The 57671-nt window shown below is 42.1% G+C and carries 54 protein-coding genes (1 of these 54 only partly in view); 28 read left to right on the top strand and 26 right to left on the bottom strand.

Annotation, left to right across the window (positions count from 1 at the left end):
* Positions 1 to 340 precede the first annotated feature (340 nt).
* The gene (locus tag V6Z54_RS06060; protein WP_041088830.1) at positions 341 to 1960 is read left to right on the top strand and encodes an APC family permease; all 1620 of its coding nucleotides are present in this window, start codon (positions 341 to 343) and stop codon (positions 1958 to 1960) included.
* Positions 1961 to 1995: 35 nt separating this feature from the next.
* On the opposite strand, the gene V6Z54_RS06055 is transcribed toward V6Z54_RS06060, so the two are convergent.
* Entirely contained in the window at positions 1996 to 2196 is a 201-nt protein-coding gene (locus tag V6Z54_RS06055; protein WP_039176151.1) for a hypothetical protein, read from the bottom strand.
* A 186-nt stretch (positions 2197 to 2382) separates the two neighbouring features.
* On the opposite strand from V6Z54_RS06055, the gene V6Z54_RS06050 reads away from it, so the two are divergent.
* From V6Z54_RS06050 to V6Z54_RS06035, 4 genes are all read left to right on the top strand, one after another.
* Entirely contained in the window at positions 2383 to 3219 is an 837-nt protein-coding gene (locus V6Z54_RS06050; protein WP_041088833.1) for a PRD domain-containing protein, read from the top strand.
* A 235-nt stretch (positions 3220 to 3454) separates the two neighbouring features.
* Positions 3455 to 5314, top strand: a complete 1860-nt coding sequence (locus tag V6Z54_RS06045) for a beta-glucoside-specific PTS transporter subunit IIABC (protein ID WP_338527817.1) — start codon at positions 3455 to 3457, stop codon at positions 5312 to 5314.
* A 19-nt stretch (positions 5315 to 5333) separates the two neighbouring features.
* On the top strand, positions 5334 to 6755 hold the full coding sequence (locus tag V6Z54_RS06040; RefSeq protein ID WP_338527816.1) for a glycoside hydrolase family 1 protein: 1422 nt from the start codon (positions 5334 to 5336) through the stop codon (positions 6753 to 6755).
* Positions 6756 to 7217: 462 nt separating this feature from the next.
* Positions 7218 to 7955, top strand: coding sequence for a hypothetical protein (locus tag V6Z54_RS06035; protein WP_338527815.1), 738 nt, complete (start codon positions 7218 to 7220; stop codon positions 7953 to 7955).
* Between the two features lie 15 nt (positions 7956 to 7970).
* On the opposite strand, the gene V6Z54_RS06030 is transcribed toward V6Z54_RS06035, so the two are convergent.
* Entirely contained in the window at positions 7971 to 8306 is a 336-nt protein-coding gene (locus V6Z54_RS06030; RefSeq protein WP_041088841.1) for a hypothetical protein, read from the bottom strand.
* A gap of 300 nt (positions 8307 to 8606) precedes the next feature.
* On the opposite strand from V6Z54_RS06030, the gene arr reads away from it, so the two are divergent.
* Entirely contained in the window at positions 8607 to 9023 is a 417-nt protein-coding gene (gene arr, locus V6Z54_RS06025; RefSeq protein ID WP_041088843.1) for an NAD(+)--rifampin ADP-ribosyltransferase, read from the top strand.
* A 62-nt stretch (positions 9024 to 9085) separates the two neighbouring features.
* Here the strand turns inward: arr and V6Z54_RS06020 are convergent, their stop codons facing one another.
* From V6Z54_RS06020 to V6Z54_RS05995, 6 genes are read right to left on the bottom strand one after another with little or no spacing between them, the layout of a single operon-like run.
* Positions 9086 to 11005 (bottom strand): BglG family transcription antiterminator, encoded by a 1920-nt coding sequence (locus tag V6Z54_RS06020; RefSeq protein ID WP_338527814.1) that lies wholly within the window; start codon positions 11003 to 11005, stop codon positions 9086 to 9088.
* Complete coding sequence (locus tag V6Z54_RS06015; protein WP_041088847.1) at positions 11002 to 11886, bottom strand: ROK family protein; 885 nt, start codon at positions 11884 to 11886, stop codon at positions 11002 to 11004. Before V6Z54_RS06015 ends, V6Z54_RS06020 begins: the two co-directional genes overlap by 4 nt.
* A gap of 56 nt (positions 11887 to 11942) precedes the next feature.
* A complete protein-coding gene (gene mngB / locus V6Z54_RS06010) occupies positions 11943 to 14606 on the bottom strand; it encodes a mannosylglycerate hydrolase (RefSeq protein ID WP_305960781.1) in 2664 nt (887 codons plus the stop codon).
* 28 nt (positions 14607 to 14634) lie between these two features.
* Entirely contained in the window at positions 14635 to 15753 is a 1119-nt protein-coding gene (locus V6Z54_RS06005) for a PTS fructose transporter subunit IIC (RefSeq protein WP_024424401.1), read from the bottom strand.
* A 35-nt stretch (positions 15754 to 15788) separates the two neighbouring features.
* Positions 15789 to 16118, bottom strand: coding sequence for a fructose PTS transporter subunit IIB (locus tag V6Z54_RS06000; RefSeq protein ID WP_007498438.1), 330 nt, complete (start codon positions 16116 to 16118; stop codon positions 15789 to 15791).
* Positions 16115 to 16636, bottom strand: coding sequence for a PTS sugar transporter subunit IIA (locus V6Z54_RS05995; RefSeq protein WP_258954516.1), 522 nt, complete (start codon positions 16634 to 16636; stop codon positions 16115 to 16117). The genes V6Z54_RS06000 and V6Z54_RS05995 overlap by 4 nt, the downstream gene beginning before the upstream one ends.
* Positions 16637 to 16815: 179 nt before the next feature.
* On the opposite strand from V6Z54_RS05995, the gene V6Z54_RS05990 reads away from it, so the two are divergent.
* Both V6Z54_RS05990 and V6Z54_RS05985 read left to right on the top strand, forming a co-directional pair.
* Positions 16816 to 19482 (top strand): S8 family serine peptidase, encoded by a 2667-nt coding sequence (locus V6Z54_RS05990; RefSeq protein ID WP_338527813.1) that lies wholly within the window; start codon positions 16816 to 16818, stop codon positions 19480 to 19482.
* A gap of 107 nt (positions 19483 to 19589) precedes the next feature.
* Entirely contained in the window at positions 19590 to 20072 is a 483-nt protein-coding gene (locus V6Z54_RS05985) for an Ig-like domain-containing protein (RefSeq protein WP_269103872.1), read from the top strand.
* A gap of 307 nt (positions 20073 to 20379) precedes the next feature.
* Here the strand turns inward: V6Z54_RS05985 and V6Z54_RS05980 are convergent, their stop codons facing one another.
* From V6Z54_RS05980 to mmuM, 3 genes are all read right to left on the bottom strand, one after another.
* Positions 20380 to 21000, bottom strand: a complete 621-nt coding sequence (locus V6Z54_RS05980) for a hypothetical protein (RefSeq protein ID WP_041088857.1) — start codon at positions 20998 to 21000, stop codon at positions 20380 to 20382.
* Positions 21001 to 21123: 123 nt separating this feature from the next.
* Positions 21124 to 22527 (bottom strand): S-methylmethionine permease, encoded by a 1404-nt coding sequence (gene mmuP / locus V6Z54_RS05975; RefSeq protein WP_047203047.1) that lies wholly within the window; start codon positions 22525 to 22527, stop codon positions 21124 to 21126.
* 46 nt (positions 22528 to 22573) lie between these two features.
* Positions 22574 to 23512: a homocysteine S-methyltransferase gene (mmuM, locus tag V6Z54_RS05970; protein ID WP_073978693.1), complete on the bottom strand. Its 939-nt coding sequence runs from the start codon at positions 23510 to 23512 to the stop codon at positions 22574 to 22576.
* Positions 23513 to 23847: 335 nt separating this feature from the next.
* Between mmuM and V6Z54_RS05965 the strand changes: the two genes are divergently transcribed.
* The 4 genes from V6Z54_RS05965 to V6Z54_RS05950 all read left to right on the top strand — a co-directional run bounded on the left by V6Z54_RS05965 (position 23848) and on the right by V6Z54_RS05950 (position 25841).
* A complete protein-coding gene (locus V6Z54_RS05965) occupies positions 23848 to 24678 on the top strand; it encodes a YitT family protein (RefSeq protein WP_024424393.1) in 831 nt (276 codons plus the stop codon).
* Positions 24679 to 24776: 98 nt separating this feature from the next.
* Positions 24777 to 25094, top strand: a complete 318-nt coding sequence (locus tag V6Z54_RS05960) for a PadR family transcriptional regulator (protein ID WP_039176181.1) — start codon at positions 24777 to 24779, stop codon at positions 25092 to 25094.
* Positions 25087 to 25674: a DUF1700 domain-containing protein gene (locus V6Z54_RS05955; protein ID WP_338527812.1), complete on the top strand. Its 588-nt coding sequence runs from the start codon at positions 25087 to 25089 to the stop codon at positions 25672 to 25674. The genes V6Z54_RS05960 and V6Z54_RS05955 overlap by 8 nt, the downstream gene beginning before the upstream one ends.
* Entirely contained in the window at positions 25671 to 25841 is a 171-nt protein-coding gene (locus V6Z54_RS05950; RefSeq protein WP_186318707.1) for a hypothetical protein, read from the top strand. Before V6Z54_RS05955 ends, V6Z54_RS05950 begins: the two co-directional genes overlap by 4 nt.
* Before the next feature lie 71 nt (positions 25842 to 25912).
* On the opposite strand, the gene V6Z54_RS05945 is transcribed toward V6Z54_RS05950, so the two are convergent.
* Positions 25913 to 27130 (bottom strand): multidrug effflux MFS transporter, encoded by a 1218-nt coding sequence (locus V6Z54_RS05945; RefSeq protein WP_041088865.1) that lies wholly within the window; start codon positions 27128 to 27130, stop codon positions 25913 to 25915.
* Between the two features lie 213 nt (positions 27131 to 27343).
* Between V6Z54_RS05945 and V6Z54_RS05940 the strand changes: the two genes are divergently transcribed.
* Complete coding sequence (locus V6Z54_RS05940) at positions 27344 to 27880, top strand: GNAT family N-acetyltransferase (protein ID WP_041088867.1); 537 nt, start codon at positions 27344 to 27346, stop codon at positions 27878 to 27880.
* 57 nt (positions 27881 to 27937) lie between these two features.
* On the opposite strand, the gene V6Z54_RS05935 is transcribed toward V6Z54_RS05940, so the two are convergent.
* On the bottom strand, positions 27938 to 28141 hold the full coding sequence (locus V6Z54_RS05935; RefSeq protein ID WP_041088869.1) for a hypothetical protein: 204 nt from the start codon (positions 28139 to 28141) through the stop codon (positions 27938 to 27940).
* Between the two features lie 114 nt (positions 28142 to 28255).
* Here V6Z54_RS05935 and V6Z54_RS05930 point away from each other — a divergent pair, with 114 nt between their 5' ends.
* A complete protein-coding gene (locus V6Z54_RS05930; RefSeq protein ID WP_041088871.1) occupies positions 28256 to 28792 on the top strand; it encodes a DUF402 domain-containing protein in 537 nt (178 codons plus the stop codon).
* Between the two features lie 39 nt (positions 28793 to 28831).
* Here the strand turns inward: V6Z54_RS05930 and V6Z54_RS05925 are convergent, their stop codons facing one another.
* Positions 28832 to 30445 carry a S8 family peptidase gene (locus V6Z54_RS05925; RefSeq protein ID WP_041088873.1) on the bottom strand — a complete coding sequence of 538 codons (1614 nt, stop codon included), beginning with the start codon at positions 30443 to 30445 and terminating at the stop codon, positions 28832 to 28834.
* A gap of 187 nt (positions 30446 to 30632) precedes the next feature.
* Between V6Z54_RS05925 and V6Z54_RS05920 the strand changes: the two genes are divergently transcribed.
* The 4 genes from V6Z54_RS05920 to V6Z54_RS05905 all read left to right on the top strand — a co-directional run bounded on the left by V6Z54_RS05920 (position 30633) and on the right by V6Z54_RS05905 (position 35115).
* Entirely contained in the window at positions 30633 to 32114 is a 1482-nt protein-coding gene (locus V6Z54_RS05920; protein WP_269103867.1) for an amidase, read from the top strand.
* A gap of 37 nt (positions 32115 to 32151) precedes the next feature.
* Positions 32152 to 32724 (top strand): TetR/AcrR family transcriptional regulator, encoded by a 573-nt coding sequence (locus V6Z54_RS05915; RefSeq protein ID WP_231120158.1) that lies wholly within the window; start codon positions 32152 to 32154, stop codon positions 32722 to 32724.
* Positions 32725 to 32804: 80 nt separating this feature from the next.
* Positions 32805 to 33827, top strand: coding sequence for a quercetin 2,3-dioxygenase (locus V6Z54_RS05910; RefSeq protein WP_041088875.1), 1023 nt, complete (start codon positions 32805 to 32807; stop codon positions 33825 to 33827).
* Positions 33828 to 33981: 154 nt separating this feature from the next.
* A complete protein-coding gene (locus tag V6Z54_RS05905; protein WP_073978653.1) occupies positions 33982 to 35115 on the top strand; it encodes a zinc-dependent alcohol dehydrogenase in 1134 nt (377 codons plus the stop codon).
* A gap of 191 nt (positions 35116 to 35306) precedes the next feature.
* On the opposite strand, the gene V6Z54_RS05900 is transcribed toward V6Z54_RS05905, so the two are convergent.
* The gene (locus V6Z54_RS05900) at positions 35307 to 35744 is read right to left on the bottom strand and encodes a MarR family transcriptional regulator (protein ID WP_039176203.1); all 438 of its coding nucleotides are present in this window, start codon (positions 35742 to 35744) and stop codon (positions 35307 to 35309) included.
* A gap of 262 nt (positions 35745 to 36006) precedes the next feature.
* Here V6Z54_RS05900 and V6Z54_RS05895 point away from each other — a divergent pair, with 262 nt between their 5' ends.
* From V6Z54_RS05895 to V6Z54_RS05880, 4 genes are all read left to right on the top strand, one after another.
* Entirely contained in the window at positions 36007 to 37515 is a 1509-nt protein-coding gene (locus tag V6Z54_RS05895) for an AMP-binding protein (RefSeq protein WP_338527811.1), read from the top strand.
* 66 nt (positions 37516 to 37581) lie between these two features.
* Positions 37582 to 38964, top strand: a complete 1383-nt coding sequence (locus tag V6Z54_RS05890; protein WP_039176209.1) for an amino acid permease — start codon at positions 37582 to 37584, stop codon at positions 38962 to 38964.
* 100 nt (positions 38965 to 39064) lie between these two features.
* Positions 39065 to 39430, top strand: a complete 366-nt coding sequence (locus V6Z54_RS05885) for a VOC family protein (RefSeq protein WP_025092526.1) — start codon at positions 39065 to 39067, stop codon at positions 39428 to 39430.
* Between the two features lie 111 nt (positions 39431 to 39541).
* On the top strand, positions 39542 to 40402 hold the full coding sequence (locus V6Z54_RS05880) for an alpha/beta hydrolase (protein ID WP_338527810.1): 861 nt from the start codon (positions 39542 to 39544) through the stop codon (positions 40400 to 40402).
* 38 nt (positions 40403 to 40440) lie between these two features.
* Here V6Z54_RS05880 and V6Z54_RS05875 read toward each other — a convergent pair whose 3' ends face one another.
* Together V6Z54_RS05875 and V6Z54_RS05870 are read right to left on the bottom strand one after the other, a co-directional pair.
* Positions 40441 to 41856: an alanine/glycine:cation symporter family protein gene (locus tag V6Z54_RS05875; protein ID WP_041088887.1), complete on the bottom strand. Its 1416-nt coding sequence runs from the start codon at positions 41854 to 41856 to the stop codon at positions 40441 to 40443.
* Positions 41857 to 41887: 31 nt separating this feature from the next.
* Positions 41888 to 42868 carry a glutaminase gene (locus V6Z54_RS05870; RefSeq protein ID WP_073978652.1) on the bottom strand — a complete coding sequence of 327 codons (981 nt, stop codon included), beginning with the start codon at positions 42866 to 42868 and terminating at the stop codon, positions 41888 to 41890.
* A 495-nt stretch (positions 42869 to 43363) separates the two neighbouring features.
* Here V6Z54_RS05870 and V6Z54_RS05865 point away from each other — a divergent pair, with 495 nt between their 5' ends.
* The 3 genes from V6Z54_RS05865 to V6Z54_RS05855 all read left to right on the top strand — a co-directional run bounded on the left by V6Z54_RS05865 (position 43364) and on the right by V6Z54_RS05855 (position 46871).
* Positions 43364 to 44650, top strand: a complete 1287-nt coding sequence (locus V6Z54_RS05865) for a sensor histidine kinase (RefSeq protein WP_041088892.1) — start codon at positions 43364 to 43366, stop codon at positions 44648 to 44650.
* Between the two features lie 4 nt (positions 44651 to 44654).
* Positions 44655 to 45593, top strand: coding sequence for a response regulator (locus tag V6Z54_RS05860; RefSeq protein ID WP_041088894.1), 939 nt, complete (start codon positions 44655 to 44657; stop codon positions 45591 to 45593).
* A gap of 192 nt (positions 45594 to 45785) precedes the next feature.
* A complete protein-coding gene (locus tag V6Z54_RS05855; RefSeq protein WP_041088896.1) occupies positions 45786 to 46871 on the top strand; it encodes an SEC-C metal-binding domain-containing protein in 1086 nt (361 codons plus the stop codon).
* Between the two features lie 45 nt (positions 46872 to 46916).
* Here V6Z54_RS05855 and V6Z54_RS05850 read toward each other — a convergent pair whose 3' ends face one another.
* From V6Z54_RS05850 to V6Z54_RS05835, 4 genes are all read right to left on the bottom strand, one after another.
* Positions 46917 to 47957 (bottom strand): DUF4352 domain-containing protein, encoded by a 1041-nt coding sequence (locus V6Z54_RS05850; protein ID WP_338527809.1) that lies wholly within the window; start codon positions 47955 to 47957, stop codon positions 46917 to 46919.
* A 313-nt stretch (positions 47958 to 48270) separates the two neighbouring features.
* A complete protein-coding gene (locus V6Z54_RS05845) occupies positions 48271 to 48927 on the bottom strand; it encodes a response regulator transcription factor (RefSeq protein ID WP_041088901.1) in 657 nt (218 codons plus the stop codon).
* Positions 48924 to 50138 (bottom strand): sensor histidine kinase, encoded by a 1215-nt coding sequence (locus V6Z54_RS05840; RefSeq protein WP_041088903.1) that lies wholly within the window; start codon positions 50136 to 50138, stop codon positions 48924 to 48926. Before V6Z54_RS05840 ends, V6Z54_RS05845 begins: the two co-directional genes overlap by 4 nt.
* Positions 50139 to 50160: 22 nt before the next feature.
* Positions 50161 to 50622, bottom strand: a complete 462-nt coding sequence (locus V6Z54_RS05835; RefSeq protein ID WP_241768941.1) for a DUF1453 domain-containing protein — start codon at positions 50620 to 50622, stop codon at positions 50161 to 50163.
* A 159-nt stretch (positions 50623 to 50781) separates the two neighbouring features.
* Here V6Z54_RS05835 and V6Z54_RS05830 point away from each other — a divergent pair, with 159 nt between their 5' ends.
* Entirely contained in the window at positions 50782 to 51711 is a 930-nt protein-coding gene (locus V6Z54_RS05830; RefSeq protein ID WP_338527808.1) for an aldo/keto reductase, read from the top strand.
* 33 nt (positions 51712 to 51744) lie between these two features.
* Here V6Z54_RS05830 and V6Z54_RS05825 read toward each other — a convergent pair whose 3' ends face one another.
* A complete protein-coding gene (locus V6Z54_RS05825; RefSeq protein WP_338527807.1) occupies positions 51745 to 52710 on the bottom strand; it encodes a GHKL domain-containing protein in 966 nt (321 codons plus the stop codon).
* A gap of 11 nt (positions 52711 to 52721) precedes the next feature.
* Complete coding sequence (locus V6Z54_RS05820) at positions 52722 to 53423, bottom strand: LytTR family DNA-binding domain-containing protein (protein WP_039176235.1); 702 nt, start codon at positions 53421 to 53423, stop codon at positions 52722 to 52724.
* A 166-nt stretch (positions 53424 to 53589) separates the two neighbouring features.
* Here V6Z54_RS05820 and V6Z54_RS05815 point away from each other — a divergent pair, with 166 nt between their 5' ends.
* Positions 53590 to 54330 carry an ATP-binding cassette domain-containing protein gene (locus V6Z54_RS05815; protein ID WP_338527806.1) on the top strand — a complete coding sequence of 247 codons (741 nt, stop codon included), beginning with the start codon at positions 53590 to 53592 and terminating at the stop codon, positions 54328 to 54330.
* On the top strand, positions 54330 to 55505 hold the full coding sequence (locus tag V6Z54_RS05810; protein WP_338527805.1) for an ABC transporter permease: 1176 nt from the start codon (positions 54330 to 54332) through the stop codon (positions 55503 to 55505). Before V6Z54_RS05815 ends, V6Z54_RS05810 begins: the two co-directional genes overlap by 1 nt.
* Before the next feature lie 56 nt (positions 55506 to 55561).
* On the opposite strand, the gene V6Z54_RS05805 is transcribed toward V6Z54_RS05810, so the two are convergent.
* The 3 genes in view from V6Z54_RS05805 to V6Z54_RS05795 are tightly spaced (at most 16 nt apart) and all read right to left on the bottom strand, a layout consistent with a single transcriptional unit that may run on beyond the window.
* Complete coding sequence (locus V6Z54_RS05805) at positions 55562 to 56113, bottom strand: hypothetical protein (RefSeq protein ID WP_025092776.1); 552 nt, start codon at positions 56111 to 56113, stop codon at positions 55562 to 55564.
* A gap of 16 nt (positions 56114 to 56129) precedes the next feature.
* Complete coding sequence (locus V6Z54_RS05800; RefSeq protein ID WP_073978645.1) at positions 56130 to 56996, bottom strand: SAR2788 family putative toxin; 867 nt, start codon at positions 56994 to 56996, stop codon at positions 56130 to 56132.
* Between the two features lie 15 nt (positions 56997 to 57011).
* Positions 57012 to 57671, bottom strand: partial view of a S8 family serine peptidase gene (locus V6Z54_RS05795; RefSeq protein ID WP_052470340.1) — the 3' portion only. 228 nt of this gene lie beyond the right edge of the window; only the last 660 of its 888 coding nucleotides appear in the window; the start codon falls outside the window, past its right edge; it ends in the stop codon at positions 57012 to 57014.

Here is a 57671-nt window from a genome sequence, read left to right as displayed (position 1 = left end):
GGAACCCCCTTTATCCTTTTTTCTATACATGGCAAGGTTTTAAAAGGGAGAGGAAGTCATTTCCTCTATCTTTTTTGTTTTGTTTTTTTCAAAATAAGGGTAAAGGTAGTTATTCAGTCTAATAGATTGAACAGTTGAAAAAGCGCTTTCTTTTGAAATAAGCACGTTCGACTATTTCAGAAAATGAAGAATTGAGAGATAATATAGCAGGCGAAAAAATGAACAAGGGTAAAGGTTCATTATAAGAAATATTTGCTAGTAAAATGAAAGGTGAGCTGCTTTGAAAGAGAGATGCTTGCTTGACACATGCTCTGTATTTTAATCGAAAGGTGTTATGAACATGAATCATTTGCATCGTAGGATGGGAACTTTCGCTTTAATGATGGTAGGTCTTGGCTCAATCATTGGTTCAGGATGGCTCTTCGGTGCTTGGCGTGCGGCTCAAATCGCCGGCCCTGCTGCTATTTTATCCTGGCTGATTGGGATGGTTGTGATTTTATTTATCGCTTTGTCTTATAGTGAACTCGGATCGATGTTTCCAGAGGCAGGCGGAATGGTGAAATATACGCAATATTCACACGGATCTTTTATTGGGTTTATTGCAGCTTGGGCGAACTGGATCGCCATTGTTTCTGTCATTCCTGTTGAGGCGGTTGCTTCTGTCCAGTACATGAGCTCGTGGCCTTGGGAGTGGGCAAAGTGGACAACTCATTTGGTTACAAAAGGGGTGTTAACGACAGAAGGGCTCATGGTTGCCAGTGTGCTTCTTGTGATTTACTTTCTGCTGAATTATTGGACAGTTGGGTTATTTTCAAAAGCGAATACATTCATTACCGTGTTTAAAATTGTCATTCCAGGATTAACAATTGGTGCGCTCTTATTCGTAGGTTTTCATAGTGAGAATTTTACTTCTGGAACAAGTATTGCTCCTAACGGCTGGGCGAGTGTGCTGACGGCTGTTGCAACATCAGGGATTGTGTTTGCCTTTAATGGCTTCCAAAGCCCGATTAATATGGCTGGTGAGGCAAAAAATCCAGGCCGGTCGATTCCAATTGCTATTGTCGGATCAATTTTTATTGCAACTGTGATTTATGTCCTTTTACAAGTTGCCTTTATCGGTGCTGTTGATCCATCTATGATTGTGAACGGATGGGGTCATTTGAATTTCAACTCGCCATTTGCGGACCTTGCCATTGCGCTTGGGATTAACTGGCTTGTTCTGATTTTATATGCGGATGCATTTGTGTCACCTTCTGGTACAGGCATTACGTATACCGCAACGACGTCTCGTATGATTTATGGAATGGAAAAAAACAAATACATGCCAAGTGTGCTTGGCCGTCTGCACCCTATTTACGGCGTGCCTCGTCCAGCAATGTTTTTTAACTTAGCCGTATCGTTTATTTTTCTGTTTTTATTTAGAGGCTGGGGTGTGCTTGCTGAAATTATCTCTGTCGCAACACTCATTTCGTATCTGACTGGACCAGTGACCGTCATGACGCTGAGAAAGACAGGGACAGATTTATATCGACCGCTTCGAATAAAAGGACTCAGCATCATTGCTCCTCTCGGTTTTGTCTTTGCCTCATTGACGCTGTATTGGGCAAGATGGCCGTTAACAGGTCAGGTGCTGTTCATTATTCTCATCGGTCTCCCTATCTATTTTTACTATCAAGCAAAAGCGAAGTGGAAAGGCTTCGGCCGCAACTTTAAAGCGGGAGCTTGGATGGTTGTGTACCTGCTTGTGATGATGACGATTTCCTGCCTTGGCAGTGACAAATTCGGGGGCTATAACGTCATTCATTATGGGTGGGACATGGCACTGATTACAGTGGTTGCTCTGCTATTTTATATGTGGGCACTCAAAAGTGGATATGAAACAGAGTTTTTAGAGGATGCGAAAAAAATTAATGATGAGCTGCGTGCTTCTCAGAAAGAAGCTGCGGCAACCAAAGAATAAAGAAACGGCTGCCTGAACATTGCGGGCAGCCGTTTTTATTTGGATGAATGATGCATCACATGCTGCTTCAGCCAAGTGGTGACGCCGCGCAAAACGGCAGCTGTGACAAGTGAAATGAGCACATATCTCCAAAGTTGACCTAAGCCTTGTCCACTCAGCCAGAACACGATGCCTAGAATGATGAGGGTGAACATAAGCAAGAATAAAAATGATGCAGACCAGAAAAAAGCCTTCATAGAAGGTCACCTCCTCTGGAGTAATGTATGCATGCTGATGCACGATCAGACCAGTAATGATGAGGTAGAATAATTTATGAATTATATTGCAAAAGTCAGATAAAAACACCAAGTGATTTGACAGTTGTGTTAAGATGAGAGCATATTTTGAGTAAAGTTGTTGGTGATAGACGGAGGTGTTTGGAAATGCAGATTCAAAAGGTTCTAAACAATAATGTCATTAGTGTCATAGACGAACAAGGAAAAGAAATCGTCGTCATGGGAAGAGGCATCGCTTTCCAGCGACGTCCCGGGGACCCGGTGGATGAAGCGTTAATTGATAAAGTCTTCCGCCTAGAGGATCATTCCGTTCACGAGCGGATGAAAATGCTGCTTCAAGAGGTTCCGTATGATGTGGTCAAGGTGACCGAGGAAATGATCCAATATGCACATACAAAGCTGAACCGAAGATTAAACGAAAGTCTGCATGTATCGCTGGCAGACCATATTCATTACGCCATTGAACGGCTAAAGAAAAATCATCTGATTGAGAATTCGCTTATTTGGGAGATTAAACGCTTATACAAAGATGAATTTCTCGTGGCAAAGGACTGTCTTGAAATGATTGAAGAGCGTCTTCATATTGAACTGCCTGAGGATGAAGCAGGCTTTATTGCCATGCATATCATTAACGCAGAGCTCAATGAGGATATGAATACGACCGTTAATATCACAAAGGAAGTCAATGCCATTCTCACCATTGTGAAATATCATCTCAACATGGAATTTGATGAGGACTCACTCAACTTTTATCGTTTTCTCACGCATTTACGCTTTTTCGTCCAGCGGCTGATTAACGAAACACTGCTTGTCAGCGAAGATCAGGACTTATATCAGCTGATTAAAGTGAAATATCCGAAAGCATACGATTGCGCAAAGAAAATTGCAGAATATGTCTATCAAACCTATCACCGAGATCTCACATCAGAGGAGATGCTGTATCTATCAATTCATTTGAATCGACTGATCAAACGAGAAAAATAAGGATAGATTTTAAAAGAAAGCGTTGACATGAGAAAAGGTGAGTGGTACTATTTGCTCATAAACATAAAAGAATACGGTTTCACAATGATCGTCTTAGAGGATTGTGACTGTTCGGCAGGCAAAACCTAAACGTTCACTAAAAAAGCGCAACAGCAAGCTGCGACTATTTTTGGTGCCCGTTTAGGTTTTTATTTTGCCCAAAAACGTATTTTTTTCAAAAAAAGGGGGTTTGTGTATGAGTCATCGTCAATTAGCAGAAGACATTATCAAACATATTGGCACAGAGAAAAACGTTCATTCATTGGTGCATTGCGCCACAAGACTTCGCTTCACTTTAAATGATAGATCAAAAGCAGATAAAGCGGCCATTGAAAAGTTAAATGGTGTCGTCACAGTCATGGAAAGCGGCGGCCAATTTCAAGTGGTCATTGGCAATACCGTACCAGAGGTTTATCGTGAAATTGGAGAGTTTACGAATCTATTAGAGGATTCCTCTGCTTCATCTGCAAAATCAGGTGAAGAGAGCACAAGCCTTTTCGGAAAATTCGTCGACATTGTATCGGGGATTTTCACACCACTTCTCGGTGTCATGGCGGGTGCAGGTATTTTAAAAGGTCTATTAGGCATTTGTATCAATGCGAAATGGTTATCTCCTGAAGATACGTCATATCAAATTTTATTTGCTGCGTCTGACAGCTTGTTCTACTTCCTGCCATTATTGCTCGCATTCACTTCTGCCAGAAAGTTTAAAGCGAATCCATTTGTCGCTGTGACGATTGCAGGTGCACTGATTTACCCAACTATTCAAGAATTGTCAAAAGGCGGCGGAGATGTGACCTTCTTCGGAATTCCAGTCGTCTTAATGTCTTATACATCTACGGTCATCCCAATCATTTTGGCAGTGTTTGTCATGGGATATATCGAACGTTTCTTTAACAAAGTCATTCATGAAAGTGTCAAAAACTTTATTACACCACTCATTTTACTTGTGACGGTTGTTCCGCTGACACTCATCGTATTTGGACCATTTGGTGTGTATGCAGGGAATGGCATTGCAGCTGTTTTGCTGAAAGTATTCTCCTTTAGTCCTACACTTGCAGGTGCTTTAATTGCGATGGCTTGGCAGATTCTTGTCATCTTCGGTATCCATTGGGGACTTGTGCCAGTGATTTTAAATAATATCGCAGTCCATGGGAAAGATCATATCAAGCCGGCAACTGCGCCAGCTGTCTTCTCACAAGCCGGTGCTTCCATTGGTGTTATGCTGAAAACAAAGAATAAAAAGCTGAAATCATTGGCTGGATCAACAGCAGTTTCTGCTGTGTTTGGGATCACGGAGCCAGCTGTATACGGGGTCACGCTTCGTTTGAAAAAACCATTTATTGCAGCTGTTATCTCTGCCGGAGTCGGCGGTGCGATCATCGGTTATTCACAAAGTATTGCGATTGCGTCAGGTCTTCCAAGTTTACTGACACTTCCGATTTTCTACGGTCAAGGCTTTACAGGGTTCATCATCGGAATCTCGGTCTCGTTCGTCCTTTCTATCATCCTAACCTATTTGATTGGATTTAAAGATCCAGTAGATGAAGATGAAACGCCGGCAACCGCTCCTGCAACGCCAATTGAAAACGAACATGGGGTCAAAGCAGCTCATGTGAAAAGTCCTTTAAAAGGCGAGGTCATCAAGCTGGAGGAAGTGCAGGATAAAGCATTCTCATCTGGTGCACTAGGAAAGGGCGCAGCCATCATTCCATCAGAAGGAAAGCTGTTTGCACCAGTATCAGGAGTTGTGACAACGGTGTTCCCAACTGGACATGCGTATGGTCTAACCTCTGAAAGCGGAGCAGAAGTACTTATTCACATTGGACTGGATACCGTACAATTAGGCGGTCAGCATTTTACCCCGAAGGTTGTTCAGGGGCAAACCATCACAGAAGGTGAACTGCTTGCAGAGTTTGATATCGAAGCCATCCAAGCCTCAGGCTTGTCAGTCACAACACCCGTTATTATTACCAATTCAGGTGAGTTTAGCGATATCATTGAAACAGAAGAGAAACAAATCACACCAGGACAATCATTTTTACATCTAGTTTAATCAAGAGGAGGAAGGAATCATGAGATATTCAACACTAGCATCATTTCCAAAAGACTTTTTCTGGGGCGGATCTACTTCCGCCTATCAGGTAGAGGGTGCATGGAACGAGGATGGCAAGGGGCCTTCTGTCATTGACATGAGAGCAAGTTATCCTGAAGGGACAACGGATTTTAAAGTCGCAAGCGATCACTATCATCGTTATAAAGAGGATGTGAAGATGTTTGCAGAAATGGGTTTGAAGGCTTATCGCTTTTCCATTGCGTGGACACGGATCATTCCAAATGGAGATGGGGAGATCAATCAAAAGGGGATTGAATTCTATCATTCACTCATCGATGAATTGCGCCGCTATGACATTGAACCAATCGTGACAATGTATCATTTTGATCTGCCTCATGCGCTTCAAGTAAAGGGCGGATGGTCTAACCGCGGGACAGTGGATGCGTTTGAACGCTATGCAGAGGTGCTATTCAAGGAGTATGGTCAGAAAGTGAAATATTGGCTGACCATTAATGAACAAAACATGATGATCTTACATGGATCAGCGCTTGGTACACTTGATCCGAATTTAGAAAATCCGAAAAAAGAACTGTATCAGCAAAATCATCATATGCTCGTTGCACAGGCAAAAGCCATGACGCTTTGTCATCAAATGCTGCCTGAAGCGAAAATTGGACCAGCGCCAAACATTGCGCTCATTTATCCCGCTTCTCCAAAGCCTGAAGATGTGCTTGCTGCGGCGAATTACAATGCGATCCGCAACTGGCTTTATCTAGATATGGCGGTGTTCGGCCGTTATAATAACCTTGCTTGGGCGTACATGAAAGAAAAAGACATTCTTCCTGTCATCGAAGAGGGAGATATGGATATTTTGAAAAGCGCGAAGCCAGACTTCATTGCCTTTAACTACTATACCTCTCAAACGGTTGAAGCGAGTAAAGGAGATGGCAATGACGAATTTGCACGCGGCGGAGATCAGCATTTGAAATCCGGTGAAGATGGTGTCTACAAAGGCGGCAACAACCCATTCTTAAGCAAAAATGCGTTTGGCTGGGAGATTGACCCTGTCGGCTTCCGTTCAACGATGCGCGAGATTTATGACCGCTATCAGCTGCCGCTTATTATCACGGAAAACGGATTGGGTGCTTTCGACAAGTTAGAAGAAGATGGTTCAATCCAAGATGATTATCGAATTGATTATTTAGAAAAGCATATCGAACAAATCAAATGGGCGATCACAGATGGCGTCGAGGTATTCGGATACTGCCCGTGGTCAGCCATCGACTTAATCAGCACACACCAAGGTTGCTCCAAGCGCTACGGGTTCATCTACGTCAATCGCGACGAATTTGACCTAAAAGACCTCAAAAGAATTCGCAAAAAGAGCTCTTATTGGTATGAAACCTTGATTCAGCAAAATGGATACAACATCGGGAAGTAACATATGAAAAAGCCAATCACCTTATGAGTAGGTGATTGGCTTTTTTTCGTCCATTTTATTGGCAAGATCATATTGTTCGAGTTGTTCTAAAATGATAGCTGATTTTGAAAGCCTAATAAACTGTTTTCTTTTATAATCCGAACAATATCACAATCCATTTCGCTGTTTAGAATGCTACATCAGTTGGTAGACCCAGGCAGCTTGTATTTTTAGTTTGGGCTTCTTTAGATTGTGATGGGAATATCTTGCACCATTGTTTAGGATTATGCATTTCGGCTTGTGTCATTTGTCTACCACAGAAATTTTCACCAAAACGAAGTTCTAAAAAATAAAAAAATGATTGCGGACACCGCAACCAAAAAAGGAATTTTCTTAAAACTATCTTAAATCCATTGATACACTCATTTTAATTTGATAACCTTGATTTTGGAATTTAATGCAAAAGGAGGAAATATAAATAAAATGTTCAAAAAAACACTTTTAATCCTAATTACCCTAGCTCTTGTCATGTCAATATGGACTCCATTTTCATCAGAAGCATCAGCGGAAACACACTTTATCAATTCACAAGAATTAGAAGCATTAGTAACACCAACAGTTCTACAGAATGAACAAGCTACCAAAGAATTAGACGAACTTGAAATGAAAATGGGAGAATACATAGAAAACCTTCCATTTACAGAAAAAGAATTCGAAAACATGTCAGAGTCAGAACAAAATAAATTGATAGATCAATATTTCAACAATGAAGAATTTTTATCTTTAGAAAACCGAATGACACAACTTGACTCCAAAAGTAATCAGAGTGAAATCACAACACAAGCACTACCAGTATTCTTCGTACCAATCGCAATGACCGTAGGAAGAGTTGCTTTGTGGGCCATAAGATCAAAAGGCGCAAAAGTTGCACTGAAGTATTTGAAAAACAGAATAAAAGGTTTTGGGAAGAACTATCATATCGATTGGTATGTAAAAAATAGAAAAGGAAAAGTCGAGAGTCTCGTAAAAGTGTTCCATAAAAAAGGAAAAAAGAAAATACGAGTATTTGCAGTTGATAACGGAGTCATACCACTAAAACCAGGATCATCAAACTGGTACTGGCATTTTCATGTAGCTCCAAAAATTCAAATACACCATGCTCTTAGAGCATCAGTACCAAGTAAACACAAAGCTGTAAAAGGTAGAACAATACTCCACTAAAAAAGAAAAGCCCTTTTATAAGGGCTTCTCTTTTTTAGCATCGTAATCTTTAATAATTTCAATTGGATCAATTGCATCATCATCTTGTACATATTGCTCTACATATGGAGTCATCAACTTCTCAAACTGATTTTCATCATCCACTAAAGCAATACAAGTTTCATAACCCTCAAAATCAGATGGATATAAATGTGCAACAGCACTACCAGTTTTTAAAGCCTGATCTATCGCATTTTTTAATTCCAATAAACCCTTCCTGTTTCCTAAAATCAATGCTTCTCTATGATGAGTTTCTTGAGCATATATATTACACATCTCTAAAATATCATCATCATCTACTTGAATAGACATACAAAAAGCACCTCCAAAGTAAAATTTAGTTAATTATATAATTATTGATGCCAACATGCCAAGACCTCAAACGTCTCATTGGCTACTTTATCCTTATGGCTTCTAACAGCTTTTTATCTCTTTCAAGAAGACTGCTTTGTATGTATTCTTGCTGTTTTTCAACTTGCTGGAGATTACAATCACATCTAACTCTCTACTATAATTATACCCAAAATTTATTGAAATTTATAGACTGTTTTCCCCCTATATCTAGCCGTATACTGTTATACGCAAGTCAAAAACGATAAGGGGTGTGGCTGTATGAATGACAAGCAAAAGGTGTTAGATCCAGGGCCATTTTTTCATGGGACAAAGGCAGAATTGAAGATTGGGGATCTGCTTGAACCGCTGCATTTATCCAATTATCAGGATAAAAAATCGAACCATATTTATTTCACCGGAACACTAAACGCAGCCAAATGGGGTGCTGAGTTAGCCAGGTCTGCTGCGAAAGAAAGAATTTATATTGTAGAACCGTTAGGCGAGTTTGAAAATGATCCCAATGTGACGGACAAAAGATTTCCCGGCAACCCAACACGTTCTTATCGATCGAAATCTCCGTTGAAAATAGTCGCAGAATTAGGTTCATGGGAAAGACATTCCGATGAAGAAATCAATCATATGCTGAGCTCCTTAAAAAAATTAAGTGAAGAAGGAAAAAATGTCATCTACGATTGATGTTACGTATATTTAAATAAAACAAAGGCCGCCTCATGAACTGGGCGGCCTTTTATTTGATCTTATTGGAACAACGCATCCATCAGCTCATCAAATGTTTTGGCTTGCTTGAGGGCGCGAATGCGGTCTGGATTGTCTAGTAAATCGACGGCCTGTTCAAAGAATTGGTTCATGCAGGCAGCGTCATCCTTATGAATCGCTAGTAAAAAGACAATTGATACTTGGTTTCCCTGCCAGTCAATCGGCTGTTTTAAGTGTGCGATGGCTACAGAGGAAGTGCCTTCATTTGTGATGAGCGGATGCGGCATTGCAATACCGCTGCCAAGATAGGTAGACGACATTTGCTCACGCTCAAGCACCGAGGGCCGAAAGGAAGACGATACTAGCTGATGCGCCTCCAAACGGCTGCATAATATATCTAATACCTCATCCTTGCTGCTTAGGTCAGCATTCATTAAAGTCAATCGCTCTTGAAAAAACGCCATCAGCTCTTTTGAGGGTGCCCCGTGTCCATTTAATAAATGAATGACTTCATTCACACGCTGTATATCATGCTGTTCAAAAAAGGCACTGACCTGAATGACTGGTTTCCCCTTTGATGTGAGTGGAACGGTTGTGATGATGACGTCACACGGCAAAGAGGAGCTCATGAGATAATCCTGATAGGAATAGAGCTCAACGATGTCAAGCTCGTGCTGAAAGGCTGACTTCAATTTAATTTCAAGGAGCCTTGCCGTCCCTAGTCCAGACCCGCACACGATAATGGCTTTCTTTTTTTGCGAGGTGTCGAGCTGACTTCTTTCAAATGAAGCAGCGATATGCAAGGCAACATATGCGGCCTCGTCTTCATTTGGTGTACGCACCAGCTGTAAGGCATTTAGTCCGCTGACAGCCAAATCAAACGGGTAAGGATAGGACGCTTTGATCTCATGCAAAAGCGGATTTTGTAAGGATACGCCATATTGAATTCGATTTAATAGCGGCTTCATATGAAGCATCAAGTCTTGCTGCAGTATGCTGTCATCAGCAAAACGATGACCGCTGGTTTTTTCAATATGCTGTAGAAAGACTGTAACCGCCTGTTGGACTTCCAATGTTGTCTGATGCAGGGCGGCTTCTTTCCACGTTTGATTCGCCAATAGATGCATGACTAAGTAATCTGTTTCATCCTCTGATAAGGTCACATAAAAAGTGTCACTCACCTGCTGTATGATTTTTTGTGCAATTCTCATTAAAACTGGTGATCTTTGTGTGCGGACAGTACTAGCGGATACCCGCTGGTTTTTTCGTGTTTGCTGAATCGCAATGGCTAAGTGAATGACTAAATTTTTTAAGGCAATGTCTTTAATGAGCAATGACTCTTGATGCAGGTTCGTCAACACAATAGATCGAATGGTTTCAAGAGAAATATCAGAAAAATGGAGCTGCTCCCGCTCGGTGATATGAGAGAGAGCAGGCTCTTCTTCAAGAAGTAAGTCTGCATAGCACGTTCTTTTTTGCAGCTCGTCTCCTTCAATTTTTAAGCCAAATCCAGGCTTTGATACAAGGGTCATGCCGTAACGGGCTAACATCTCTCGTCCTTTTTTCAAATCACTGCTGACCGTCATGCGGCTGATAAACAGTTCTTCAGCCAGCTGGTCAATTTTTAAGTAATCTGATTGAAGCAGCAGCTTTCTCATCATAAATCGTACACGCTCTTCTGGCATGACGGGGACAAGAGAGCGGGCAGGAAGTTTTTGTTGATGAAGCCAAAGTAAGAAAGCGTCTTGGTCACTCGTTAAAAGAGTATATCCCTTTCCGCGAATCGTTTTAATCATGGCTCCAGCTTCCTTTAAATACTCATTTGCTTCCTTGATTAAATTGCGGATAGAGCGGTCAGATAAGCGAAAAGAGGCAGTGAGCTCCTCCAGCTTCACGAACCCCTTCGTTTCAAATAGCCGCTGAATCAGCTGATAGGTTCGAGGATCTGCCGTCATCATCATTGCGCGGCTCCTTGCGCCTGTAAGGCATCCGTTCCAAGAGCGATGGCGCCCATTAAACCAGATAATCCATCAAAGGATGGTTTTGTGATAATTTCATCTAAAGGCTTTGGCAGCTGCAAATAGCCGTGAAGCCGCTTGTCTGTTTCATCAAGAATAAGTGGCAGCATAGCTGGCTGCTTCATCACGCCTCCACCTAAAATGATGCGTTCTGGTGAAAGGGTGAGCAGCAGGTTAGCAGTCATCTGCCCGAGATAGTAAGCATGAAGTGACCAGGCAGGATGATCCTCTGGTAGCATGGGTGCCAGTGTATGATAGCGTCCTTCAATGGCAGGTCCAGATGCCAGTCCCTCTAAACAATCATGATGTATAGGGCAGCAGCCTCCGTAGGTGTCATGAGGATGCCGCTGAACGGTGATATGACCCATTTCTGGATGCAGCAATCCGTGAATAAGGCGATGTTCAATATAGGCCCCGCCGCCTATTCCAGTCCCAACAGTAATATAGACCAAGGAGGCAGGTTTTTCTGCTTCAGTTGAAAAACGGGCTTCTCCGAGTGCTGCACAGTTCACATCGGTATCAAGCTTCATCGGGATCCCGAGGGCTTGTTTTAAGGTAGAGAGGAAAGGGAATTGGCGCCAGGCCGTTTTTGGTGTGTCTAAAATCGTCCCATAGCTTGGGCTTTGTTCTTTCACATCGACAGGACCGAATGCCCCAATTCCAATTGCATCAACACGATTCTTTGTAAAGTAATCGATCACTTGCCGGCATGTTTCATCTGGATTCCCTGTTGCAAAGGAAGTCATGTGTTCAATTGTTCCGTCTGTTGTTCCGTAGCCGCAGACAAATTTCGTTCCGCCTGCTTCAATGCCTCCAATTCGCATGATCAATGCCCTCCATTAAAGAGGGGCGGAATCCAATGGATCCCGCCCCTACATGTTCATTTTTTCTTTACAATGTAGGTTTGTACCTGACAAGGTGTAAGCGGTTCAATGTGTAATGATCCATGTTGTGCTTTGAGTATCTGTCCTTCAGGTGTTTCTCCTAAATTCGCTGTTTCTCCGTGTTGTAGAGATGAACTATTGATTGAAGCGGCTGTTTGACGCGTTAAATATGGATTGAAGAGACGAATGACAATGCCTGTTCCATGCTCCTCTTTTTTCAGAGCGCTTAGAATGGCTCCATCTGTCTCGATGTCAAGCAGGCTATAAGTAGATTGTAAGTCTTCTTTTTCATCTCGGAAAGAGAAAATTAAACGACCGTTTAAAAAATCTGCCCGCTCGTAGCATTGAACAGGGGTGGTATACCGTTTGGCAAGCTGCGCTAAGTGTCCCTCGCTGACTGCATCCTTGCTATAGTGCATACCAAATGAGAATGACAGTGCACCTTGCAGCTGAGCGTCAGGTGTCTCCACAATTTTTTCCCCAGATGCGCGTCCTGGACGATAAAGGAGATTTTCTTTCCCCATTTTTCCGAAACAGCGGAAGAGCGTATACGCAATCGTTGTGTAACCTTCTCCTGTGATTTGGTATTCTCTCACGCAGGCGGTCAACAGAGCGGCACCATATGCTTCATCACGTAGTGCGACAAAGGATTGCATCGGTTCAATGGTGATCGGTTTTTCTTCCCAATGTTCATTGTTCCACCATTCAAGCTCTTGCGTGAGCTCTGTTGGGCGTTCGATTGTACCAAATTGTTGATCGCTTAGTGATACGTTTGATGCGATGCCTGTATCAAAAAGAACACGAAGGCGATGATCCAATGCATGGTTATCGACATCTACATGAAAACGGATGACAGCATCGTCTTTGTTTAATGCCACCTTCGCTGTGATCGGCAGTGAAGTCGCAGCCGATTGCTGAGAGCGCGCCTCTAGGTCATAAGGGACAGTGAGCTGAAGCTTGATGGTCAGCTCCTCTTGCAGGCCGCTTTTAGACACTGAGATGTCCGCTGATGAAAGATCTTTTGATGAGACATACAGATCCTCACGCGGTGGTGAATAGTTGTAAGAATCCCCATCGTCTCCGTTGTCTTCAAAGATCATTTGCTCAGAGAAGGTCTTGCCCGTTTGTTTGTCTGTGATGTCCAGTGATCCGTTGTCATTTGCCGCAATGCGGTAATACGTATTTTCGATCACGCGTCCTTTAGTTTCTTCCCATAGAGATTCGCTTGATTCATCGAAGACCATGCTCACTTGTGTATAGCCTACTGACGGTAAGTCGATGGCTTCAATCAGCAGCACGGCTTTCCATACTTGCTTTGGCATGTACACTTCTTTACTTGGGTTAAGAGAAATTTGCTGTGCCAGCACATAATCTGTGACATCGGTTTTGCTTTTCACTGTGTACTGAAGCGTTCGTCCATTTGCATCCTTTAGCGTAAATGGACGTTCCGTGATAAACGTTTCGACTTCAATGACTTCAGAGCGCGTTGAAGGCAGTGTATTGAATAAAGTGAACGTGATTTCCTGCTCTGTTTGCAGTCGAATAGCGATGAGACGCATGTGCAAGTCCACCAGATTCTCGGCGATTTCCTTTGCCTGCTTGTAGCGGAAGAAGACATCTTGGTTTGTCGTGTCACTATTACAGCCGCCAATGCTGTCATGCGCTGCATTTTCAAACATAAGGTACCAAATATCGCGAACCGTATCATGCGGATAGTCGTGTCCAAGCGAATAGCTAATCGTTAGGATGGGCTCCATCACATTCACGAGATAGTTTTCAATTTGATTGTTTAAGATTTTTAAATCCGCTCGTGTTGAAAAAATAGATTTGTGAATCCGCATATGCTTCGCATGAATGAGCTCTCCTTGTAATGTCTCAAAAGATGTCCGCTCTTTTTTCACGGCTGCAATATAATCTTCTAAACTGCTGATTTCATAGTGATGCTCGTCAAGCTCATTGGCTTTTTCTAATAAGTCAGGCAGGTTTTTGCGAATTGGTGCTTGGTCAAAGCCGTTCGGGAAATAGACATTCTTTGTGGTGGCCTTTGCTTGCAATGCACCGATTTTTTCAGATAAAAAGGCTTGTAAGTCCTCATCCTTCTCAGGAATATTCCCGCCGTAGTAGTAGCCAAATGGCAGGTTCACAGCAAAGACTTCACTGCCGTCAGCGCCGCGCCAATTGAATTCAGTATGATTGGTCATATGGTCAGAAACGCCGCGCCAAAATGCTGTATCGACAATACCGAAGCCGCGATAAATTTGAGGCATTTGTGCGGATTGACCGAAGGAATCAGGGACATAGCCGACTTTCATCACGTGGCCGAACTGCTGACAGCGTTCAATCCCATATTGCAGGTTCCGCACAATCGATTCACCTGAAATGACGAGCTGGTCGGTTTGGGTATACCATGGGCCGATGATGAGACGTTTCGCTGTGACGAGCTTCTTGATTCGATTCTCATCCTCTGGACGCCATTTCAAATAATCATCTAATAAGGAAGCCTGGGCATCGAGCATGAAGTAATGGAACCTTTCATCTGTTTCAAGGGTATCTAAAATGTCCATTACGCTTTTCATTAAGTAGATACGGGAGCGGGAGGTGGTGAAATACCATTCCCGGTCCCAGTGAGTATGTGGAATCACATGTACATTGACAGTCATTGATCAACGACACCTTTCTTCGTTCAAATTATCCTTCTAGCACAAGGTCAAAATCGTCTTCTTCTTTCTGCTTCTGATCATGTTCCGGCGTTTTTGGCTCTTTTTTCTCAGAGAAATTCACAAGCAGGTTGGCGCCAATACCGATGACGAGTGCGCCAGTAAGGGCTCCGATTAAATAAGCCCACCAGTTTCCGACTGAGAAGAATCCGTATAGCCCGCCAATTGGCGGCATGATGTCATGAACTCCTAATAATGCAGCGACCCCGCTTCCAACAGCACATGCGACAACATTGAGCGGAATCAATTTCAAAGGATTGACGAGGGTAAAAGGGATTGCCCCTTCCGTAATACCGATAATGCCCATAACAAGGCCGCCTCGCCCGGCTTCTCTAAAGGTTGGAGAGAAGTTGCGTTTTCGAATCAATGTCGCAAGCCCGTATCCAAGCGGTGGAATGACAATCGCAATATTGACAAGAATGGCAGGGAGGTAGACGCCTGATAGGAAGAGCGCGTTACCAGCCATCCATGCGGATTTATTCACCGGTCCGCCAAGATCGAAGCCAATCATCGCACCTAAAATGAGAGCGAGCGCAAGTGTACTTGTTCCATCAGCGACCATGCCTTTGATCCATTCAATTAATGCCGTGTTCAAAGCGCCTAATGGTCCGCCTAGAAGAACTGACATAAGAAGTCCGGTTAAGCCAACGGTAATAAGCGGCAGGATGAGCAGAGGGACGAGTCCAGCTGCAGAGCCTTGAATTTGAATTTTTCTTTTCACAAAAAGAGCAACATATCCTGCGAAGAAGCCTGCAATGACGGCACCTATAAATCCGGCATTTGTTGAGCTGGCAAGGGCACCGCCGATAAAACCAGCCGCAAGACCTGATTTATCTGCAATGGAATAGGCGATAAATCCAGCGAGCAGGACGTTCATTAAGCCAATGCCTGTCCAGCCAACCTGCTCCATTAAATAGGCACCGTGCAATATGCCGCCAGCATCCTTATAGGTGTTTAAATCTGAAACACCAAACCCTAACCCGACCAATTTTGCTAAACCAACGATAAGTGAAGCACCGATGATTACAGGAAGAATATAAGAAATACCGGTCATGAGATGGCCTTCAATGACTTTTAATTTTGCTTTCATTTTCTTTGCTCCTTTCTATATGGCATTGCTCATGTTTATTGAGATTCAGACTTTTTCTTTTCTACAAGTGCTACGGCTTTGGTGATAATTTGTTCAGCATTTTTTAAGGCACGTCCGATTTCGACACGTACAGTGGGAATGCCTGAGAAGCGTTCTGCATCGTTGATATGCTGATTTGAGGCAATGATGCAGAGGTCTGCCTGCTTTGCTTCCTCTGCTGTAATGCCGTTCACCTGTCCCATAATTCCTTGCTGTTCGATTTTGATCTCGTGTCCGAGCTGTTTACCCGCATTTTCTAACGCTTTTGCTGCCATTGGTGTATGAGCTAACCCTGCTGGACATGAAGTGACACCGACAATTTTCATTGTGTAATCCCCTCTTTCAATTGTTGTTCAATGACTTCGTAATAGTAATCAGCTGTTTGACCTGGTTGAATCTTTTCGATAAAAGCAGGTTCCATTAGGCTTGTCGCAATACCTGACAGTAATTTCAGATGTGTGACATTTGCTTCTTCTAGTGGAACGAGCAGTGTAAATAGATAGCTTGTGGGCAAATCGTCGAAGCTTCCCCATTCAATGGGTTGTTCAAGTTCTAAAAAAAGAAGTGAAGCCGTTTGTACATTGGAGCTTTTTGTATGTGGAATGGCGAAGCCTTGCTGAAGTCCTGTTGAGACTTCGTCTTCGCGTGTCAACAAATCTGCTAATAGCCCCGCCTGATCATTTGTAATCTGAAGGTCTTCAGCTTTCTCGGAAATGTATTGTAAAATCTCATTCTTTGATCGTCCGTTTACTTGTGTGAAAACATGATCTTTTTGGAACAAGCTGATCCCTTCTCTCTTGTTTGTTAAGCGCTTACAAGTTGATTGTAATGTACTTTTCAGCATGGTTAAATAGCATCATTTTCCGTTTGAAATGGCAAAAAGTTTATGAAGCTATCCGTCCTGCTGACTGAATATCTCAAATCCTAGCTTAAAACGAGTTTAATTATATAAAAAACAGATTCTACTAAATGTATTTCTGTGATATTCTTCCAAGGTATCATAAAAGATAAGGGGGTCTTTTCATGTTCAAAAAGCAGGTCAAATCCTGTGTGGTCGTACTCATGGCCATCATTCTATGTATGGCAGCATTACCTGGATACGAGGCAGCAGCTGCCAGTCATGGAACAAGTGTCAATGAAGCCATTGGGTTAAAAAATGGTGAAGTCATCTCAGGTACATTACAGAATGAAAAGGAAGAGTCATGGTATCAAATCACGCCATCTGCACAAGAGGTGGCAAAACATACACATATGCAAATTTCTGTGAAAAGTAAACAAGTGCTGTCCGTATCGGTCTATCCAAGTAAGGACAGAGCGATGAAGGATGACACCTATTCAAGATATCGCGTGGACACAGCAAGCGGAGAGACAGAGATCAACTTCCCGCACGCATGGTCAGGTCCCTATTATGTCAAAGTGCTTTATTTAGGGTCAGAGGAAGACAGCCGTGATGAGGAAGAGGATGCGGCATATACAATCGGGTATAAAGGAGCTAACCTTCCTCCTTCTGAACCTGTTTTCCCTGAAGAAGATGAGCCTGAAATCATCATTATTGAGAAAAAGTACGGGCGTGAAATTCTACAATCGATTCGTACAATCGAAGATAAACGATTTAATGAAACGGCAGAAGGTCAAAAGCTTTCGCGTCTGCTCCAAAAAACAAAACCGTTTCTCAAATCGAAGCTCATCAAACATCAAAAAGAGCAGCAAAAGGTATACAATCATCTGCTCACATTAAAAACACTGCTAAGTGACGTAGAGAAAAATGGTGCATTTAGCGGTCATATCGTAACAGAAAAAGAACAGCAGGCGATCGGTTCCCTTTTTGATATGCTCAAAGAAGCAAGTCCGGCTTATTTAAAAAAGGAATTAGAAGCTGTCAGTCAAAAAATTGGCATTGATCAGCTCGAAGGAAAATCAGTTGGTTATGTATTAGAGAAACAAAAGCTTTTAAAAGAAGAGAAGGTTAAAACGAATAAGATCATTTTTAAATTAAAGGATGGCCAAACACTTCAATCTGCGAAAAAGAAGATGAAAAGCTACGGTATCCAAGAAAACCGTGTGACATCACAGTCAGTCAGTCCTTTATTCAAAGGCATGTATGTCTATGATGTACCAGCAGGGCAAGAATCAGCTGGAAAGACACTAAAAGCAGGCAAAGCGGCCATCAAGAGCACGGCAAGAAAGCTTTCCAGCATGCCGAATGTTGAATTTGCAGAGCCTGTTCAAACCTATCGTGCGCTAAGCAACGACGCGCAGTATGATTATCAGTGGCCGCTGAAAAACAGTGCGCAAAACAGCGGAAAAAAAGGCGCTGACGTCAAATTTGAACAAATGAATACACTGATTGGCACAAGCAAAATGAAGCAAACATTAATTGCTGTTGTGGATACAGGTGTAGACAGCCGTTTGACAGATTTAAGCGGGACTGTTCGTACAGACTTAGGTGCGAATCTCATTGGGCGAAACAAAGATGCGATTGATGACAATGGACACGGTACGCATGTGGCAGGCATCATTGCCGCAAAATCCGATAATCATTACTCAATGGCAGGCCTCAACCAACATACGGGTATCATTCCGGTGAAGGTGCTGGATGCCTATGGATTTGGAGATACAGAGCATATTGCACTTGGCATCAAGCATGCAGTGGACAAAGGCGCAAAGGTGATCAACATGAGCCTTGGCGGCTACTACAGCAGAGTGATTGAATATGCAATGAATTATGCTGCACAAAGAAATGTGCTAGTCGTCGTGGCAAGTGGAAATGATGGCGTACCAGAAATGGGCTACCCTGCGACGTCAAAATACGCAATGGCGGTTGGCGCAAGCAACCGTATGGATATTGCCGCTGAGTTCTCAAGCTATGGCAAAGGACTGAGCATGTCAGCACCAGGTTCTGATATTCCGAGCTTAATGCCTGATGGGAACGTCTCATACCTTAGCGGGACATCAATGGCGACACCATATGTGGCAGCAGCAGCAGGATTACTGCTTTCTAAAAATCCATCCTTGAAGCCAAATCAAGTGAGAAATCTTTTGCAAAGTACAGCAGATGATATCTCATTTAAATCTATTGATGGAAAAGACGACGTTTTCTATGATGAAAACGAGGAACCAATTGTTGATCCGAAAATTCCAGGTGTCGATTGGATGACAGGACACGGCAGACTGAATGCATTTGCTGCATTAAGTGCTGTCGAATTGAATGCATCTGTGAGCAAAGTGGAGGATCAGCATCAAAAGGTGACTGGTAAAGCAAAAGCTGGCGCTGCTATCTCTGTTTATAGAGGCAAAACCCTGCTTGGAAAAGGCACAGCAGGTAAAAAGGGAACCTTTAGTGTGAAGATCAAGTATCAGAACAAAAACAAGGTCCTTCGCATTAAGATTTCAAAAGGAAAGGCTGCTACGACGCTCAAAACTGTCGTGAAAAAGGGCAAAGCACCAGCTAAGCCGAAAGTGAGCAAAGTAACAGTCAAAAGTAAAGCGGTCAAAGGGACTGCGGGTGCAGGCTTGACCATTAAAGTGAAAAACAAATCAAAGAAAGTCATCAAAACAGTCAAAACCAATAGCAAGGGCGCATTTACTGCCCAAATAAAACCACAAAAAGCCAAAACGGTTTTGTATGTGACTGCTTCAGATGTGAGAAAAAGAGAAAGCAAAGCAGTAAAAGTGGTTGTGAAAAAATAAAAGAAGAACTTCCCTTTCTAAAAAAGGGGAGTTCTTTTGTTTTATACTGGAAAAATACCAATTCTTGTCGATAGTAATATAGTAGGAAATAAAAGGAGGATTTATCGATGAAAAAAATTATGTTTGCTTTCTTTCTATCATTGCTTCTCGTATTCCCAAGCTTTGCACATGCTGAAGAAACAGCTGCAGTACCAGCTTCCGTACAAGTAACAAGTGTCACAGCAGCCGATAGTGGAATAGTGAATTACGGCTATGGCAGTAAATATCGCGTGGGTTCTTATTATCCAGCTACGTTTAAAGGGACACTAAAAGATGCAAGCGGAAACCTCATGCCTAATCAGCCGATCCAGCTTTATTTTGAAGCAGCAATCAAATCATATGCTCAAACAGCGACAGGCACAACAGACGAGAATGGACAGTTTTCACTCACGTTTCAAGTTCCTGCAGGTGCAGGCTACCAATCATACAATAATGCAGGCTGGTCAACACATTACTACGATATCGTTCCAGTGACGTTCACGTCAAACGACATCAAACTATCTTCAAATGTCACAAGTGTGTACCATTTGGCGTATACATCACGTTACTAATCTCATAGAAAAAAGGATGTCATCAAGTGACATCCTTTTCTTTTTGTTAGCAAACCTGCTGGGCGGCAACCGAAAGAGTCGATAAACAAACACTCATCAGCCGTTATTCCCAGATTCGATCGAGCGTTTAACTTTTAATCTTCAGCTTTGATGGATAAGAACTTTCATACTTGAACTTTGATCCTTGAACGTTCAGCTTTGAGCTTTTATCAAGGATCATCCTAAGATGATCATCAGATGAGGAGGGAATGACCTTTCCCTCGGAGGTGTTTAGTTCTATCGATTTTCGGCTCACTAACAAAATCAATTAATCGATCTGTATTTTCGTCAGTGTATTGCTTTCAGACAAGGAAAAATCAACTTCCATTTGGAAATCTTCAATTTCTTTCGAAAGCTGTTCAATTTTTACTCGAAGGCGAAGCGGATCGATGATCACTGCCTCATTTTCAGCTAGAAAAGACTTCACGATCTCTTGGTTGGCAGCCGCTTGTGTCTTTCCATCTTTCCCAAACAAGGTTTCTAAATGCTGATCAAGTCTCTTTTTCACATCTTCATTGGTTTGTTCTGCTTTGTCGACCAGCTCTTTGTACACTTGTTTCATTTTCCGTAAATAACGAATATCGTAGTCTATCGACGTCTTACGTTCAATCGCCTCTGCCACCGTCATGCGGACACCTGCCACATCAATCATTGTGGTTGCATTTGATACAACGATGGCTGATTTGATGGCATTCCGGCGTTTGATTAAAGCTTGAATCGATTGATCATCAGCCTTCGCCTTTTTTTCAACTTCTTCTTGATTTTGAAATCCGTGCTGTATATGTTTCCCGATCATCAATCCACCAAGTACGGCGTCATCAACGGTTCGGTTGATCCTTTTATCTAACATTTTCAGTTCACTTAATGCTCTTGTAATGGTCATTTCCATATTCACGACAACTCCCTTGGTTCATCCTGAAAATCATAGATTCCTATCATATACCAAAGTGTGCTTCTTTTACTAGTGATATCCTTTTTTGTCAGCTGCTTTTATTAGAAAAAAACCTGATGTTTATACACCAGGTTTTTCTCGTTTTTTCTGAATCCAAGCTGTCGCATAATAGGCAGCATAGCAGAGCGCAATGAAAGGAATGCCGCAGATGAGGGCAATCCGCTGATTTGGGTCAAAGGCAATGCCGATGACAGATGCAAGACATAGGAGGAAGGCAGCAATCGGAACCACTGGATAGAGCGGGGTTCGAAAGGATAAATCTTGAAGCTGTCCGCCTTCCTGTAAAAATCTTTTCCGAAACATCAACTGTGAGGCAGCAATCCCCATCCATACAACCACAACGGCCAGTCCAGAGATTGACACAAGGACAAGATATACCGTTTCTGGTGCGATCACACTCGATAGCAATGAAAGAATACCACCGATCATACTTAAAATGAGTGCATTCAAAGGAATTCCTTTTGACGTCAGCTTCGCCAGTTTTTTAGGAAGTGTCCGTTCTTCAGAAAGTGACCAAAGCATACGAGATGACGCGTATAATCCTGAGTTTGCGGCAGATAAGATCGCGGTCAGGATGACAAAATTCATGAAATCTGCGGCATAAGGAATCCCGATACGATCAAATACCACGACAAATGGGCTTTTGATCACCCCGGCTTCTTCTACTGGAATCAAGCCAGCCAAAACAACGATCGTTCCAACGAAAAACAGGACGAGACGCAGGACAGTTGTGCGAATGGCTCTTGGGATGGTCTCGTCAGGATTGACGCTTTCACCCGCAGCAATCCCAATCAACTCCGTCCCTGAAAAAGCAAAATTGACAGCAAGCATCGTCATTAAAATCGGTAAAAAGCCGTTTGGGAAAAGTCCGCCTTCGCCAGTGAAATTAGAAAAGAACGGAGCGGCCTCACCGCCCTTTAATGGAATCAAACCAAACATTGCAGCTCCGCCAAGAATAATAAAGAGAATAATAGCCATCACTTTAATACTGGAAAACCAAAACTCTGATTCTGCAAAAAATTTGACTGTAAATGCATTCAGTAAAAAGATGAGAAGAGCAAAAACACCACTCCACATCCAAACCGAAGTGTCTGGAAACCAGCGCTGCATTAATAATCCTGCCGCTGTAAATTCCGAACCGAGTGCCACTGTCCACGTCAGCCAATATAGCCAAGCGACCGTATAGCCTGTACCAGGTCCAATGTATTTTGTTGCGTACGTATGAAAAGCCCCTGTGACCGGCATTGCGACAGACAGCTCACCTAAACAAAGCATCACGAGGTAGACAATTAATGCCCCCACAAGATAGGCAAGAATGGTTCCCGCAGGTCCGGCCTGATTGATGGTATACCCAGAGCTTAAAAAGAGCCCTGTCCCAATGACGCCGCCTAGAGAAAGCATGAACAGGTGCCGGCTCGTCATTTTTCGTTGATATTGTTGTGACTGATCTTTTGCTTGTTCCATGTCTTCCCGCCCTTTTGTTTAGAAGTATGTGTGATGATTCATGATGCTATGATGTGGTTCGTTTTAAGATGTCATTGATATCTTCTGGGGTCGTGCGGCAGCAGCCGCCGATGATATGTGCGCCGTCTTTGTACCATTGATACGCACATTCGCCAAAAGTAAGATGTGACGTATCTCCGCTCCATACCTTTTCTTCAGGATCATATACTTCACCTGAGTTTGGATACACCACAATCGGTTTGCTTGTTCCCTTTTTCATCTCTTGAATGAGAGAAGAGATAAATTGCGGCGGCGTACAGTTCACGCCGACAGCAGCGATTTGTTCATAAGGCTCAAGCGCCTGTACACATTCTCGTATGAAATCACCTTCACTAATGTGCAGGCCATCTTTTGCGCTGAATGTGATCCAAGCAGATACCCCGCTGAATTCATCCCGCAGCAGCTTTGCGATGGCTGTTGCTTCAATCAGACAAGGAATTGTTTCACATGCAAGAATATCTGCCCCCGCTTCTACTAACGCCTGAATTCTTGGTCTGTGAAAATCAATGAGATCCTGCTCAGAGAGTCCGTAATTTCCCTTATATTCTGAACCATCAGACAAATAAGCGCCGAATGGCCCCACAGATCCAGCGACAAATGGTTTTGTCCGCCCTTCACGACGCGCTTCATCCTGCCAAAAAAGATCACGTGCCTCTTTCGCTAAAGTGACAGAGCGTTTCATGAGTTCAAGCGCTTCTTTTTTTGTATAGCCTTTTTCAGCAAAGCCTTCAATCGTTGTTTGATAGCTGGCGGTTGTGGCACAGTCAGCACCTGCTTGGAAGTAGTCCAAGTGTACTTGCTGAATCAATTGTGGCTGTTCAATAAGTATTTTGGCTGACCATAAACTGTCATTTAAGTTACAGCCCTTTCGTTCAAGCTCTGTTGCTAATGCACCGTCTAAAATCAAAGGTGCGTGAGCCTGTAAACGGCTTTGAATAGGATTCATCGGAATCAAACAGCCTCCTTTTTAGATCGGAAATAATGGATATGATATGAGGCAGTAGTTTAAATGACTAAAGTGTTTTTGTCAAGGAGAGAAAAAAGCATCTTAGAGCGAAAAAACCCTGAAAACATGCGGGTTTTGATGCATAAAAATGCAGTCAAAATAATAGAAAACCAAGTCATTGACAGCCTCTAAAAAGAGATATATATTATGGAAAGATTGATTTCAGAAAGCTTCATCAAAAGGCGCCGTCTTTTGATTTTTATTTTGTCAAACGACTGTCTTCTTTCGTGCAGAAAGAGGGTTTTTTATATGCTTAAAAAAGGAGGAAAGAAGAATTGAAAAAATGTGTAAAAGATATAGCGATGATTTTAGTTGGTTCTTTTTTATTTGCCGCAGCAGTGAACATGTTTGTCATTCCGCTTGAATTTGGTGAAGGCGGCGTAACGGGGCTGTCCATCATTTTTTATTATTTGTTTGAGATTGCACCGTGGCTGACGAACCTTGTGTTGAATGCGATCTTATTACTTGTGGGATATAAATACTTGGACAAGAAGACCACGATTTATACGGTGGTTGCCGTCGCAAGTAACTCTCTATTTTTACACTTGACCACAACATGGGTCGTGAATGTTCATGAATTGATCATTGGAGCGATTTTTGCAGGAATTATCATCGGTATTGGGATTGGTCTAGTGCTAAGAGCAGGCGGAACAACGGCGGGCTCTGCCATTCTCGGAAGAATTGCCAACAAGTATTTAGACTGGAACGTGAGCTATGCCATCTTGTTCTTTGATCTGATCGTTGTATTTGCTTCCTACTTTATTATTGGTGCGGAAAAATTAATGTTTACCATTGTAATGCTGTACGTGGCGACAAAAGTGATGGACTTCGTGATAGAAGGGCTTAACACGAAAAAGGCAGTGACGATTATTTCTTCATGCAAAGATGATATTGCGGAAGAAATCAATCACACTCTGGACCGAGGCGTAACAATTTTAAACGGACGCGGACATTATTCAAAGGAATCGAAGGAAATTCTTTACGCAGTCATTCAAAAGCAAGAGCTCATGCGCCTCAAGAAAATTATTAAGAAAATTGATCGAGACGCATTTGTGGTTGTCCATGACGTGCGCGATGTGTTCGGAGAAGGATTTGTAAATATATAAAAATGAAAAGACCCGAAAAAGGGTCTTTTTTTATTCTCTATACCTCTTGTCACACAATACTATGTAATGTATAGTATAAAGAGTTAGGAGTTGTAAACATGAATGCACAATTAAAAAAAGGATTACTGGAGTTTTGTGTACTGGCGGTATTAAAGAAAGGCGATTCCTATGGTTATCAAATCATTAAAGATATGTCCCGTTGTATTGAGATTTCAGAATCGACATTATATCCGATTTTAAAGCGTTTAGAGCAAAACAATTATGTGGAGACCTATTCCCAGGAACATAACAGTCGATTAAGAAAATACTACCGCATGACAGAAAGCGGGCGGGAGCATATGGCGCAGTTTTTAGAGGAATGGGATCAGGTGATGGCGATTTACGACTTTATTTCTGGAGGACAGGGCAATGAATAAAAAAGAATTTTTAAGCAGCCTAAAGAAGCATCTGCATCTTCTAGGCGACAAAGATAGTGATCGGTTTGTCGAATACTACGATGAAATGATTGAGGATTATCAGGAAGATGGCTACAGTGAACAGGAAGCGGTTCAACAAGTCGGGCAGCCTGCTATGATCGCTGAAGGGATTATGAAGGAACAAGGAATAAAAACCGTTCAGGTGCCGACGTTTGGAGAAAAAGCCACAAGACTCTCCATTCTCATTTTAGGCTTTCCGTTATGGGGCAGTATTCTAGCAACAGTCTTCCTGCTGATTCTTTCTGTGTATATGGTGATTTGGTGCATTCCACTTGTGACAGGAACAGTGACGCTCACTGGTCTGCTCGGCGGTTTTTGGAGCATCATTGGTTCTCCATTTATCTTTCAGGACGGTTTGCATGTGGTGGTGACACAGATTGGCGTTGGTATTTTTCTATTAGGTGTCGGATTATTAAGCGGCATAGCCACGGCGTATTTAACAAAGCTATTTGTGCAAATGACTATTCAAACAACTAAGGCATTCATGGGAATGTTTAAAAAGAAGGTCGTGAGAGTATGAACGTGAATGATTTAAAAAAGCAATGCATCAAATGGGGGATCATCTTCACCGTTGCCGGAGGAATTGTCATGGCAATTGGTTTTGGCATATCAGGCTTTGATCTAGATGCATATCACAACAATGACCAGAGCAACGTGTTCCGCACCATCAATTGGAGCAAGCCATAATAAAAAATGAAAAAAGACAAAGAGCTAAAATCAAGATCATTTTAGCCCTTTGTCAACAGTCTGAAACCCGCTTATGCGGGTCTTTTTTTCGCTCGGGCCACAAAGAAGAAATAACAGCAAAGTGCGCCTAGATCACAAAGCATAATGATCAGACCCATTGGAAAGGCTGTTTGGCTTCCGGCTAGTCCGACAAGAGGTGTCATGCAAGCGCCTAGCAGCATTTGCGCCACACCGATCAGTGCAGCTGCACTTCCTGCATGTGCCCCGTGATGCTGCATTGCAAGAGACGGTGCAGAGGTCCCGACAATTCCAACGCTTGATACCACAAAAAACAGCGGAATGAGAATACCGTACAATCCTGCATCAATCGAGATCATGAAAAATAAAGTCACTCCCCCTAACGCAGCTGTCAGCAATCCAATGCGAAGGACTTTCTCTTCACCGATTTTCGCAGCGACTCGGGCAAATACTTGTCCAGCTGTGATGATCCCAAGACTATTCACCGCAAAGGCCGCACTAAAGCCTTGTGGAGAAAGGTTAAAAATATCCTGGAGCACAAACGGTGAACCGGAAATATAAGCAAACATCGCTGCGAATACAAGACCTTGTGAGAGGGCATATCCAACAAAGAGACGATCACTGGCTAAAATTTTCATCGCGCCTGCAATCTGTTGAAAGCCCCCGGTCTGTCTACGATCCGCAGGTAAGCTTTCTTGCAGTGAAAAGATGGATCTCAGCAGCATCAATGCCCCGAGAATTCCGAGTAGGACAAATACACCCTGCCATGTCGTGAAGCGTAAAATTTGTCCGCCCGCAATAGGTGCTGCTGCCGGAGCCACCCCGTTGACTAACATCAGCAGTGCAAAGAATTTCGTCATTTCTGATCCTTCATAATGATCTCGCACGATAGCTCGTGCAATGACAATCCCTGCTGAACCAGCAAGTCCTTGAATCAATCTAAGAAGAATGAATGTCCAAATCGATGTGACTACTGTACAAAGAAGTGAAGCAGCTATAAAGATAATCAAGCCAATCATCAGCGGTTTTTTTCTGCCGATCGTATCACTGATCGGGCCTGCAATCAGCTGGCCAAGCGCCAGTCCAATGAGACAAGCCATGAGACTTAATTGGGACAACGCCGTACTTGCCTCAAAATCACGAGCAATATGAGGCAATGCAGGTAAATACATATCCATTGCCAGCGGAGCAAGGGCTGTTAAAGATCCGAGCAATGCGGCAAGGAGAAATCGATTTTTTTTCGATTCTTGGGGATAAGATAAAGAACTCATATGCTGACAGCACTCCTCGTATACTTCCTCAACACAGCATAATGAATCAAGCGTTCCTTTTCAATGAAAAATTTTCAAAGATGTTTCCGTGCAAAATGATTGATCTTTCGAATGAGACTCTTTACATTGAATGAGTAGAGAAAAGAGTAAGGTGATCACATGCAGTGATTGCATGATACGTATATCCACTAATAGAGAGCAGGAGGTGCTGACATGAAGCAGCAAGAGCTAATCATTCGTCAAGCAGTCAAAGAAGATCATGAGGCCATCAGGAACGTGCTGATCAAATCCTATGCACAGTATGCGCCTCAATTTACAGAGGAAGGCTGGCAAGATTATTCTGCCGCGCTTGCAGCAGCTGTAGATAATCCGAACATGGAGCTGATGCTGGTGGCTGAGCTTGATGGAAAGGTTGTGGGGACGCTTCAAATGTTCCGTTCATCAGAGCAAGCATATGACAATCCAGAAATGGGCATTACATCAGCCATCGTCCGGTTTTTAGGAGTAGATCCCGATGTGAGGGGAAAAGGAATTGCAGAGTCCTTGCTGCGTAAAAGTATTGAACTAACGCAATCATGGGGCGAAAATGTCCTGTATCTGCATACATCTGATAAAATGCAGGCCGCTATTCGCCTATATGAAAGAATGGGCTTTGAGCGTGCGCTTGATAAAGATTTTGTGAGCTCGAGTGGGACGCATGTCAAGAGCTATCAATATGTGATCAAGAAAGAACAGCCGGCAGGTTCATAATATAACGTGCAGCAAAAGGAAGAGCTTACATCCATGGGCAGCTCTTCCTTTTTCAATTTACGCCCATAGTGCCAGCGCCCAATATGATACCCCCCACGAGATGAAACCGAACATGACAAAGAATTTTAACATGCGCTCATAAGGAGACAGCTTTCGTTCTCTCTTCGTTTTCACTAGCTGCCAATAAAGGGCAAAGCCGCAAATCACGAGGATGATTTGTCCAAGCTGTGTAAAGTTTTCAAGAATCGTGATTCCGTTCATTTCTTTTCACCTCATTATTCATCTTCCAGAAGTAAAAGCGCAATCCCTTTATTTCTTCAAAAAAAATCAGTGTATACTAGAAAGAAACGAGTGTTTAGAGGGAGTTGTGACATATTGTTTTCGCTGCATGCGGATCGTTGGGATGAAGTCATCGAGAGAAAAATCAAATACGATCAAAAAGTTGTGGAACATACCTGTCAGCTGTTAGACGCACAGAAGCAGCAGGCTGTGCTGTTTCACAAGATTGAAGACCCGTTTACGATGAGGGCAGGTGATGGTGCTCTAACCATTCCTAAAGGAAGCTATACGACCGCCTATTATTGGAAGGATCGGCCTTACAACATATATTTCTGGAGAGATGATCAAGGAAAGGAACTAGGGTCTTATCTTAATATGGTGGGAGATACTCAGTTCAACGGCCAGCTGGTCATGTTTGAAGATCTCATTATTGATCTTCTTGTTCTCCCGAATGGTGTTGTCTTTGTGCTGGATGAAGATGAATTGCCGGAGAATTTAGCGGATTTTGAACACGGTTCGGTGCATCGGGCATTAAAGGGCGTGATGGCTTCGTTAGAAAGCATTCTCGATCAAGTGAGGGCAGATGCCGAAGGAAAATATCATCACAGTTTGTTTGAGCCGATGTTGAAATAGAAAAAACGATTCCTCGCTGAAAGGAATCGTTTTTTTCTGTTAAACCTTAATACGGTTTAATCGTTTTTGTAAATTGGTTTTTGTTTTGGAGGCTTTTAGCTGTTTGACAGCGCTTTGGGCCGCTGCTTTTGTTTTCTTTGTTCGTTTCGCTTCCGCTTTTTTGACCTTTTGTTTAGCGTCTGTCACTTTCTTTTGATAAGCGACTTGTTTTTTGACTTTGTCGAGCCGGTTTTGCAGGCTTGTTTTTTCTTTGCCTTTGTTTAGTTTTTTGATGGCCGTTTGAGCACTTTTAATAGCGCTCTGTGTTTTGTTTTTTTCTGCTGTTTTGACCTTTGCACGTGCCGAGCGGATATCAATGGATGCTTGGACTTTCTTCACCCGTTCTGTGAGTGCTGTTTTTTGTTTGCTTGCAGTGAGCCGGCCAATTCTTGTTTTGGCTTGATTGACATCTTCCTGCTTTTTAGATGTTTCGGCTTTTTTAACAGCACTGGCCGCAGCCTTTAAAAAGGAGGATTGCGGCACATATTGCACGCGGCCATAGCCGAATTGTGGATCCTTTCCTTTTGCGCCAAGATCCACTGTATAGCTGCGCAATAAAGTGCGAAGCTGTGCATTTGTTTTCTTCGGATGAAGCTGCTTTAACAGTGCCAGCATTCCTGTGACATGCGGTGCAGCTTGTGATGTACCCGTTGCATACCAATATTCATTTTTTAAATAAGTGCTGATGACGTTCTGGCCAGGGGCAGAAAATTCAATCCCTTTCCCTGTATTCGAGATAGACGCGAGTTTATCTTTGTCAGTCGTTGCAGAAACGGCAATGACGCTATTGTAAGCGGCAGGGTAGCTAATATAATTCTTTTTCCCATCATTTCCGCTTGCAGCGACCACAAGCAGTCCTTTTTTATAGGCTTCATCCACTGCTGAACGCAAGATGGGGATATTGTCTTCAAAGCCTAAACTTAAATTAATAATGTCCATCTTGTTGGTAATCGCCCAATCGATGCCTCGAAGCAGACTATATAGATCGCCTTCTCCCTTTTTATCTAACACTTTCACAGCATACAGCTTCACACCAGAAGCGACGCCAACTGTTCCATAATCGTTATTAAGCGCACCAATCGTGCCTGCGACATGTGTGCCATGTCCTTCATCATCTTTATAAGAGGATGTGTAGTTCACGAATGATTTACCGCCGGCTACCTTTAAATCCTCGTGTGAGAAAATGCCAGTATCTAAAACGGCTACTTTTACATTTTTACCAGTGACGCCTTCTTTTATTGCTTGCTTTATATTTAGTTTTTGCAGGTTGTAAGATTTTTGTACCAATGCATCCTGATTAGTAGCAGCGGCTGTTTTCTTCACAGTAGAAGCTGCGAGTTTAACCTTTACGTTTTTTGAGACGTAAGCGATGTTTGGGTCTTTTTTGAGTGAGGTGACCGCTTGTTCATCTGTTGTCACAGCGACAGCGGGAAGATGTATGTACTGTGCGTTCACTTTCTCACTTTCCTCAATAGCTGTTTGTTTTCCTTTTTGATTTTTATAGACGATGATGACATCTGTTTCTTTTGGCGGTGCAGCTGCCTGCGTATGGAAGGGCAAAGCAGTTGTCAACGCAAGAAGAAACGCAATGACGATAAGTAATTTCCTTTTCAATGCGTGGCTCCTCTCATCCGATGACCTCGGTCTTTTTTTCTCTATTATATCGGAGAAAGCAGAGGGATGGGATAGTAGAATTGTCGTCTTGTTGAGAAAGTTATGTTTACAAGTAACCTGAAATTGAAATTCATAGAATTCTAGTAGACAATAGAGACATCAAGATAAGAGAAAGAAGGACATGCTGATGAACGTAAAAGAGTATATGACGTATGATGCGACTGGCTTAGCAGCACTTGTGCGGAATAAGCAGGTAACGCCCGAGGAGCTTATGCAGACTGCATTTGATAGATTGAATGAGGTCAATCCAGAACTAAACGCTGTGATACAGACGAGGCAAGATCAAGTTTTAAAAGACATCAAGGAGTTACATGATTATCAGCCATTTGCGGGCGTTCCGTTTGTGTTGAAAAATATATCGCAAGGGATCAAAAATGAACCACTGACAGCAGGCGCTTTGCTGTTAAAGGATGTAAAAGCCAACTCGGATTCGCACTTTGTTGATCGATTGAAGCAGGCTGGTTTTCTCATGATTGGGCATACAAATACACCGGAATTCGGTTTAAGAAATGTGACGGAACCTGCGTTACATGGGCCAACGAGAAATCCTTGGAATACGGACTATTCTCCAGGCGGCTCAAGCGGCGGATCAGCAGCAGCTGTTGCAAGCGGCATTGTACCTGCTGGCGGAGCAAGTGATGGCGGTGGTTCCATTCGGATTCCAGCCTCTTTTACCGGTTTGTTCGGCCTTAAGCCCACGCGGGGAAGAACGCCGGTAGGCCCAGGCGCAGGAAGGCAGTGGCAAGGGGCTTCCATCGACTTTACACTCACTAAAACAGTGCGGGACAGTGCAGCCCTTCTTGATCTTCTTCAAGTCATTCAGCCCGAAGCTGCTTTCCAAACTCCGCTATACGATGGCAGCTACCAAGAGGATCTGGCGAAACGTACATCTTCTATGCGAATTGCTTACAGTGTAGAATCTCCAGTTGGCACGAAGGTCAGTGAGGAAGCGAAGCAGGCTGTTCAGCAAACAGTGAAATGGCTGAGTGAGCAAGGTCATCAAGTAGAAGAAGCCAAGCCGGAAATTGATGGGGTTCATCTCATGCAGCAATATTACGTGATGAACAGCGGAGAAATGTCTGCGTTATTCACTTCCTTGGCTCGTTCGTTAGGGCGTCCAGTAAAGCCGGAGGAAACGGACATCGTGGCATGGGTGCTGGCGGAGGCTGGCAAGAATGTGACCGCTGCTGCTTATACAGAAAGTCTTGATGCGTGGGATCGGGCTGCTGCACAAATGGCGTCATTTCATCAAACCTACGATCTCTATGTGACACCAGCTACTGCCTATTCAGCTCCAAAGGTTGGTGAGCTTATGCATTCAGATCAGGAAACAGCCGCACTTTTACGTGTGTCATCTCTTACAATGCAAGCACAGCAGGATCTTATTTATGATATGTTCCTCAAGAGCTTGACGTACACCCCATTTACACAGCTTGCCAACTTAACAGGTCAGCCATCAATGAGTGTTCCTGTTCATCTCACTAGCGCGGGCATGCCTTTAGGGGTACAGGTGACAGCACCTAAAGGGAAAGAGGACTGGCTGCTCAGGCTTGCAGCAGAAATGGAGACATCCTCGATTTGGAAAGGAACTAGTCAATTAAATCGATAACGCATGATAAGCGACTTTGGTCTATGGAGGGAAAAGAGTGTCACACGTGAGTACGAAGGATAAAATCATTCAAACGGCAGCACTTCTTTTACGTAAACAGGGATACCATGCGACAGGATTGAATCAAATCATCAGAGAGAGTGGCACACCTAAAGGCTCTCTTTATTATTACTTTCCAAATGGAAAAGAAGAGCTGGCCATTGCATCTGTTGAATACATTAGTCAAAAGGTCATCAATCAAATTGAAGAAGGCTTTGCTTATTCGGATGATCCGTATATTGCCATCGATCGTTTTATGACAAACATCATTCGAGGATTTATGGAGAAAGAAAGTGAAAGAGGGATACCAATTGTCTTGCTGGCAGCAGAGTCAAAGCCGGAAAACACGCGGCTCCATGCTGCATGCAAACAAGAAATGATCCGCTGGCAGGAGCTTGTAAAAGAAAAACTAATGAACAGCGGGTATGAAGAAAACAAAGCGGATGAGCTGGCTTCTCTCCTGCACTCAATGGTGATCGGGGGTCTATCGATGACCACTGCACTCAAACAAACGACCCCTTTAGAACACGTAAAAAGTTACCTTAGACACTTATTTATGCGAGAAGAGTAAAATCTCTCGCATATTGTCTATCTATTATATCAATTGGTCTATATAATATAGATAGTCAATTCGTCATGAGGAGTGATGGGATGTCGGAGCAACCGCAATCGATCAAGCAATCCGAAGGTACCTCTTTTTATACCATGTCTGGTTCAGGAAAACTGTATGGGCTGGAGAATCAGCTTGTTCATATACTGGCAGAAGCAAATCAAACGAATCAACTGTTTGAGCTTGCCTTAATCACAGGTGGGAAAGGAGCCTATTTCCCGCTGCACTGTCATGAGCACTTTTTTGAAACCATTTTTGTGCTGGAAGGAAAGCTTGAAGTGATGCTGGATGGTAAAAAATACATGGTCACAGCCTTTGATTATATTCATATCCCGCCCAAAACGATTCATGGCTACAGAATGCATAGTCATAAAACAAGATTTATTTCATATACGCTGGGCGGAAAAATGACAGATGTCTATCAGCAAATTGGGAAGAGGCTTTTTCAGAATGAATGGTCTATGACTCATCATGCTTTCGATGTAGCCAGTTTTCAGCAGGCTGAAAAAGAAAGCGATATCATCCTGATGCATGGAATCAGAGAACTGTCTAATACAACGAGGCCCTCCGTTTTATTTCATAGTCAGCTTCCTCATGAGGTACAGCCTTATGTATTAGAGGCTGGTGAAGGGAAGCAATACATCATTGATGGTCAGATTCATGAGCTGATTGCAACAGTAGAAACAACAGGAGGTGGATTCAGTCATTTTGTGGTTGAAGGAGCGAAGGAGAAATATTTCCCGCCGCATTATCATCAAGTTCATACAGAAGCAATCTACTGTGTTGAAGGGAAGATGAACCTTCATTTGAATGGAGAGGATATTTGCTTGATGCCGGGTGACTTTGCCTATATCCCGCCGGATACGATTCACTCTTATGAATTTGTGTCTCATTCAAATAAAATGTTGGTTTTGCTGCTTCCAGGAGAAATTGAGCAGGTGTATGAGCAGTTTGAAGAATCTCCAAGCCAAAGTATATGTCCCTATTTTATTCAAGAAGGGAATTTCATGTTCAATCGGGAGACTTCAACTCAATATGATTTGTTTTTTGTCGAAAAGGAATAAGTGTGTAACGCGTTACACAACATCAGGAGTCTGTCGAAACAATCGACAGGCTTTTTTGTTTTTTGCCTCCACATAAATTTCTCATTTGATGAATGAACCATTCATTCAAGGTGAAGCTATGTAAAGATGACTTGAGCTAAAGGAGGAAATGCATGTGAGAGCTGTTACTTATCAGGGGAAAAATAGCATTGCAGTGAAGAGAGTAGATGCACCGTCGATTCAAGATCGGGAAGATGTCATCATACGGATTACATCAACAGCAATTTGTGGATCAGATTTACATTTGTATCAGGGGAATTTCCCGCTTCCAATCGGCTATGTGATTGGGCATGAACCAATGGGGATTGTGGAGGAAGTTGGCCCGGATGTCACAGCCGTAAAAAAGGGAGACCGTGTCGTCATTCCATTTACAGTTGCATGTGGTAAATGCCAATATTGCGATCATCACTTAGAAAGCCAATGTGACAACTCAAACCCGCACTACGACTCGGGTGGACTTTTTGGCTATAGTGAGAAATATGGGAATTACCCCGGAGGACAGGCAGAATATTTACGCGTACCTTTTGGAAATTACACCCCGTTTAAGATTCCAGAGGATTGTGAGCTGGAGGATGAACAATTGCTGTTCTTATCAGATGTCCTGCCAACCGCCTATTGGAGCGTAGAGCACGCAGGTGTGAAAAAAGGCGATACGGTCATCGTGCTAGGCTGCGGACCTGTTGGTTTAATGGCACAGCAATTTGCTTGGCAAAAAGGAGCGGAGCGTGTGATTGCCGTCGATTATATCGATTACCGCCTGCGGCATGCAAAACGGATGAGCGGCGTGGAGGTTTTTGACTTTACAGAAGATCCCGACATGGGAGAAACGTTAAAGGAGCTCACCAAGGGCGGGGCCGATGTTGTGATTGATTGTGTCGGAATGGACGGGAAGAAGTCGCCGCTTGAAAAAATTGAACAAAAGCTCAAGCTCCAAGGCGGAACGATCGGACCCATTCAAATTGCCACAAAAGCCGTTCGCAAGTGCGGAACAGTGCAGATGACGGGTGTGTACGGCGGCCTGTACAATATGTTCCCATTAGGTGCTTTTTTCGCAAGAAATGTCACCTTGAAAATGGGCCAAGCCCCTGCTCGAGGATACATGTCAAAGCTCTATCAAAAAGTGACAAGCGGTGAAATCGATCCAAGAGCCATTATCACACACAAATTGCCATTAGATGAAGCTGCTCATGCGTACCACATCTTCAATGACAAACAGGATGATTGTATAAAGGTCGTCTTAAAGCCATAAAAAGAAGGCTTAGGACGTATAGACAAACCTTCGCATTCGGTGCCAGGTCTGCGTACCGGTGCTCATGAATGTTCAATTCGCTCCGCTCCATTACTCATCCTTCCTAGGGCTGCAAAGGTTTTCGATCACTCTGAAAAGAAGACAAAGGGCTTTTAGCCCTTTGTCAAAAATCTAAAGGCTTAGGAGTATTCCTAAGCCTTTAATGTGTGCTCGTCCATCATTTTTTCGATTAATTCAAAAAATGTTTTTTTATCTTCCTCTGAAAGGTGGTTGAACAATTGATTCACAAGCAGCTGGCGATTGTCGATCATTTGTTTAGCAATTTGTTCACCCAATTCAGAGAGTTCAATCCATACAGTACGGCGGTCATTATTATTTCGAGAGCGGATAATCAGCCCTTCGTCTTCTAAGTGATTGAGAGCGGTGGTTGTTGCAGAGGGAGATAATGAAACTTCCTGAAGAATATTTTTCACAGTACATGATTGATGGCGGTAGATGATACGTAAAATAAATCCTTTAACATTCGTGACGTTTTTCGGAATATTTTCTTCATCTAATTGTTTCGTCGCCTTTAAATACTTTGTCAGTGCATGGTCTAACAAACTTGCCTCTAGCTCGAAATGTTGCATTCTCCATACCTCTTTTCCTATTGCATTCGCATTTTCCGATCAATTACTAGGTCTATCTTATCATAATAATCATCATGATTTAAACCAAAATGGAAGACGGCTATAAAATTACCTATATTATCAATTAATAAAAAGAACAATTCCAAAATGAAATGATTTTACTTTCAGCTGTTTTTATTTTAGAATGTGAATGAGATAAAATCTGCCAACCCAATTCGCTGGAAATTGGCTATTGGAAATCAAACGTTTGGAGATGAAGATATTGAATACTTTACAGGCATTACTAAACGACAGAATGGAACGCTCTTCACAAATTGAGGCGGTAACTGGCGGAGGTGTGTCTTATACATTTGAAGAATATGCAAAACGCATCGACCAGCTCGCTCATTACTTACATCAAAAAGGAATTCGAAAAGGCGATCGCGTTTGCTTTATTTGTCAAAACCATCATCACTTTTCAACGATTATGCTGGCAGCCATTAAAGCAGGTGCAGTCGCAGTTCCGCTTAGCTGGCAGCTTACTTCTTTTGAGCTGGAAGGGATTTTGAAAAAAGCAGAGCCAAAGGCTTTATTCTTTGACCGAGAATTCCGTGAAATTATTGCTGCGGTGGATGTGTCTTTAGACAACTGTCTCATGGTAGAATCTGGTGTGAATGCAAAAACAACGCAGCTGTTTGAAGATATATTGGCTTCAAATGATGGCAGTGATCTTGCAGAAGAGGTATCAGAGGAGGATCTAGCGATGATCTTATTTACCTCTGGGACAACGGGTAATCCAAAAGGCTGTATGGTTGGACATGGACGAATCTATCAATTTTTAACAAGACGTGGGAATCGAGGATTTGACTTGAAAGGAAAGCGGTACTTAGCGAGTCACCCTCTGTATCATATGAGTTCAATTAATCACCTGATCGCCGCTGCGATTGAAGGGTATACGCTTGTTTTCTTACATGAGGCAACACCGAAGCGCATTTTAGAAACAATTGAAAAAGAAAGAATTACGTTCATGATGGCTTTCCCTTCAGCTTATACGTACATGTTGGAAGAAATGAAGCGTGGTTCGTATGATCTTTCATCCTTTGAAATTGCGATTTCTGGCGGTACGAAGGTGCCGGTTCGTTTGATTAAGGACTACAAAGAAGCAGGCATTCAGATGATGCATGGCTACGGAAGCACGGAAGCATGGGTTGTCAGTGCGTGGCATCCTGCGATGGGCGAGGATAAAATGGGCTCTGCTGGTAAAGTGGATCCAGATGTAGAAGTGAAAATCGTTCATCCTGAGACAGAGGAAACATTGCCAGCTGGAGAAATTGGCGAAGTCGTCATGAGAAGTCCGTTTTATTTCTTAGGCTATTATCATCAGCCTGACGCAACTGCGAAGGTACTCAAAGATGGCTGGTTCCATATGGGAGATGCAGGCTATCTAGACGAAGACGGTTTTCTATTTATCACAGGCAGATACAAAGATGTGATTTTATACGGCGGAGATAATATCTACCCTGATCAAGTAGAAGAGGTCATTGAACAAATTCCGGGTGTGATTGAATCAGCTGTCATCGGGGTGCCGGACGAATTATATGGAGAAGTACCAAGTGCATATATCATAAAAGACGAATCCGTAGATTTCTGCGAAGAAGATGTGGTGAACTATTGTCAGGAACGTTTGGCAGATTACAAAGTGCCATCCATTCATTTCATCAGTGAACTTCCAAAAAACAAGCTTGGTAAAATCATGAAGAAAGATTTACGTGAATTGGTTGTGAATGCTTAGTACCTATTCTGCTATAATGAAATTTGAATGATTTTTTGTTTTTCTAACGTTTTGGAGGGAAAGGGTTTGCGACATATTCTTCGTAAGAAACACATTCACGATTTGTTGGAACAGAGCAGACAGCAAAAGGTAAAGAAAACGCTGGGCGGGCTTGATCTCACGCTTCTTGGTATAGGGGCGGTGATTGGTACAGGTGTTATGGTATTAACTGGAATTACAGCGGCTAAGGATGCTGGACCGGCTGTCATTTTCTCTTTTGCAATTGCAGCCATTGTGTGCAGTTTGGCAGCACTTTGCTATGCAGAAATGGCGTCAGCGCTCCCTGTATTCGGCAGTGCATACATTTATTCATATACAACCATGGGCGAGCTTGTAGGCCATTTGATGGGCTGGACCTTATTATCTGTTTATATGCTGACAGCTTCAGCTGTCGCCAGCGGCTGGTCGAGTTATTTCAACAGCCTGCTTGAGGGATTTGGAATTTCGATTCCGCATCAATTCTTAGCGGGGCCAGAGCAAGGCGGATATATGAATCTGCCGGCGATTATCATTGCTTTACTGATTGCGTGGATCTTATCTAGAGGAACGAAGGAAAGTAAAAAATTTAATAATATCATGGTGTTTGTGAAACTCGGTATTATTGTTCTTTTCATTGTAGTAGGCGGCTTTTATGTACAGCCAGCCAATTGGCAGCCATTTATGCCGTTTGGCGCAGAAGGCGTTATTGCCGGTGCTGCTGCTGTATTTTTTGCCTTTTTAGGATTTGATGCGATTTCTGCTTCAGCAGAAGAGGTGAAAAATCCGCAGCGGAACCTGCCAATTGGGATCATAGGTTCATTACTTATTTGTACGGTCATTTACATTGTCGTTTGTTTGGTCATGACAGGCATGGTGCATTATACAAAGCTGAATGTTACAGAGGCTATGTCCTATGTCCTGCAAAGTGTACATCAAAATAGCGTGGCTGGTATTATTTCTGTTGGTGCGGTCATTGGATTGATGGCTGTGATTTTCGCCAATAATTATGCGGCAACTCGAATTGCCTATGCGATGGGCCGAGACGGACTTTTGCCTAAAGTGTTTTCAAAAACAAACAAAAGCGATACGCCTGTTGCTAGCATATGGATGATTGGCGGAATGACAGCTGTTATTTCAGGCTTTATTGATTTGAAGGATCTGTCCAACTTAGCGAATATCGGTGCGTTATTAACGTTTGCCATGGTCAGTTTATCTGTGCTTATTTTGAGAAAGACACATCAGCAGCTTGAGAGGGGCTTCAGGGTTCCTTTTGTGCCGGTTTTGCCGATTATATCAATGGGCTGCTGCTTGTTCCTTATGCTCAACTTACCAGGCCGGACATGGCTTTACTTTGGGGTTTGGCTGTTAATCGGTGTCGTCATGTACGCAGCGTATTCAAACAAACACAGTGAATTAGCGAAATCTTCATGAGAAAAAGGTGCAAATCCGTTGACGATTTGTGCCTTTTTTCATACGATTTGGGATAAGCTATAAAAGAGATAATGGACGGAACAAGAGGAGGATGAGGGATATGATTAGTGTTAGTCCTTATATTGTTGTAGAAGATGTGAAAGAATCTCTTCAATATTATCAAGGGATTTTTGGTGGGGATATTCAAATCTTAAATGAACATCAAGACCGTGTCCTGCATGCTGAATTGCATCTTGGGGAATCGCTGCTTCATTTTTCAGATACGTTTGGACGCACGCCAAAGCCAGAGAATCTCAGATTGATCATGCAGTTTGACAATGAAGAAGAACTAAAGGCTGTCTATGAAGCACTGGAAGCTGATGGAGATGTACTGGTTGAATTACAGGATACCTTCTTTGGCGCACTTCACGGACAAGTACAGGACCGGAAAAACGGGTTAATCTGGGTTCTGAATTATATGAAATAGACTAAGACCTTCACGAGTGTGAAGGTTTTTTGTGAGTGTTTTTATTTTCTGAAAAATGGAAAATATGCTATGTTGGAAGAATAAAAGGACAAGGAGAAGGGTGGCAAAGGAATGGAACAAATTGAGTTTCAATCAATCCAAACAAATGGTGTAACACTTCATACAGCAATGGCTGGACCGGAAAATGGCCCGCTGCTTGTGCTGCTCCACGGGTTTCCTGAGTTTTGGTACGGCTGGAAAAATCAAATCATCCCCTTGGCTGAGGCGGGCTATCGTGTTGTCGTTCCTGATCAAAGAGGCTACCATCTAAGTGACAAGCCAGAAGGAGTCGAATCCTACGTATTAGATCAATTGAGAGATGATATTGTAGGACTGATTAAGACGCTGAGCCCGAACCAAAAGGCGATTGTCGGCGGACATGACTGGGGCGGAGCTGTTGCTTGGCATTTGGCTTCAACCCGTTCTCAATATGTCGAGAAATTAATCATTGTGAATATGCCGCATCCGCGGGTGATGATGAAGGTTCTTCCTTTTTATCCGCCGCAGTGGAAGAAAAGCTCTTATATCGCTTTTTTTCAGCTTCCGAATGCTCCAGAGGCAGCCCTTCAAGAAAATCACTTTCAAAAGCTGGATGAAGCCATCGGGCTGACGGCAAGACCACATTTGTTCACGAAAGAAGATGTCTCAAGCTACAAGCTCGCTTGGACACAGCCAGGCGCCTTGACCTCAATGCTGAATTGGTACCGAGCCATTAAAAAAGGCGGCTTTGAAAAGCCAATTTCCAAACGAATTCTCGTTCCTGTTCGCATGATCTGGGGGATGGAGGACAAATTTTTAAGCAGAAAGCTGGCGAAGGAAACGATTAAGATCTGTCCAAATGGCCAGCTGATCTTTGTCGATGATGCCTCTCATTGGATCAATCATGAAAAGCCAGAAGTGGTGAACAAACTCATACTCGAATTTTTGATCTAAAGAAAAAAGCTCTGGTCAGAGGGACCAGAGCTTGTGATTTACCCGATATGATTCTTTTTCAACGAAGCAGGTTCATCATCCCAGCATTCAATGTTCTCATTGTTTGGAACGGCATTTTTATAAAAGACTGGATCTTTCCCCTCTTTTTTCTGCCGTGTATAATCCTTTAATGCTGCAAAGGCGACTTTAGACAGCATGGTAATGGCAATGAGGTTGACGATGACCATTAAGCCCATAAACAGATCGGCAAGATTCCAAACAAAAGGAACGCTTGCTACAGCACCGAATAAAACCATTGCAATTACCGCAATACGGTATCCAATCAACCATGCTTTGCTTGATTTGAGGAATTCAATGTTCGTTTCACCATAGTAATAATTCCCGATTAGCGTACTAAATGCAAATAAGAAAACCATAATGGCAAGAACACCAGAAGCCCAAGGACCGATGTGTTCACTCAAAGATGCTTGAGTGAGCTCAATACCTGTTAATTTTGTCGTTTTATATGCACTTGAGAAAAGGACGATAAAGGCAGTACTTGTACAAATAATCAGTGTATCAATTAAGACACCAAATGCTTGGATCAGTCCTTGCTTTACAGGGTGGCTCGTCACGGCAGCTGCAGCAGCGTTTGGTGCGCTACCCATCCCAGCTTCGTTTGAGAATAGACCCCGTTTGATCCCTTCCATAATGACGGCACCCATGGTACCACCTGCAAACTGCTCAATACCGAATGCATGTGAAATAATAGTCTGGACAACACCAGGCAGTTCAGTAATGTTTGTAATCATAACAAAAAGAGCAATACCAATATAAGCGACAGCTAAGAAGACCACAATGTATTCTGCCATCTTGGCAATCGTTTTGACCCCGCCGAAAATGATGATACTAAATCCAATAGCCATAATGACGCCTACGATCAAACGATTTGTGCCAAATGAATTTTCAAAAGCAATGGTAATAGTGTTCGACTGTACAGCATTAAAGACAATACCGAAAGAAATGGTGATTAATACAGCAAACAAAATCCCCATCCAGCGTTTCTTTAAGCCTTTTTCAATATAGTAAGCGGGACCACCGCGAAAGCCTGATGCATCTTTTACTTTATACACTTGGGCAAGCGTACTTTCAACAAAGCTTGACGCGGAACCGATAATGGCTAGGAGCCACATCCAAAAAATAGCGCCGGGACCACCCATGGCAATTGCGATCGCAATCCCAGTAATGTTCCCAGTTCCAACCCGAGCCGCCATACTAATAGCAAAGGCTTGGAATGGTGATACGCCAGATTTTTGTTTGTTTGTTCCTTCCTTCAGAACGATCACCATTTCCTTAAGCATACGCACTTGAAGGAAACGAGACCTGAATGTGAAATAAAGGCCGACAAGAATTAATAGTGCAACAATAATATATGACCATAGAAAACCATTTGTTGTTGTTAATAAACCATTCATAACATCACCTCTTCTAATTCATCCTATTTCTTTAAAAAATACTGAGATCCCACTCTTTAGCGAGCTTTTTCAGCATCATGACACCGGTAATACTATTTCCGCAATCGTCAATGGCAGGACCGTAAATGCCAATACCACAGCCTGTCTGAAACGGGAACTCTCTTCTTGCGCTTGGCGGAACGCAAGCCATAATTCCTCCAGACACACCACTTTTGGCTGGAACGCCTACGAAAGCAGCAAAATTCCCAGACGCATTATACATGCCGCATGTCAGCATCAATGCCTTTGTTAGTCTGGCGATATCCTTTGGGATGACTTGGACTTGTTTAAAGGGATGGTAGCCATCACTTGATATAATCAGTCCAATCAAGGCGATGTCCTCTGTTGTGACCTCGATGGAACATTGCTTTAAATACACTTCTAAGGTGTCCTCGACATCCGATTCTAAATAATTGGTTTCTTTTAAATAATAAGCAAGTGCCCGGTTGCGATGCGCAGTTGCCCATTCTGATTGATAAACCTCTTCATTAACAGAAGGACGCTTACCTATTAAGTTTTCGATTAAATCGAAAATATATGCTAGCTTTTCTGTAGAAGTCTTTCCGGGAAGGATGGAGGATACGGTAATAGCTCCAGCATTAATCATTGGATTAAAGGGCTTCCCTGGTTTATGCATCTCAAGACGGTAGATGGAATTAAATGCATCACCAGTTGGCTCTACATCTACCCGATCCAAGACGTAAGGTACGCCTCTTCCTAAACAGGCAGCTATAAAGCTGATGACTTTTGAGATACTTTGCAGGGTAAAGGGGACGTCCCAATCACCATATCGTACAGATGATCCATCTGGGCCTATCACGCTGATACCAAGTTGAGAGGAATTCACTTTTCCAAGTGCTGGAATGTAGCCAGCATTCTGCCCGTTTGTGTAATACGGACGTATTTCTTCTGCCCATTGATCAACAGAAGACTGGCATGCGTGTTTTGTATTTTTAGAAATTGCTGTTTTCATACGATTCCTCCAATCAAAAATCAAAAAGTACCCTATTGAATTGGCGGATGACAAAAAATGCGATCAAATAGGCACGAAAACATGTTACACATCTTCAAAGAACTTGTCATGCGCTGCTTGCACCACTCCTTTACACCTAAATATATGTACAAATGAAGGCATTGTCGGCGGAAAAACAAAAAGGGTTTTTAGTGAAAATTCAGAAAACGCTTACATATAGTTTCACTAAAATTGTTCATTCAATTTATCTTGGAAACTACACAATCTGACGTAAATCTACAGAAAAACTTACAAATAAAAATCAGTTTGTCGATTATTGTCGTCAATGATCAAAACCCTGAATAGCTGAAAGGTCACCTTACTGCCCCGGAGAATAGTCATAAAAAAGGATTTTGGAGATAAAAGGAGCAGTGAAATTTATTTTTTGTACATTGTGGAGAAAAGAGTCTCCTTGTATACTGTGGCTATGCAAACAGGGGAAGGGATGTCAGTCATTTGAGTTTAAATCAGCTTGTCAAAAGGGACGCTTTCATTTTAATTTTTATGATGGTTATTGTGCCGCTTGCAGGAGAGCTGAAGTTTTATCCTGTGAATGAGACGTTTCGCATCAGCTTTGGCGCACCTGCGTTTTTCTTTTGTTTATTACTCTTAAGAAAATCTAGACCGCTATTGCCTGGATTTTTAACAGGTGCAGCTATTGTGCTTTTTCGGGTAGGGTTAGATTTAATTCAGCAGAATGCTGATCTGGCTTCATCATTTTATCAGCAATTCCCAAGCTTCTTTTTCTATTTCACGTATGCTTTCCTGTTTTTTGCCGTCCGTACGGGTCGCTTTAAACAGCGCTCTATTTTCATTGGGATTATCGGTCTGATGATCGAATTAGTTGCTGATTTTGTCGAGCTGTTTGTACAATTTTTAGTGTTTGATACAACGATGACTTTATCAAAGCTGAGCGATATGTTCCTCATTGCATTTGCTCACAGCTTTGTGGTGATCAGTTTTTTTAATATGATGAAGCTGTATGAGGCACAATCAAGAGAGAAGCAGATCATGAAACAAAACGAGCATATGATGATGGTCATTTCGAATTTATATGAAGAAACGGTGCACTTAAAGAAAACGTTAAAACATACAGAGCATATTACGCAGGAATCATACCGGCTTTATCGTCTGCTGCATGAACACGAAGCAGGGAAAAAAGTGAGTCAGGAGCTGTTAAAGCTCGCAGGAGAAATTCATGAAGTGAAAAAGGACAATCAGCGTATTTATGCTGGGCTTTCAAAGCTGATTTCGAAGGAAAATATGCAAGATTACATGAAGGCGGAAGAGCTCGTTCAAATTGTAATCCGTATTCAAGAGAAGTATGCTTTATCTCTTGGGAAAAACATCACCTTTACATCTGATATAAGGGGCATTCATCTGCATGATTATCATGTGTTTATTTTCTTATCGCTGATTAATAATTTAATGGCCAATGCAGTCGAAGCTATAAAGGATACCGGGATGATCTCACTCGAATTGAAAGGAAGTCATGATAAAATAGAGATTCGGATTGAAGATGATGGACCGGGGATTCCTAAAAAAATGAGAGAAATTGTGTTTGATCCAGGCTATACCTCCAAATTTGATGCATTTGGAACTCCATCTACTGGGATTGGCTTATCCTATGTGAGAGAGCTGGTTCAAGAGCTTGGCGGCCATATTCAAATCGAACCAAAAGAAACAAAAGGTACAGCATTTCTGCTTGTCCTTCCTATACAAAATTTAATACAGAGAGGGTGAGTGTATGCGATTCTTCATTGCAGATGATGATCGTGCAATACGCTCGATTTTAGGTCAAATTATAGAGGATGAGGATTTGGGAGAGGTCGTAGATGAAGCGGGTGACGGAGTTGGATTAGAGGCACATTCACTGAACCTCAAGAAAGTAGACATCCTTTTGATTGATCTTTTGATGCCTGCTAGAGACGGCATTCAAACCATTCGCCATATTCACCCTGAATTCAAAGGCAAGGTCATTATGATTTCCCAAGTAGAGGCAAAAGAGATGATGGCAGAAGCCTATGAACTAGGGATTGAATATTATATCCATAAGCCTGTCAATCGCATTGAAATCGTCAGTGTGATTCGAAAAGTCATGGAGCGTATCAAGCTGGAAAAATCGATTTACGATATACAAGCCTCTCTTCGCCACGTGCTGCCATTAGAGCCTGTGATTTCTCAAGGTGCTGGCGCTGGAGCGAAGAGAAGAACGATGAAAGAGGCTGGGGAATTCCTCTTATCTGAGCTGGGAATTGTCGGCGAGAACGGCTCTAAGGATTTACTGGAGATACTCATCTACTTACATGAAACTCAGTCAGCCAATTCTCATGAGGTCAATTTCCCGCCGCTAAAGCAGCTGTTTATCAAAACAGCAGAAAGAAAGCTGGATCATGGTGCAACCGATGTTGAAGTGATGCGGGAAGTGAAAGCGGCGGAGCAGCGGATTAGACGAGCTATTCATCATTCCTTGAATCATTTTGCCTCACTAGGATTAACAGATTTCTCAAATCCTAAGTTTGAGCACTACGCGTCGAAGTTTTTCGATTTTACCGATGTCAGCCAAAGAATGAAAGAAATGCAGAAGACATCTTCTCCCGCAGGATCGACGGGCAGAGTCAATACAAAGAAATTCGTTCAAATCTTTTATTTTGAAGCAAAGCAGCTATTCGAAGAAATGAGCTGAGGAAAATCTGTTGGTATGATTGGAGAAAATAAACAGAGAACGGTCTGCCTTTCCTATGATCTGTCTTGATCTTCAGGTGGTTTTATAATTTAACTGATCATTCTGATTTTTCTTTTTTCTTGAAAATAAAACCCTCCTGTGCAATCGTTTGTTAAAATAGTGAGGTTAGACTAGAATGTCGGAGGTTTTATTTTGGGAAAAATTAAACGAAATGCGCTCTGCCCATGCGGAAGCGGAAAAAAATATAAACATTGCTGTGGTCAAAAATCAGGTGGAGAACAAACGTCTGAGCTTGTGTTTAAGGAAGCTGTACAAGTTCAAAAGGATTTAATGAATTATGCTTTTTCTAAACATCAGAGAGCGATCAATCAATTCATTAATGAGTTTTCTTTCCTTGCAGATATGGATAAAGAAACGCAACAAATCTCAGTTTTCCATTTGAGTGTATGGGGCATCTTCTTCCGTCCATTAACTGATCAGAAAGAAACCATTTTCCAAGAATTCCTGACAAAGAAAGCAGAAGATATTACCCGTCCGAAAACAAGACAAGTGGTTCAATCTTGGACAGATATGGAGCCATCTTTGCTTTTATTAAATGAAAAAACGGACGAGTCTCTTTACTTCGAAAATATGGTAACAGCTGAGAAGGTTGAAGTAGATGTAAAACCGGATCAAACGGTACTGCCTGAAAAGGGAAGTCTCGTGCTTGGTTTTCCTGTTCAATTTGAAGAAAAAGCAGAGTTTTTCATTCAGTATACGATGTTTGCGAAAGAGTTCACAGATACTCTTCTTCTTCAGGTCCGCCAGCTTGTTGACGCATATGAAGCAAATGGAGAAGCGCGCAGCACATTTATGAGAGAATCATTCCCTGATGTGCTGAAGTGTATGTTTGCGAAGCAAGAAGTAGAAGAATCAGAAACACCTGCTCAAACAGAAGGCGATGCAGGCCTATCAGCAGATCGTATGGACTGGGCAAGTGACGTCCAGCTGGAAACAGCTAAGCTGATTGAAGACGGAATGAAGGAGCACGGTGACCAAAGCCTGACAGATGGTGCTTTAACGGTTTGGAAAGCCTACTGTGATCAGAAATCACCTGTGATCCGTAAAGCAGCGTCATTTGCAGCGGGAATCGAATACTATATTCATTCACTTGCAAGCGATGCTCCGCTTTCTCAAGCACAAGTAGCGAAGAAGTATGGCATTAGTGCGTCGACTGTATCGAGCCGTTTTAAAGATATCGAAAAAGCGGTGAAAGAAGAGCAAGAGGCGACAGTATAATCTAAAAAAGACGCGGCACCTTCAGAGGCCAGCGTCTTTTTTAGATTATCTCGTTTTAATAAAACCACTCATGTACTGCTCTGTATTATAATCGTTGAGGTCGATTTTCCATTGACCATCTCCATTACGTTTCATTTTCACTTCATATTCAGCTGGGCTGGAGACGGGAGGGAGCTTTTCGAATTCAGATGCGTACATGTTTAAGCTTTTTTTATACAATTCTTCTTTAGAACGGATTTTCCCGTTGTAAAACTCGTCTCTTTTCTTGTCTAGCTTGTCTTTTAAGTTAGAAGCATCAATGCCTGTTACTTGAGCGACAACCTTTGCTTCGTCATCAGAGATGGTTTTCACACTTGTTTCTACTTTGGCTTTATCCTTCATAGTGTTTTGAATGCGTTTGTACATCGACAGAATATCACGGTCACTCACTTCATTACCGTATATTCCTGCACTTCTTTTGAAGTCTTTAACAAACATTTCATGGTATTTATTGACGACATCCGATTGATTGTCACCCGTTAAATCTGCGAATTGATCGTTCTTTTTGTCAAAAACAATAATATCAGTATAAGCGGATAACGCTTTTGCTGGGTTATCCAGCTTTTTTGCTGTATCGAGTATTTTGTTTCCATCTAGATCGATTTGGATGGAATCACTGTTTTTCTTGATGCTGTCCTGATACACGAACTGATATTTTTTCCCTTTGTCTACTAGGAAATAAAGAGCTCCTGAAAGTGACTTGCCTTTGTTCAATGAACCAAGGTCAAGACGGTCTTTACTGCCGTAGAATTTTAAATCAGATACTTTGGCATCGTCCTGATAAAGGGAGAAGTCAGAGTTATATAATGAAAGGGCTTTGTCACCTTTGTTTGTGATCGTCAGGTTGACTTTTAGGACCAATTCATTGTCTCTCAGGGTAGTTGTTGAGTCTTCTGGTAACGTATATTCGTAGCTATTGACTTTTACCTCTGCTGTTTTCGTTGACTTTTGGTCAGCGTCTGTTGATTTGGCTGAGCTCTGGCAGGCTGCAGAGATGATCATCACGAATGAAATCATGAGGAAGGCACTTATTTTTTTAAGATTCACAGTTGATGCTCCTTTGCTTTTCTTTCGTCATTTCATTCCCGCTATCTGACTATGAAAAAAGAAACAGATAGAATGGTATAATCGGGTGTTAAAGGGGAAAATATCCTAATGACGATTTGCACTATTCATTCTATCGAAATTCATTCATGATGAGGAATAGGTTTTAGTCCCTATTTTTAATAATTTTTAACACAATTACCTATAAAATAAGGAATTAAATAAGCATAATATACTGGTTAATAAGTATTGATTTATAGATTTATTTTAGGTTTTAAATGTTTTTTGTATAAAAATCTTGAAATGAAGGTAGTTTTCATTTGACGAGGCGGTGTCGGATGGCGAAGACGACAGCCTGTGTGCGGTCTTGTGCATTGAGCTTTTGTAATATACGGTGCACATGCGTTTTTACTGTACTTTTGCTGATAAATAATTGATCAGCGATGTCTTCATTCTTTAAACCATAGGCCATTTGCTGTAAAACATCGCGTTCACGTTCTGTAAATGATTCGTGAAGCAGATGAGTGTGATGTGTATCATTTGCCTGCTGAAGAGCTCGTGCCATCATGTGCTCAGAGGCTGCTGTTCGAAAGACAGATTCACCAGCAAAGGCGGTGCGGATGGCCTCAATTAATTCCTCAGGCATTGTATCCTTCAGCAAATAACCGACTGCCCCTGCACGAATCCCGTCAAAGACGTATTCTTCCGTATCAAAGGTCGTGAGAATCACAACTTTTACATCTTGATGCTTTTTTAAAATGTGCTCTGTTGCCGTGATGCCATCCATTCCAGGCATTTGTACATCCATGAGCAGTACGTCTGGTTTGTTGATCAAGCAAAGCTCAACCGCCTCCTGACCGTCTGACGCCTCCCATATGACGTCAATATCCTCTTGAGCGCTTGCAATATAACGAAATCCTTGGCGGATCAGCGGCTGATCATCAATAATGCCAATCTTTATAGGGGGTGTCATGTCTCAGAGTCCTCCTTGATAGGAATTTGAAGATGGATACAAAAGCCGTGCGGCTCGCGTATGGACGTCTTGAGGGAACCGCCTGCAGCGTCACACCGTGCTTTCATGCCTGACAGCCCAAATCCAAATGAAATATCTTTTTCGCTGGTCAAATATCCATCGTCTTCAATGTTCATCATCAGCTCATGCTGGTGGTTATATAGTGTAATGGTCATCGCGGTCGCCTTGGCATGGCGAATTGTATTGGTAATGGCTTCTTGTAAAATGCGGTAAAGCAGTTCAGATACGGAGAGCGGCCATTTTTTATACGTAAGCTGCTCTGTATGAAAGTGAATATCTATCTCTCCCGATATCTCTCCTTGCTTGATAAGACTACGAAGCCCTGCAAGTCCGAGACCTGCATCATCTGACGCCATATGATGAACCACAGAACGAACTTCGGTGAGACAATTTTTAGAAATATTGATCAGCTCCTGAAACGTCTGCGCCATCTGCTCTGGTTCTTCCTGTTTTAAACGGTAGGGCAAAGACTGCAGCTGGACAATCATCGAGGTTAATTGGTGACCGATGCTGTCATGCAGGTCACGTGCAATTCTGCTTCGCTCCTCCAGTACTGCAAATTGGAGTGACTGAACGGTCGCTTCTTCAAGTTCCATATGTGCCTTTTTCAATTGTTCATGGGCTTCTGATAATTCCTTGTGAACCAATTGCAGTTCCCCGAAGTGTTCTTCCTTTAATTCCTGTTCACGCCGCCGCATTCTAGAAATCAAAACAAGTGTATACACAAGCAGCTGGAATAGTGGGAGAGTGATCACCATGTTCCAAGAAAAATCGTTTACATAATAGCTGATCCCACTAGTGAAAAAGATGATAGCAAATAGATAGGGGTGATGCGCCTCTGAAAAACGAAAAGCGATAAAGCCAATCATAAAAAAGGTCAGGCCGATACTGTCTTGAATCTGACCTGTCACCAACCACAAGAGATGTGTCAGAATCCACATCAAGAGGAGCATAGAAAATTGCTTTTTAGGTGACAGCTTGCTTTTTGGAAAAAGACAAAGGAGAAACACCAAATAGACGAAGGTGCGAAACACCAATCCGCCTATTGAAAGGGGCTCATACATTTGAATATACATATAGGTCAATACAAGGCCTAATACGAATTTTCGCCTTATTTGACCTAAAAGCTTGAGTGGCTGCTGAAGGTTCATATCAAAAACTCCTGTCTGTCAGTTAAATAGCAGCAGATGCCTTGATGTTCATATATCTTTTTAAAAGAATAAAACGTAATCCGATCATACTGCCAATTGGAAGGAATGTCAGGCCATTTGCGAAAATGATCAGGGAATGACCGCCATCCTGTACAACTGAACCTACTGTCATCCGGATAAGAATGATTCCGATGAAAAAAAGTGTTCCATAGAGTGAGCTGGCGGCGGTGATACGTCCCGACTGTTGATCATATGTTACTTTGTATAGTTTACCTCTCCAAAGCCCGATTGCAAAACCTGCGAATGCAAAGCCGGTCATCACAAGCAGGCTCATCACCGTGATTTCAATATGCTGGGTAAAGGAATAAGAGAGAGTGCCTAATAAAATGAGCGGCCCTATGAGAAGCCTGATGGGGCGGATTTCTTTTTCCTTGCCTGTTCTTAAAAGCAGAATAATCATAATGATGACAAATTGAATGGTCATGACAAGATCTCCTTTTCGTTTTAGTCTATCTTCATCATACGCATCTTCTATTTTCGCGGCGTCCACCCGTAGGTTGATTTTCAGAAAGCGGGATACTTGAATGTTGGAATTGATTCATGGGAAAATAAGGATGATTACGTAGATAAGGGAGATGAGCTTTTGAAAAAGGTAACGCTTGGACGAACTGATTTGCAGGTAAATCCAATAGGGCTTGGTACGAATGCAGTAGGTGGACATAATTTATTCCCGAATCTTAGTGAGGATGCTGGACGGGAGCTTGTGGAGACGGCTCTTGATCAAGGTGTCAATTTCCTAGATTCTGCTTTTATTTATGGGCTGGGCCGTTCAGAGGAATTAATCGGTGAGATCATTGCCAAAAGAGGCGGCAGAGAAAAGCTTGTCCTTGCGACAAAAGGAGCTCATAAGGAAGTAAACGGGCAAATTGAACTTGATAACAGCCGTGATTTCTTAAGAGAGCAGGTCGAAAATAGCCTGAAACGACTGCAAACAGATTATATTGACTTGTACTATATGCATTTCCCGGATGGGCGCACGCCACTCGAGGAAGTAGCAGGCACATTAAAGGAATTGAAGGACGAAGGGAAAATCAAGGCGATCGGTGCATCCAACCTTGATTTTGAACAGCTTCAAGCTTTTAACCGAGATGGCTACTTAGACGTGCTTCAGTCGGAGTATTCTCTGCTGAAACGTCAGGCGGAGCAGGATCTTCTTCCATACTGCGTCGAGCATGGTATCTCCTTTATTCCTTATTTCCCATTGGCATCAGGCTTGTTGACTGGCAAATTTACAAAGGATGCCACATTTGATGATATTCGAGCAAAAGACCCACTTTTCCAAGGTGATGCATTCCTTTCAAATCTCGAAAAAGTAGACAAGCTGCAGGCGATTGCCCAATCAAAGAATGCAGAAACGGCACACGTCGCACTCGCTTGGCTCTTAGCTCAGGATGGTATTGATGCTATTATTCCAGGGGCAAAACGAGCAGACCAAGTGCTGCAAAATTTAAAAACAAACGATGTTCAACTAACTGAAGAGGAAATTAATCAAATCGACAAGATTTTTTCTTAACACGAAAAAAAGGTGCAGCTATGCACCTTTTTTTTATGACATTGTAAGAGGGATTTTGATGACGAGCCGTAAATTTGGAGAACGGTAAGTGAAATCCAGTGTACCGTCTGCCTTTTCAACAAGCTGATGAATGATATACGTCCCCATGCCTTGATGATTGCCGCCTTTTGTCGAGCGGCCAAAAGTTTTGAATAAATGATCTAACACATGTTTTTCCATACCTTTTGTGCTGTTTTCACAATGGATTAAAAATAGCCCGCTCCGAATAGAGGTTGTGACCGAAATGCTGCCCTCTTTTCCAGCTTTCTTTGCTTCAATCGCTGCATCTAGGGCATTATCAAGCAGGTTGCCAGTAAAACTAACCTGATCCGCCTTTGAAAAGGGAAGCGATGAAAAGGGAGCTTGAAGGTCTAGTGAAAGTACAATGTTCTCTTTCTCAGCCCGCTCCAAAAAGGGATGAAGGGTAGAGGCTAAATAAGCATTTTCTCCTTTCATCCATGGGAAATGTTTGACGTATTGCTGAATTAAATCTTTGATTTCATGTTCGTCGTTCGACGCGGAAAAGGCATTTAAATGTCTGGCTGTTTCATGATGTTTACTGCGCAGCTCAAGAAGTAATTCGTTGGTTCTTGATTCTGCGTTTATGAGCTCTTGAAGCCGTCCATTTAACTGTTTCTCTGTCTGCATCACCTTCAATGAGAGGATATCGACTGTCACCATCATGATGATTGCTAAAAGACAGCTCAGCCCATCCTCTTGCGTTAGAAACAGCAAAAAGCCTGCACAGGTGATGAGTATAAAAGCACCTAATATCACATAACCACTCGTATGAGGTAAAAATCTTTTGTACATGAAGAATGTATAAACACATATTACGCAAAAGGTAAGAATCCACAACACAATTGATGATAGCGGTAGAAAGGCTTCAGCAACTGCATGAAACGCAAGACCTAGCCATATGAGGGCATAAATGCGAAATCCAAGATAGAAAGCGTTCACGTTCGTTCTCCTTAAAAATAGTATTTCTTAAAGAATTCTAATTGCTGCTTGGTCATCATGGCTTTTTTATCTGTCCCTTCAAAAGACACGATAAACGAATTTTTAGCATACGCCGAGAAATTCTTAATGTAATGAATATTGATGATAAACGATCGATGGGAGCGGATAAAATCCTTTTCAGCCAAATCACCCTTTAACTCGTTTAAAGTTTGATATGTCTGGATTTCTCCTGTCGTTGTCACGATAGTTGTTGACCGGCCCGTTCGCTCAACAAAAATGACATCCTTTTTCTGCAGCACATGAATATCCGACTGCTGCTTAATGAGAAGCCGGCCATGAATGCTTTTCTCCTGCTTGGTGGACATATAGCGCTCTAAGCATTTGGCAATTCGATCAGCTTGGTAGGGCTTCATAATATAATCATGTACATTCAAATCAAACGCATGGACTGCATAACCACTGTTTCCTGTCACAAAGACCACATCGACATTCAGTGCGTGAGAGTGAATGAGGTCCGCTAATTCATAGCCGGACATTCCGGGCATTTCAATGTCAGCGAACAACAGATCAATGTCTCCTTGTTTGACCTTCTCATATGCATCCTCTGCTGACTGCGTGACAAAGACAATGTCCACAGCCTCCATTCTGCCCACAATGGCGTGCAGCTTTTCTAAATCTACTCGGTAATCATCGACGAGACCTACTTTTATCATAAAAATCACCTATGACTCTTCTTATTATTTGTCTATTTTACCATTTGTTTTTTTGAAATAGATCATTTCAAGACAGAAAAAGGACGTTTCGCGACATTTTTATATCAGGCAGGCATTATTTTTTCTATCATAGACTTAGAAAGTAAAGTTGAAAGGGGCGAACCAAATGATTACTCTCAGCGATTGCAGCTGCTGGTTTAAAGATAAGAAAAAAGTCGTGAAAGCGATGAAACACATGACGTTCTCCGTGAAGGAAGGGGAAGTCGTTGGCATCCTAGGAGAAAACGGTGCAGGAAAAACGACATTATTGCGCGCCGTGGCCACATTATTAGAGCCTACACACGGAACAGTCACTGTCGCAGGCTTTGATACAGTGAAAGAATCAACGGAAGTGAAAAAGCGAATTGGTGTCTTGTTTGGCGGTGAGACGGGGCTTTACGATCGTTTGACGGCACGAGAAAACCTTGAATACTTTGGCAAATTGTATGGCTTGGATCAGCACGAAATCAAAGCAAGAATTGAGGATTTGGCAAAGCGTTTTGGAATGAGACAATATATGGATCGCAAGGTGAAAGGATTTTCAAGAGGGATGAAACAAAAGGTGGCGATTGCCAGAACGTTAATTCATGATCCTGACATTATTTTATTTGATGAGCCGACAACAGGCTTGGATATTACATCAAGTAATATTTTCAGAGACTTTATTCATCAGCTCAAGCAGCAAAATAAAACCATCCTTTTTTCAAGCCACATCATGGAAGAAGTCAGCCAGCTTTGTGACAGTGTCATGATGATTCATCAAGGAGAGCTTGTATACAAAGGGACACTTTCAGAATTATATAATCAGGAACAAAGTGATGACTTGAACTATATCTTTATGTCGAAGCTCGCTAGGGGGATTTCATAATGTGGAAAACCGTCTTTTTGAAAGAAATGACAGATGCGCTGAGGGATCGAAAAACGTTGCTCTTAACCGTGCTAATTCCTCTTTTGACCATGCTTGGACTGGTGTTCTTTTATGAAAGCATGATTGCAGATCCAGGGGATGAAGCCTATACAGTCGCCATCAATGAACAGCTTCCAGCCGAAATGAACCAAATGATCAAAGAGGTCAAAAACCTCACACTTGAAACATTTGATGACCCGCAGCAAGCGGTCAAAGATGGAGAGGCAAATGCTTACCTAGAAATGCCGAAAGAGGCAGGCGATATGCTCAAGCATCAAAAGCCATTCGCCATTAAAATTCATGGATATACGACAGATGATGATTCGGTCATCACCGTTCAAATGCTGCAATCATTGCTGGAGCAATATCAAAACCAAGTGGTCGAAAAGCGTTTAGCAGCGGATCAAATCGATACGTCCGTTATTCATCCGTTTGAGGTGCAGTCCGTTGATGTAGAAGAAGGGGATGAAGGGGAAAACGGAGTGACCGCTATGCTGTTGTCGATTCTCCTTCCGATGATTTTGGTGACCTCCGTCATCTCAGGAGCCTTGCCGGCTGCGCTTGATATTGTAGCAGGTGAAAAAGACCGGAAATCCATTGAAGCGTTGTTCCTGACACCTGCCAGCAGACTCCAGATTCTCATCGGAAAATGGCTCGCTGTCTCTATGTTTGGTATTTTAAGTGGGATTGTGGCGATAGGCATGTTGCTTCTATCTACTTTGCTCTTTACAGAAAAGCTGAAGCAGGCTCTAAACTTTGGTGATCAAATGTGGAGCATTATCTGCGTCATGTTTGCGGCGCTTATCATCTTCTCCTTCATGGTATCCATGATTGAATTGCTGCTCAGCGTCATTTCGGGCTCAGTCAAAGAAGCACAGTCGTACATGTCCATGATCATTACACTAGGTGTGATCCCAATGTTCTTTACCATGAGAGCAGGTGCTACGCAGCTAGATACGTATTACTTTGCCATCCCATTCCTCAATATTCATGCGCTGTGTAAGCAATTGATGTTTGGTATCATCGATCCAATGTCCATCGCCCTGACACTCGGCTCCTCAGCCTTGGCAGTCGTCATCCTGTTTGTCATCGTCAGAAGCTTGTTTATGAAAGAGAAATGGATGCTTGCGAAATAAAGAAACGCCCTCTTTGATAGAGGGCGTTTTCAAGTGAATGCCGATCATCGTATTTTTCAGTTTAAGAAACCGAATTGATCCAAGTTCTCTAAATAAAATTGAAAATACTCGTCATGAATACCATCAGGATATTCTTCTAACCCATTTTCGATAAGTGCACCTTCAATTAAAGCATTTATATACCTATTAAGCTTTTCGCAACTATCTCTTACGGTAAATTCTGAAACATATAATCCATCTTTACTTTCTAAAATGATATCAATTCTTCTACCTTCTTGTTCATCAAGCAATAAGTGATTATACTCCCATTCTTTTACTCTTTTAGGGTTTAACGGATGAAGACGATTATGAAGTACTTGTTCACGATGATCCTTTTTTTCCTCATTCGAAAACAATTGAATCAATATACTCGGATCATCAATGACAAAACATTTATATATCTTAGTATATTCAAAGTGATCATCATTTACTAAATCTAAAATCTTTGTTTTTGAAAATTCTCTAGCTTTAAATTTAGACGTTATCATTTCAACGACTTGTTCTTTAGTAAAAATCAATTGATCTTTTTTATATAAATATTGTTTATATAGCTTTTCGTAATTATACATTATTCACCTCTATTAACTATTTAACAGGACCTCCGTAGAATGAATGAGCCTTTGGAGTTCTTTTATAGGGATGCCAGTGATAATAATAACCTTTCTTCGGCTTACCTTTGTATCTATCTACTTCTTTAAATGGTTTACCTTTTGTATTAGCTCCAGCTGCAACAACTTCTGCTTGACTAGAAGAAATAGACCAAATATCCTTTTTTGACTTCATTCTAGCGATTGCTTGCGATTTACTTAGTCCTTTTCCAACATATACTCCGCCTCGGATAACAGCTTCATAATGATTATATTTTTTTTTGCTTTTAGACCTGTGCTTGTTGGCTTCTGTAGCAATTACATAACCAGCTCCTGCAACAACAATCACTGCACCAGTATGAAATAAAGCAGTCATAACTGCAGGTGTTATTGCTATTCCCACCGGTATTAAAAAGGCGAATGAAGCTGTACCTTCCTCTGAATTATAGGTGAAAATTTCCTCTGTTTCAACATCTTCAAAAGTCGCTTCAAACTCATCGTCTTTAAATTGGTTAATTTTTATTTCATATTCCTTTGATATTTCTTCACCAACTTCATTGAATTCTCTTGTAGTTAAATTAAAACTATCTGCACCAGGTTCTACATTGAGAGTAGCTTCAACCTTATTTCCTTCCGCGTCATTCATTGAAGTATCTAAAACCAATTCATCATTTGATATTTCAAAATTATCAACAGAAATATTTTCTTCAGATAAACTATCTTCTAACATCTCTGAAACAACTTCTTCATCAACAATCATATTATTATCAATTTCTTCTGCCTTGGTATGATTGTTTGGAAATAGACTAGCAACTAAGAAAAACACCAGTAATATTATAATTTTACTTTTAACTTTTAACCACATATAACAATTCCTCCGTTATTTTTTAAAATTGAAATCCTGAATAATCTTACTTTTATTATCCAGCATTTCCGTAGATGAACTCTCCAGATAGGTATAAACCTGTGAAAAGCTCTTTTCATCTTTATTAATTTTCTCTTTATAAAGATAATCGGCAATTACGCCCGTTATGTAAGCTGTCGAATAAGAAGATCCTGTATAAACAGAATTTCCTCCTTTATTATTTAACGATAAAACATTAACACCGGGGGCAAAAAAATCAACTTTTCCTATAGCAGAGAATTGTGGTACTTTATTCTTTGAATCAATTGCCCCGACAGAAATAACATTATCGTAGCGAGCTGGAAATTGACTATTTAAACCATAAGTATTACCACTAGCAGCAACAATAATAATTCCTTTTTTTACGGCATCGTCCACTAACTCCCTTAATTCGGGGAAATCCTTTTGAAAACCTAAACTTAAATTAATAATATCTACATTTTGAGATATAGCCCACTTAAAACCATCTATAAAACCCTGTCTTTCAATCTTTCCATCATTTTTGATCACTTTAACAGAATATAGTTCGACATTTTGTGTAACGCCAGTAACTTCACTGTTAGTGTTGTTTGCTGTAATTATTCCTGCGATTGATGTACCATGACTTAATTTATTTTCAGACTCAATGGATGAATC

The organism is Bacillus sp. MAG717A (assembly GCF_036884855.1).
GTDB lineage: Bacteria > Bacillota > Bacilli > Bacillales > Bacillaceae > Bacillus > Bacillus safensis.
This window is presented reverse-complemented; position numbering and strand designations above follow the sequence as displayed.

Excerpts from the sequence above, each read along its gene's own strand:
- V6Z54_RS05875 (WP_041088887.1), bottom strand. The coding sequence starts at position 41,856 with ATGAATGGTTTATTAACAACAACAAATGGTTTTCTATGGTCATATATT.
- V6Z54_RS05985 (WP_269103872.1), top strand. The coding sequence starts at position 19,590 with ATGAAAAAAATTATGTTTGCTTTCTTTCTATCATTGCTTCTCGTATTC.
- V6Z54_RS05835 (WP_241768941.1), bottom strand. The coding sequence starts at position 50,622 with ATGACCATTCAATTTGTCATCATTATGATTATTCTGCTTTTAAGAACA.
- V6Z54_RS05885 (WP_025092526.1), top strand. The coding sequence starts at position 39,065 with ATGATTAGTGTTAGTCCTTATATTGTTGTAGAAGATGTGAAAGAATCT.
- V6Z54_RS06020 (WP_338527814.1), bottom strand. The coding sequence starts at position 11,005 with ATGATGATGACGGCAGATCCTCGAACCTATCAGCTGATTCAGCGGCTA.
- V6Z54_RS05900 (WP_039176203.1), bottom strand. The coding sequence starts at position 35,744 with ATGCAACATTTCGAGCTAGAGGCAAGTTTGTTAGACCATGCACTGACA.
- V6Z54_RS05995 (WP_258954516.1), bottom strand. The coding sequence starts at position 16,636 with ATGCTGAAAAGTACATTACAATCAACTTGTAAGCGCTTAACAAACAAG.
- mmuM (WP_073978693.1), bottom strand. The coding sequence starts at position 23,512 with ATGAATCCTATTCAAAGCCGTTTACAGGCTCACGCACCTTTGATTTTA.
- V6Z54_RS05820 (WP_039176235.1), bottom strand. The coding sequence starts at position 53,423 with ATGATAAAAGTAGGTCTCGTCGATGATTACCGAGTAGATTTAGAAAAG.
- V6Z54_RS05990 (WP_338527813.1), top strand. The coding sequence starts at position 16,816 with ATGTTCAAAAAGCAGGTCAAATCCTGTGTGGTCGTACTCATGGCCATC.
- V6Z54_RS05800 (WP_073978645.1), bottom strand. The coding sequence starts at position 56,996 with ATGTGGTTAAAAGTTAAAAGTAAAATTATAATATTACTGGTGTTTTTC.
- V6Z54_RS05840 (WP_041088903.1), bottom strand. The coding sequence starts at position 50,138 with ATGAACCTTCAGCAGCCACTCAAGCTTTTAGGTCAAATAAGGCGAAAA.
- V6Z54_RS06060 (WP_041088830.1), top strand. The coding sequence starts at position 341 with ATGAATCATTTGCATCGTAGGATGGGAACTTTCGCTTTAATGATGGTA.
- arr (WP_041088843.1), top strand. The coding sequence starts at position 8,607 with ATGAATGACAAGCAAAAGGTGTTAGATCCAGGGCCATTTTTTCATGGG.
- V6Z54_RS06000 (WP_007498438.1), bottom strand. The coding sequence starts at position 16,118 with ATGAAAATTGTCGGTGTCACTTCATGTCCAGCAGGGTTAGCTCATACA.
- V6Z54_RS05950 (WP_186318707.1), top strand. The coding sequence starts at position 25,671 with ATGAACGTGAATGATTTAAAAAAGCAATGCATCAAATGGGGGATCATC.
- V6Z54_RS06040 (WP_338527816.1), top strand. The coding sequence starts at position 5,334 with ATGAGATATTCAACACTAGCATCATTTCCAAAAGACTTTTTCTGGGGC.
- V6Z54_RS05945 (WP_041088865.1), bottom strand. The coding sequence starts at position 27,130 with ATGAGTTCTTTATCTTATCCCCAAGAATCGAAAAAAAATCGATTTCTC.
- V6Z54_RS05870 (WP_073978652.1), bottom strand. The coding sequence starts at position 42,868 with ATGAAAACAGCAATTTCTAAAAATACAAAACACGCATGCCAGTCTTCT.
- V6Z54_RS05910 (WP_041088875.1), top strand. The coding sequence starts at position 32,805 with ATGTCGGAGCAACCGCAATCGATCAAGCAATCCGAAGGTACCTCTTTT.
- V6Z54_RS05815 (WP_338527806.1), top strand. The coding sequence starts at position 53,590 with ATGATTACTCTCAGCGATTGCAGCTGCTGGTTTAAAGATAAGAAAAAA.
- V6Z54_RS06005 (WP_024424401.1), bottom strand. The coding sequence starts at position 15,753 with ATGAAAGCAAAATTAAAAGTCATTGAAGGCCATCTCATGACCGGTATT.
- V6Z54_RS06015 (WP_041088847.1), bottom strand. The coding sequence starts at position 11,886 with ATGCGAATTGGAGGCATTGAAGCAGGCGGAACGAAATTTGTCTGCGGC.
- mmuP (WP_047203047.1), bottom strand. The coding sequence starts at position 22,527 with ATGGAACAAGCAAAAGATCAGTCACAACAATATCAACGAAAAATGACG.
- V6Z54_RS06050 (WP_041088833.1), top strand. The coding sequence starts at position 2,383 with ATGCAGATTCAAAAGGTTCTAAACAATAATGTCATTAGTGTCATAGAC.
- V6Z54_RS05805 (WP_025092776.1), bottom strand. The coding sequence starts at position 56,113 with ATGTATAATTACGAAAAGCTATATAAACAATATTTATATAAAAAAGAT.
- V6Z54_RS06035 (WP_338527815.1), top strand. The coding sequence starts at position 7,218 with ATGTTCAAAAAAACACTTTTAATCCTAATTACCCTAGCTCTTGTCATG.
- V6Z54_RS06030 (WP_041088841.1), bottom strand. The coding sequence starts at position 8,306 with ATGTCTATTCAAGTAGATGATGATGATATTTTAGAGATGTGTAATATA.
- V6Z54_RS05845 (WP_041088901.1), bottom strand. The coding sequence starts at position 48,927 with ATGACACCCCCTATAAAGATTGGCATTATTGATGATCAGCCGCTGATC.
- V6Z54_RS05955 (WP_338527812.1), top strand. The coding sequence starts at position 25,087 with ATGAATAAAAAAGAATTTTTAAGCAGCCTAAAGAAGCATCTGCATCTT.
- V6Z54_RS05940 (WP_041088867.1), top strand. The coding sequence starts at position 27,344 with ATGAAGCAGCAAGAGCTAATCATTCGTCAAGCAGTCAAAGAAGATCAT.
- V6Z54_RS05935 (WP_041088869.1), bottom strand. The coding sequence starts at position 28,141 with ATGAACGGAATCACGATTCTTGAAAACTTTACACAGCTTGGACAAATC.
- mngB (WP_305960781.1), bottom strand. The coding sequence starts at position 14,606 with ATGACTGTCAATGTACATGTGATTCCACATACTCACTGGGACCGGGAA.
- V6Z54_RS06055 (WP_039176151.1), bottom strand. The coding sequence starts at position 2,196 with ATGAAGGCTTTTTTCTGGTCTGCATCATTTTTATTCTTGCTTATGTTC.
- V6Z54_RS05960 (WP_039176181.1), top strand. The coding sequence starts at position 24,777 with ATGAATGCACAATTAAAAAAAGGATTACTGGAGTTTTGTGTACTGGCG.
- V6Z54_RS05810 (WP_338527805.1), top strand. The coding sequence starts at position 54,330 with ATGTGGAAAACCGTCTTTTTGAAAGAAATGACAGATGCGCTGAGGGAT.
- V6Z54_RS05980 (WP_041088857.1), bottom strand. The coding sequence starts at position 21,000 with ATGGAAATGACCATTACAAGAGCATTAAGTGAACTGAAAATGTTAGAT.
- V6Z54_RS05920 (WP_269103867.1), top strand. The coding sequence starts at position 30,633 with ATGAACGTAAAAGAGTATATGACGTATGATGCGACTGGCTTAGCAGCA.
- V6Z54_RS05860 (WP_041088894.1), top strand. The coding sequence starts at position 44,655 with ATGCGATTCTTCATTGCAGATGATGATCGTGCAATACGCTCGATTTTA.
- V6Z54_RS06045 (WP_338527817.1), top strand. The coding sequence starts at position 3,455 with ATGAGTCATCGTCAATTAGCAGAAGACATTATCAAACATATTGGCACA.
- V6Z54_RS05880 (WP_338527810.1), top strand. The coding sequence starts at position 39,542 with ATGGAACAAATTGAGTTTCAATCAATCCAAACAAATGGTGTAACACTT.